The organism is Rhodovarius crocodyli (genome assembly GCF_004005855.1).
Classification (GTDB): Bacteria; Pseudomonadota; Alphaproteobacteria; order Acetobacterales; family Acetobacteraceae; genus Rhodovarius; species Rhodovarius crocodyli.
Window position 1 is genome coordinate 52,156 of record NZ_SACL01000011.1, and the last position, 55,719, is coordinate 107,874.

Annotated in this window: 55 protein-coding genes and 1 pseudogene (2 of these 56 cut by a window edge); 20 read left to right on the top strand and 36 right to left on the bottom strand. The window is 68.1% G+C overall.

All coding sequences use genetic code 11. The features are described from left to right. From EOD42_RS22510 to EOD42_RS22575, 15 genes and pseudogenes are all read right to left on the bottom strand, one after another. A protein-coding gene (locus EOD42_RS22510) for a hypothetical protein (protein WP_127789847.1) crosses the window boundary here: on the bottom strand, nt 1-248 show its 5' portion. Its footprint begins 238 nt before the window's first position; only the first 248 of its 486 coding nucleotides appear in the window; the start codon lies at nt 246-248; its stop codon lies beyond the left edge, outside the window. 45 nt (nt 249-293) lie between these two features. After that, entirely contained in the window at nt 294-1,568 is a 1,275-nt protein-coding gene (locus tag EOD42_RS22515; RefSeq protein WP_127789848.1) for a hypothetical protein, read from the bottom strand. A gap of 37 nt (nt 1,569-1,605) precedes the next feature. Continuing rightward, a complete protein-coding gene (locus EOD42_RS22520) occupies nt 1,606-2,001 on the bottom strand; it encodes a hypothetical protein (protein ID WP_127789849.1) in 396 nt (131 codons plus the stop codon). Next, nucleotides 1,994-2,239 (bottom strand): hypothetical protein, encoded by a 246-nt coding sequence (locus EOD42_RS22525; RefSeq protein WP_127789850.1) that lies wholly within the window; start codon nt 2,237-2,239, stop codon nt 1,994-1,996. Before EOD42_RS22525 ends, EOD42_RS22520 begins: the two co-directional genes overlap by 8 nt. Further along, nucleotides 2,236-2,526 (bottom strand): hypothetical protein, encoded by a 291-nt coding sequence (locus EOD42_RS22530; RefSeq protein ID WP_127789851.1) that lies wholly within the window; start codon nt 2,524-2,526, stop codon nt 2,236-2,238. Before EOD42_RS22530 ends, EOD42_RS22525 begins: the two co-directional genes overlap by 4 nt. 326 nt (nt 2,527-2,852) lie before the next feature. After that, entirely contained in the window at nt 2,853-7,601 is a 4,749-nt protein-coding gene (locus EOD42_RS22535) for a helicase-related protein (RefSeq protein WP_240655256.1), read from the bottom strand. 168 nt (nt 7,602-7,769) lie between these two features. Further along, nucleotides 7,770-8,219, bottom strand: a pseudogene (locus EOD42_RS26690) (LPD3 domain-containing protein); the annotation flags it as partial. A 53-nt stretch (nt 8,220-8,272) separates the two neighbouring features. Next, a complete protein-coding gene (locus tag EOD42_RS22540) occupies nt 8,273-9,235 on the bottom strand; it encodes an FkbM family methyltransferase (protein WP_127789853.1) in 963 nt (320 codons plus the stop codon). Nucleotides 9,236-9,273: 38 nt separating this feature from the next. Continuing rightward, entirely contained in the window at nt 9,274-9,690 is a 417-nt protein-coding gene (locus EOD42_RS22545) for a hypothetical protein (protein ID WP_127789854.1), read from the bottom strand. A 19-nt stretch (nt 9,691-9,709) separates the two neighbouring features. Then, a complete protein-coding gene (locus tag EOD42_RS22550; protein WP_127789855.1) occupies nt 9,710-10,417 on the bottom strand; it encodes a hypothetical protein in 708 nt (235 codons plus the stop codon). After that, nucleotides 10,414-10,974, bottom strand: a complete 561-nt coding sequence (locus tag EOD42_RS22555) for a hypothetical protein (RefSeq protein WP_127789856.1) — start codon at nt 10,972-10,974, stop codon at nt 10,414-10,416. Before EOD42_RS22555 ends, EOD42_RS22550 begins: the two co-directional genes overlap by 4 nt. Continuing rightward, entirely contained in the window at nt 10,967-11,854 is an 888-nt protein-coding gene (locus EOD42_RS22560) for a phage Gp37/Gp68 family protein (RefSeq protein WP_127789857.1), read from the bottom strand. Before EOD42_RS22560 ends, EOD42_RS22555 begins: the two co-directional genes overlap by 8 nt. Beyond that, on the bottom strand, nt 11,847-12,038 hold the full coding sequence (locus EOD42_RS22565) for a hypothetical protein (RefSeq protein ID WP_127789858.1): 192 nt from the start codon (nt 12,036-12,038) through the stop codon (nt 11,847-11,849). Before EOD42_RS22565 ends, EOD42_RS22560 begins: the two co-directional genes overlap by 8 nt. Next, on the bottom strand, nt 12,035-12,241 hold the full coding sequence (locus EOD42_RS22570) for a hypothetical protein (RefSeq protein ID WP_127789859.1): 207 nt from the start codon (nt 12,239-12,241) through the stop codon (nt 12,035-12,037). Before EOD42_RS22570 ends, EOD42_RS22565 begins: the two co-directional genes overlap by 4 nt. Beyond that, nucleotides 12,238-12,912: a YfbR-like 5'-deoxynucleotidase gene (locus EOD42_RS22575; RefSeq protein ID WP_127789860.1), complete on the bottom strand. Its 675-nt coding sequence runs from the start codon at nt 12,910-12,912 to the stop codon at nt 12,238-12,240. Before EOD42_RS22575 ends, EOD42_RS22570 begins: the two co-directional genes overlap by 4 nt. A 135-nt stretch (nt 12,913-13,047) precedes the next feature. On the opposite strand from EOD42_RS22575, the gene EOD42_RS22580 reads away from it, so the two are divergent. The 3 genes from EOD42_RS22580 to EOD42_RS22590 are packed head-to-tail and all read left to right on the top strand — an operon-like array spanning nt 13,048 to nt 14,329. Next, the gene (locus EOD42_RS22580; RefSeq protein WP_127789861.1) at nt 13,048-13,491 is read left to right on the top strand and encodes a helix-turn-helix domain-containing protein; all 444 of its coding nucleotides are present in this window, start codon (nt 13,048-13,050) and stop codon (nt 13,489-13,491) included. Further along, the gene (locus tag EOD42_RS22585) at nt 13,488-13,790 is read left to right on the top strand and encodes a hypothetical protein (RefSeq protein ID WP_127789862.1); all 303 of its coding nucleotides are present in this window, start codon (nt 13,488-13,490) and stop codon (nt 13,788-13,790) included. The genes EOD42_RS22580 and EOD42_RS22585 overlap by 4 nt, the downstream gene beginning before the upstream one ends. Nucleotides 13,791-13,792: 2 nt before the next feature. Next, nucleotides 13,793-14,329 carry a hypothetical protein gene (locus tag EOD42_RS22590; protein WP_127789863.1) on the top strand — a complete coding sequence of 179 codons (537 nt, stop codon included), beginning with the start codon at nt 13,793-13,795 and terminating at the stop codon, nt 14,327-14,329. Here the strand turns inward: EOD42_RS22590 and EOD42_RS22595 are convergent. Next, nucleotides 14,305-14,679 (bottom strand): hypothetical protein, encoded by a 375-nt coding sequence (locus EOD42_RS22595; protein ID WP_127789864.1) that lies wholly within the window; start codon nt 14,677-14,679, stop codon nt 14,305-14,307. The two genes, EOD42_RS22590 and EOD42_RS22595, sit on opposite strands and share 25 nt — an antisense overlap. Continuing rightward, on the bottom strand, nt 14,679-20,783 hold the full coding sequence (locus tag EOD42_RS22600) for an SNF2-related protein (protein ID WP_127789865.1): 6,105 nt from the start codon (nt 20,781-20,783) through the stop codon (nt 14,679-14,681). Before EOD42_RS22600 ends, EOD42_RS22595 begins: the two co-directional genes overlap by 1 nt. An 83-nt stretch (nt 20,784-20,866) precedes the next feature. Here EOD42_RS22600 and EOD42_RS22605 point away from each other — a divergent pair, with 83 nt between their 5' ends. Next, nucleotides 20,867-21,505: a GIY-YIG nuclease family protein gene (locus EOD42_RS22605; protein WP_164868077.1), complete on the top strand. Its 639-nt coding sequence runs from the start codon at nt 20,867-20,869 to the stop codon at nt 21,503-21,505. A gap of 172 nt (nt 21,506-21,677) precedes the next feature. On the opposite strand, the gene EOD42_RS22610 is transcribed toward EOD42_RS22605, so the two are convergent. The 10 genes from EOD42_RS22610 to EOD42_RS22655 all read right to left on the bottom strand — a co-directional run bounded on the left by EOD42_RS22610 (nt 21,678) and on the right by EOD42_RS22655 (nt 32,401). Beyond that, nucleotides 21,678-22,874, bottom strand: coding sequence for a hypothetical protein (locus EOD42_RS22610; protein ID WP_127789867.1), 1,197 nt, complete (start codon nt 22,872-22,874; stop codon nt 21,678-21,680). Further along, nucleotides 22,871-24,727, bottom strand: coding sequence for a zeta toxin family protein (locus tag EOD42_RS22615; RefSeq protein WP_164868078.1), 1,857 nt, complete (start codon nt 24,725-24,727; stop codon nt 22,871-22,873). Before EOD42_RS22615 ends, EOD42_RS22610 begins: the two co-directional genes overlap by 4 nt. 50 nt (nt 24,728-24,777) lie before the next feature. Next, nucleotides 24,778-26,538 (bottom strand): phage portal protein, encoded by a 1,761-nt coding sequence (locus EOD42_RS22620; RefSeq protein WP_127789869.1) that lies wholly within the window; start codon nt 26,536-26,538, stop codon nt 24,778-24,780. 15 nt (nt 26,539-26,553) lie between these two features. Next, entirely contained in the window at nt 26,554-28,599 is a 2,046-nt protein-coding gene (locus EOD42_RS22625; RefSeq protein ID WP_127789870.1) for a phage terminase large subunit family protein, read from the bottom strand. After that, entirely contained in the window at nt 28,599-29,168 is a 570-nt protein-coding gene (locus EOD42_RS22630) for a hypothetical protein (protein ID WP_127789871.1), read from the bottom strand. Before EOD42_RS22630 ends, EOD42_RS22625 begins: the two co-directional genes overlap by 1 nt. Next, nucleotides 29,158-29,670: a putative metallopeptidase gene (locus tag EOD42_RS22635; protein WP_276318165.1), complete on the bottom strand. Its 513-nt coding sequence runs from the start codon at nt 29,668-29,670 to the stop codon at nt 29,158-29,160. Before EOD42_RS22635 ends, EOD42_RS22630 begins: the two co-directional genes overlap by 11 nt. 6 nt (nt 29,671-29,676) lie before the next feature. Then, nucleotides 29,677-29,958: a hypothetical protein gene (locus EOD42_RS22640; RefSeq protein ID WP_127789873.1), complete on the bottom strand. Its 282-nt coding sequence runs from the start codon at nt 29,956-29,958 to the stop codon at nt 29,677-29,679. A 252-nt stretch (nt 29,959-30,210) separates the two neighbouring features. Next, on the bottom strand, nt 30,211-30,855 hold the full coding sequence (locus EOD42_RS22645; protein WP_127789874.1) for a hypothetical protein: 645 nt from the start codon (nt 30,853-30,855) through the stop codon (nt 30,211-30,213). 107 nt (nt 30,856-30,962) lie between these two features. Then, complete coding sequence (locus EOD42_RS22650) at nt 30,963-31,541, bottom strand: hypothetical protein (protein WP_127789875.1); 579 nt, start codon at nt 31,539-31,541, stop codon at nt 30,963-30,965. Then, nucleotides 31,541-32,401, bottom strand: coding sequence for an N-acetylmuramidase domain-containing protein (locus EOD42_RS22655; RefSeq protein WP_127789876.1), 861 nt, complete (start codon nt 32,399-32,401; stop codon nt 31,541-31,543). Before EOD42_RS22655 ends, EOD42_RS22650 begins: the two co-directional genes overlap by 1 nt. A gap of 68 nt (nt 32,402-32,469) precedes the next feature. Between EOD42_RS22655 and EOD42_RS22660 the strand changes: the two genes are divergently transcribed. Both EOD42_RS22660 and EOD42_RS22665 read left to right on the top strand, forming a co-directional pair. Further along, on the top strand, nt 32,470-32,706 hold the full coding sequence (locus tag EOD42_RS22660) for a hypothetical protein (protein WP_127789877.1): 237 nt from the start codon (nt 32,470-32,472) through the stop codon (nt 32,704-32,706). A 12-nt stretch (nt 32,707-32,718) separates the two neighbouring features. Beyond that, a complete protein-coding gene (locus EOD42_RS22665) occupies nt 32,719-33,330 on the top strand; it encodes a hypothetical protein (protein WP_127789878.1) in 612 nt (203 codons plus the stop codon). Here the strand turns inward: EOD42_RS22665 and EOD42_RS22670 are convergent. From EOD42_RS22670 to EOD42_RS22680, 3 genes are all read right to left on the bottom strand, one after another. After that, complete coding sequence (locus tag EOD42_RS22670) at nt 33,320-33,751, bottom strand: hypothetical protein (protein ID WP_127789879.1); 432 nt, start codon at nt 33,749-33,751, stop codon at nt 33,320-33,322. The genes EOD42_RS22665 and EOD42_RS22670 overlap by 11 nt on opposite strands. Further along, a complete protein-coding gene (locus EOD42_RS22675) occupies nt 33,748-34,503 on the bottom strand; it encodes a COG3415 family protein (protein WP_127789880.1) in 756 nt (251 codons plus the stop codon). Before EOD42_RS22675 ends, EOD42_RS22670 begins: the two co-directional genes overlap by 4 nt. 397 nt (nt 34,504-34,900) lie before the next feature. Further along, nucleotides 34,901-35,827: a lysophospholipid acyltransferase family protein gene (locus EOD42_RS22680; RefSeq protein ID WP_240655257.1), complete on the bottom strand. Its 927-nt coding sequence runs from the start codon at nt 35,825-35,827 to the stop codon at nt 34,901-34,903. A 96-nt stretch (nt 35,828-35,923) separates the two neighbouring features. On the opposite strand from EOD42_RS22680, the gene EOD42_RS22685 reads away from it, so the two are divergent. Continuing rightward, entirely contained in the window at nt 35,924-36,895 is a 972-nt protein-coding gene (locus tag EOD42_RS22685; RefSeq protein ID WP_127789881.1) for an NAD(P)-binding domain-containing protein, read from the top strand. On the opposite strand, the gene EOD42_RS22690 is transcribed toward EOD42_RS22685, so the two are convergent. Continuing rightward, entirely contained in the window at nt 36,876-37,304 is a 429-nt protein-coding gene (locus EOD42_RS22690; RefSeq protein ID WP_127789882.1) for a MerR family transcriptional regulator, read from the bottom strand. The genes EOD42_RS22685 and EOD42_RS22690 overlap by 20 nt on opposite strands. A gap of 105 nt (nt 37,305-37,409) precedes the next feature. Here EOD42_RS22690 and EOD42_RS22695 point away from each other — a divergent pair, with 105 nt between their 5' ends. Together EOD42_RS22695 and EOD42_RS22700 are read left to right on the top strand one after the other, a co-directional pair. Continuing rightward, on the top strand, nt 37,410-39,575 hold the full coding sequence (locus EOD42_RS22695) for a heavy metal translocating P-type ATPase (protein ID WP_240655258.1): 2,166 nt from the start codon (nt 37,410-37,412) through the stop codon (nt 39,573-39,575). Nucleotides 39,576-39,714: 139 nt separating this feature from the next. Beyond that, nucleotides 39,715-40,002, top strand: a complete 288-nt coding sequence (locus tag EOD42_RS22700) for a hypothetical protein (protein ID WP_127789883.1) — start codon at nt 39,715-39,717, stop codon at nt 40,000-40,002. Between the two features lie 5 nt (nt 40,003-40,007). On the opposite strand, the gene ccmB is transcribed toward EOD42_RS22700, so the two are convergent. Then, a complete protein-coding gene (gene ccmB / locus EOD42_RS22705) occupies nt 40,008-40,667 on the bottom strand; it encodes a heme exporter protein CcmB (RefSeq protein WP_127789884.1) in 660 nt (219 codons plus the stop codon). Next, nucleotides 40,664-41,278 (bottom strand): heme ABC exporter ATP-binding protein CcmA, encoded by a 615-nt coding sequence (ccmA, locus tag EOD42_RS22710; RefSeq protein ID WP_338069644.1) that lies wholly within the window; start codon nt 41,276-41,278, stop codon nt 40,664-40,666. The genes ccmB and ccmA overlap by 4 nt, the downstream gene beginning before the upstream one ends. Before the next feature lie 192 nt (nt 41,279-41,470). Between ccmA and acnA the strand changes: the two genes are divergently transcribed. Beyond that, nucleotides 41,471-44,167 carry an aconitate hydratase AcnA gene (gene acnA, locus EOD42_RS22715; protein WP_127789886.1) on the top strand — a complete coding sequence of 899 codons (2,697 nt, stop codon included), beginning with the start codon at nt 41,471-41,473 and terminating at the stop codon, nt 44,165-44,167. Between the two features lie 82 nt (nt 44,168-44,249). Here acnA and EOD42_RS26060 read toward each other — a convergent pair whose 3' ends face one another. Next, entirely contained in the window at nt 44,250-44,402 is a 153-nt protein-coding gene (locus tag EOD42_RS26060; RefSeq protein ID WP_164868079.1) for a hypothetical protein, read from the bottom strand. A gap of 151 nt (nt 44,403-44,553) precedes the next feature. Here EOD42_RS26060 and EOD42_RS22720 point away from each other — a divergent pair, with 151 nt between their 5' ends. The 7 genes from EOD42_RS22720 (at nt 44,554) to EOD42_RS22745 (ending at nt 50,435) form a co-directional block, all read left to right on the top strand. Continuing rightward, on the top strand, nt 44,554-45,309 hold the full coding sequence (locus EOD42_RS22720; RefSeq protein ID WP_206020438.1) for a tetratricopeptide repeat protein: 756 nt from the start codon (nt 44,554-44,556) through the stop codon (nt 45,307-45,309). Between the two features lie 151 nt (nt 45,310-45,460). After that, on the top strand, nt 45,461-47,611 hold the full coding sequence (locus tag EOD42_RS22725; protein WP_164868080.1) for a TonB-dependent receptor: 2,151 nt from the start codon (nt 45,461-45,463) through the stop codon (nt 47,609-47,611). 93 nt (nt 47,612-47,704) lie between these two features. Further along, nucleotides 47,705-48,388 carry a Fe2+-dependent dioxygenase gene (locus EOD42_RS22730; protein WP_127789888.1) on the top strand — a complete coding sequence of 228 codons (684 nt, stop codon included), beginning with the start codon at nt 47,705-47,707 and terminating at the stop codon, nt 48,386-48,388. A 34-nt stretch (nt 48,389-48,422) separates the two neighbouring features. Next, nucleotides 48,423-49,268: a tonB-system energizer ExbB gene (exbB, locus tag EOD42_RS22735; RefSeq protein WP_206020439.1), complete on the top strand. Its 846-nt coding sequence runs from the start codon at nt 48,423-48,425 to the stop codon at nt 49,266-49,268. 6 nt (nt 49,269-49,274) lie between these two features. Beyond that, a complete protein-coding gene (exbD, locus tag EOD42_RS22740; protein ID WP_127789890.1) occupies nt 49,275-49,706 on the top strand; it encodes a TonB system transport protein ExbD in 432 nt (143 codons plus the stop codon). Then, entirely contained in the window at nt 49,703-49,978 is a 276-nt protein-coding gene (locus tag EOD42_RS26210; protein WP_206020440.1) for a hypothetical protein, read from the top strand. The genes exbD and EOD42_RS26210 overlap by 4 nt, the downstream gene beginning before the upstream one ends. Then, the gene (locus tag EOD42_RS22745; RefSeq protein ID WP_206020441.1) at nt 49,926-50,435 is read left to right on the top strand and encodes an energy transducer TonB; all 510 of its coding nucleotides are present in this window, start codon (nt 49,926-49,928) and stop codon (nt 50,433-50,435) included. Before EOD42_RS26210 ends, EOD42_RS22745 begins: the two co-directional genes overlap by 53 nt. A 12-nt stretch (nt 50,436-50,447) precedes the next feature. On the opposite strand, the gene EOD42_RS22750 is transcribed toward EOD42_RS22745, so the two are convergent. Both EOD42_RS22750 and EOD42_RS22755 read right to left on the bottom strand, forming a co-directional pair. Further along, the gene (locus tag EOD42_RS22750) at nt 50,448-51,695 is read right to left on the bottom strand and encodes an MFS transporter (RefSeq protein ID WP_164868081.1); all 1,248 of its coding nucleotides are present in this window, start codon (nt 51,693-51,695) and stop codon (nt 50,448-50,450) included. A 61-nt stretch (nt 51,696-51,756) separates the two neighbouring features. Further along, nucleotides 51,757-54,051, bottom strand: a complete 2,295-nt coding sequence (locus EOD42_RS22755) for a bifunctional salicylyl-CoA 5-hydroxylase/oxidoreductase (RefSeq protein WP_127789892.1) — start codon at nt 54,049-54,051, stop codon at nt 51,757-51,759. A gap of 68 nt (nt 54,052-54,119) precedes the next feature. Between EOD42_RS22755 and EOD42_RS22760 the strand changes: the two genes are divergently transcribed. The 3 genes in view from EOD42_RS22760 to EOD42_RS22770 are tightly spaced (each overlapping or abutting the next) and all read left to right on the top strand, a layout consistent with a single transcriptional unit that may run on beyond the window. Then, entirely contained in the window at nt 54,120-54,833 is a 714-nt protein-coding gene (locus tag EOD42_RS22760) for an SDR family NAD(P)-dependent oxidoreductase (protein WP_206020442.1), read from the top strand. After that, a complete protein-coding gene (locus EOD42_RS22765) occupies nt 54,833-55,285 on the top strand; it encodes a MarR family winged helix-turn-helix transcriptional regulator (protein WP_127789893.1) in 453 nt (150 codons plus the stop codon). The genes EOD42_RS22760 and EOD42_RS22765 overlap by 1 nt, the downstream gene beginning before the upstream one ends. Continuing rightward, nucleotides 55,282-55,719: the 5' portion of an enoyl-CoA hydratase family protein gene (locus tag EOD42_RS22770; RefSeq protein ID WP_127789894.1), read on the top strand. 372 nt of this gene lie beyond the right edge of the window; 438 of the gene's 810 nt are visible here — the first part of the coding sequence; it begins with the start codon at nt 55,282-55,284; the stop codon falls past the right edge of the window. Before EOD42_RS22765 ends, EOD42_RS22770 begins: the two co-directional genes overlap by 4 nt.

Consider the following 55,719-nt stretch of genomic DNA (forward strand, 5'->3'; position numbering starts at 1 on the left):
TGCCGGCCCATGTCCAGGGATCCCCACCAGGGGGCGAGGGCGCCGACATAGAGGGCGAGCGCGAGCTGAGGCGCGAAGATCAGGGGGATGCCGGCGAGCGGCACAGCCGCGAAGGCAACGCTCGTGGCCCACATGATGCGGGCGGTGGTGGCGCCGCGGCCGGCCAGCCGCTCGAATGTCTGGGATCCGCGGAGGCGGAAGGTCGCGGCGCCGAGCGCGAGGAGGATCAGGATGAAAAGGAATTGCATGGGAAGCTCCGGGGTGGAGCCTCCCATGCTGTTGTCACGACGCCGTTAAACGGGGTCGGTCGCGCCCTTGGCGGCCCAGATACCCTGGTGGACGATCATGTTCGCGGCGCTCGCCCAGCGCGGATTGGTCGCACCATAGTCCCAGTTGTTCGCATGCATATTGACGAACGCCCAGTGGGCGTTGGGGCTGTTGTTCTCGAAGGCATACCAGGTGCCGCCCCAGCCCAGGCAGTTCATGCCCATGCGATCGCCGGAGAGGGTCTGGATGTCCACGCGATGGCCGCTGCCGCCGAAGCCGACCCAGCCGACCGGGCACATCTCGCCATGCAGGTGGTTGATGACGAAGTAGCAGCTCGAACCCTCGGCGAGGTGGATCGGGTAGCCCCAGGTGAAGCGAGCGCCGACTTCCTCGCCGACTTCACGGATCGGCTTCTCCGCCTGGTGCTTCATCTCGTGGATGTTCACCGTCGCGTTGGTCTGCGTGCAGTGGATGCCCAGCATGCTCAGGTCCGAGAAGAAGTGCTTGATCGTGAGATCGCGCACCGGGGCGGACCCACCGGCGGCCAGGACCACGCCGATCTGATAGCCGAAGGTGAACAGGCTCTCGATGACCAGGCCATCGGCGCGATACAGCACGATGCCGCGGCCGCTCTGCTGACGGTACTTCTTCGTGTCGTAGGTCGGCGTGCCCGGGCCGGGGCGCGTGGCATCCGCCTCGCTCTTGTCGTAGCCGTAGTTGAACGGCCAGAAGTGGATGCGACCCATGTGGATCACGTCCATCGCTTCCTCGACCTGGATGCCGGTCAGCATCGGATCGCCGAAGATGGCGTCCAGGTGCGAACGGCCGGCCTTGTAGAGGCGGATGCCCTGGGCCAGGCGATGCAGGCCCACGTTGAAGACGGTGATCATGCCGTTCAGCGGGCTGACCGTATCGGTGTCGATGGCGAATGCCATCATGCCGCTGGTCGGCACATTGCCCATGGACTCATCGCCGATCTGGCCGTCGATGATGAGATCGGTCACGCCGCCGCCGCGGGCATTCTCGGTGCTGAACAGGAACACCGGCTGCGCGCCGTTATAGAGGATGCGCGTGCCGCCCGGGGCGCCCACCCATTCCCGGCGGCCAGCGCCCTGGAACGTCACCGGCTTGGTCACGGTGATCGTGGTGTTCATGAAGTGCTCGCCGGCGGGCAGGATCACGCGGCCGCCGCTGGCGGGAAGGGCGGCGACAGCCAGCGCTACAGCGCCGGAGATATCGGTGTAATCGACGCCAGGGTGAGCAACGGTGACGGTGGGCAGCTTGATTGCGGTATCGGGCACGAAGGGCTCCATGGTTGGTGGAGCCCCTAAACTTTCGTCACGACGCGCTCGGGGGAGGAGGGGGGCGGCCGTAGAAGGCCTCATTTCGAGCTCGCCGCTCCGCCATGTCGTCCAGCATCCGGCGGTTCTTAGCGTCGTATTCGCGCCGGGCCTGCTCCTCGCTGGCGCGCAGCATTTCGGTCACGCGCTCGATCACCTTGCGGAGCTGGACGCGGGCGATGAAAGGAACCTCCCAACGCCGGTGATGCGGGTTCCACCGGGCGCCCTCGATCGCGTTGATGAGGCGGGCGGTCTCGGCGGTGTGGTGCAGGGTGATGAGGTGCATGCGGTCTTCGCGCCGGCGGCGCACCTTCACCTCGTCAGTAGACATGGGCTGGCCGCTGGCCAGATCGGCCTCCGCGCGGGCCAGGGTCTGGGACATGAGCTTACTCATGGGCGCTGCCTTCCGCCGGTGATGCTGCCCGCGCTCGTGGGGCGTTCCCTTTGAAGACCAGGAGGAGGCGCGCGCTGAGCGCCTTGGCCAGTTCCCCCTCGACCGGCACGTCGCCCTTGCACTTCGGGCAGATCATGGACACGCCCTCTGCCTTCAGCAGGATGCCCCGGCTACGGATCAGCGGCTCGCCGGTGGCGGAGATCTGGCCGAGGTTCGCAGCGCAATGCCGGCACTTCATGGCGAGGCCTCGTCGGCGCTGCCGAGGAGGGTGTTCGCGCGGTCGATCACATTGAGGAGGCGGGCGCGCTCGCTGGTCAGGGCCAGATAGGCGTCGCCGGCGCCGTCATGGAGGATGGCGCGCGGGCGAGCCTTGGCCAGATCTTCATCGACCACGGCCAGGCGCTTCATGGCCGCATCGCGGATCTTCCGTTCGGCTTCGTCGGTGCTGCTGTCCAGCGCGGCCAGGTGGCCCAGGCGCCGGCGTGCGGCGGCCATGTGCTGGTCAGGGGATGGGGCGCGTTCCATCCCTATGTTGTGCTGTCACGACGCGCCCTCGGCTCATCCGCCGGGGCGCGCCGGCCGGCGTGGGCTACCCGATCAACTTCTGCGGGATAAAGATGGTAGCCCCTTCATCGGAAGTGCTCACCTTAACGCCCTCGTTGAGGGCGCCGGGCTGGCTAACAATGTGAATCCAGTATTTCATCCACTCATTCGGGGGTGCATTTTCAGCGGGTTTTTGCATAACAAACTCCAGACCTCGGAATTGAGGTCAAAGTCGCCATAGAGATTATCCTGGCGGAGTTCCATTTTCTTTTGCCGGAAAGAGATCGGCCCCAGAAGGGTGCGTTCGGTCAGAAGAGCGCACCTTGCCCCACATCCGCCGGTTCGGCATGAGCCCGCCTGCCCTCCTCCGGTGGCCTGACGCCTTCACCCCGCACTGGATGCCGCGACGCCTCAGGAAGGTCAGGGTCTCGGCCAGCCCTGATCCGATGCAGCATCCCCGCCAGGCCCGTGTCGTCCAGCCCGTCCAGGGGCGAGGTAACGATGCTGCGGAGCTCGTATTTCCGTGCCAGGCGGTCACGGTTCCTCCGCTCGGCCGGGTGATTGGCCACCAGGTCCAGCAGCTCCACATCCTCGGTCTGGCCAACGCGGTCGATGCGGCCATTGCGCTGGGCGTGCACCATGGCGGTCTGTGGCGTGTCGAACTGCGCCAGCCATTTGCCCTTCTGCAGGTTGGCCCCCACCGCACCAGCATCCGAAACAACCAGCACGTCATGGTCGCCGCGCTGGAAGGCGCGCTTGATGCCGTCCTTCTCTTTGGAGGAATTGCCGCCGGTCATCGTGCTGACGCGCAGGCCCTGCCCTTTTAGCCGCTCGCTGAGATCCTGCACCCGGTCCAGGTGATGGCAGAACACAATGCCCGGCTTTCCCTTCCTGGCCGTCGCCTGCTGCACCAGGGCGTCCATCTTGCCCCGCCCGTCGATGGCGTGGCGAATGGCACTGTCACGCACCACGCCGATGGCGTTCTGCAGCCGCCGCGCCACCTCGCCGTGCTGATCGGCCGGAACGCCGGCAAAGCTGTTGGGGGAGAGCACCTTCATGGCGGCGATGTCGGTGCGGCCCTCCATCCGGGCGATCCGCGCGGCGCCGGCGGCGCGGTTCACTGCCTCGATCCGGGCGTGATCGTCGGCGTGCAGCTCCACCGGCACTTCCTTCTTGTGGGCGGCCACGCCGGAGGAGATGGAGCTGGTGTAGTAGTGGCGCGCCATCTCGCGGCGCAGCCCGTCCTTCGCGGATTCCGTGTCCACGCCATACCGCCGCATGAAGGCGTCCCGGTCGCTGTAGCGCTCGGGATCCATCTTCGCGAGGGTGTCGAACACCTCGCTGGCATCGTTCTTTACCGGGTCGGCGGTCATGTTCACATAGGTGCCCATGCCATGCGCCACGCCGTCGATGACGTGCGCCATGCCGCTGTCTTCCTTGCCACGGCGGTTCAGCAGGTTGTGGCCCTCATCCACGGCCAGATAGTCGTGGTCGATGCCCTCCTTGTGCAGCACCTCCTTGATGAAGCTGGCGCGCTCCATCGGTTTCATGCCGGCCAGCCGGGCCTTGATGGCATCGGGCGTGGTGCCGTGCTGCTGGGATGCCAAGTGCAGCACGTCATCCCGAAAGGCCTGGTGCGTGACCACGTTGAAGTGCTTGCTCGGATCCTTCAGAGCGGCGATCCGCTCCTCGCGCGACGCGCCCGGGTTGGCGTGCCAGTCGTATTTGCCGGGCTCCAGCATGGCCAGAGCTTCGCCGTGGAACTGCCCCTGCACCACGCTCGGCACCACCATAAGGCCACGCTTCGCCTTGCCCTGGTCGTGCAGGTGGGTGAAGGCGGCCAGGCTGATGCTCGTCTTCCCGCTGCCAACGCCCATGCCCAGCATAGTCCGGCGATTGCGGGCGATCAGCTTCACCGCGCGCTGTCGCGCCACGAACTTGCCGTCCATCGTCGGTGCGAAGATCCCGACCGGCTGGCCGGGCTTGAAGTTGCCGCCGATTCGGCGGGCCATGCCGGCCAGGGTTCGCTCGGCCGCGTGGCCGATGGTGTGGCGCTCGCCCGTCCCCATGGGGGCGGTATTCTCCGGCAGAGCATCGTCGGTGGTGGCCGCCGCGGGCTCGTCGCCGAACAGGCCCATCTGGCTTTGCGCCGCTGCCTCCTCCGCCTCTCGCGCGGCCGCCATCTTGTCGCTGACCGAGCCGGAGGCGTAGCGGCCGGCGGTGCGTTCCCGCAGCCGGTCCACCAGGCCGCGGTGCTCGGCCAGGCGGCGCTCGCGTGCATCGGGATCCAGCGCGTCCAGATGGTTCAGGTCGCCGGCGATGTTGGTCCGGCCCATGCGCAAGGGCGCGTCCGGGCGGAGCTGGTTGTGGATCTGGCCAAACTCGCCGACCACCCTGCCCTTCACCACGTCCTGCATGGCCAGATAGGCGGCCTGCGGGCTGCCCATGTGCTCGACATACCGAGGCCAGTTCATCTCGGCCGAGCTAGCAGCGGTGGCGGCCGCGTCGTGGTCGCGCTTCCAGTCGCCCCACAGCGGGTTCTCCTGGCGCCCGAACATGCCATCCGTCTCACGCTCCGGCTCCTCGGCCTTCAGCTTTTCCAGCGCCGTCCGCTTGTCCGCGGCCTGCGGATCGCTCGCGCCGAAGTCGCGGACGAACAGGGCGCGCAGCCCCGCCTGGTCCTGCGGTGTCAGCTCGCCCACCGGCTTGAAGGCGGCCGCGCCCTCCGGGATCTTCGCGAGGGCGCGGTGAAGCGCCTCCACGCTGGTGCTGTCCTCGGCGAGGGGCTGCTTGGCGATGGTGGTGCGCCGCCCGCCATGGTTGCGATCGGTGAAAGCATCGGCCAGCCGGTCGAAGGCGCCGGCGTGGGCCTCCGCGCGGATCATCTTGCCGTCCGCCCCGTAGAGCGGCGCCACTTCGTTGACGGCGGCCATGAAGGCGCTGCGGTCGCCGGCGCGCTGGATCAGATCCTCGGACAGCAGCCCGGCCATGATATCCGCCGGGCTGTCGCCGTCCGCCGCGCGGCCGCCGATGTAGTCTCGGACGGCCTGGCCCACATCCGCCGGTGCGGTAGGGAAGGCCTTGGCCAGTCGCGGCGCGGCGCCGGCCGGCAGGTCGCTGCCGAAATCCGGGCGACGCGCCACGCCGGCAGGCAGCCAGCCGGCCTCGTCTTCATGGCCCTGCATGATGGACAGGGCGCCGTTCACCCGGTCCAGGTCAGCGGGGTCGATGGGTGCGGTCAGCTTGCCGATGGCGTCGCCGTGGATCACCAGCAGCGTGCTGCGGCCCGCGCGCTCCATGGTGTAGTCGCCCTTCTGCAGGCCAATCGCCCGCAAGCGAGTGATGGCGTCCGCCACCGGCAGATTGCCGAGGGAGACACTGATGCGGTCGCGCTTCGGCTTCTCCAGCGCCGTCACCAGCGCGGCGTTCGTCTCCATCTCCCCCAGGGCCTGGGCCAGGATGGCCTTGCTGCGGCCGACCAGCTCGCGCCGGCGGGCGTTCAGCTCCTGCGCCACCGCCAAGTCATGGCCGGTGGCGGCCTCGCCAAGCTGGATCTCGCTGGCCTGTTCCTGAAGCTCCCGGGCCTCAGTCAGCGCATCGGTGCTGGTGGCCATGTAGTGCTGGACGTGGAAGCGGCTCATCGCCTCCCGGACATGGCCCAGCTCGTCGCTGGTCAGATCTCCGGCCAGCCGGTGAGCCAGCGCCTGGGCTGCGGCCTCGGGCCCCAGCACGTCCACCACGCTGCGATCCATCAGCGGCGCGCCGCCGGCGGCCAGCGCCAGGCTGTTCAGGGAGTTGAACGCCCCCACGCTGACGTGCTTCGTCATGCCGGTGGCGCCAGCTTTCTCGGCCTCGTCCAGGAATCCGCGGGTGCGGATGGTGCGGAGCTCGTCTTCCACCCCGCGCATCACCGCTTCATCCACGGCCTTGCCGTCCACCTCTATGACGAAGGCGTTGGGCTCGATAGCGCCGGCGTCCGCCGCCTTGTCGATGTCGCGCGTGCGCTCTCGCACCTGCTTCAGCTTCTCGCGCATCTCGCGCTCAGCGCGCAGCAGTGCCATGGCTTGCTTCGCGGTGGCCCGGCCCTTGGGGTCGATGCTCGGCCCGATCGGCTCTCGCACCCGATTCAGCGCCTTCGCGGTGCCTTCGGCTATTGCCGGCGCACCACGCTCTTCCTGCTGCGCGGGGGTGGTGCTGGAAGTGGCGTCACCGGCGCCATCATCAGCCTGCGAGGCCGGCTTTTCCTCAGTTTCTGGCTTTGTAGGGGTGGTGCTGTCCACTCGCTGCGGCGGTGGCGGCGCCGTATCGAGGGCAGGTTGTTCCTGCTCCTCTGCGACCTTAGCCGACCGGCCTTTGACCTCTGAGGCCTCGGCCTTGATCTGCGCGGCGTCTCCGCCGCCCGCCGCCGCACGCTCGGCGTATTTCGGCTGGAAGCCCAGCCCTTTGCCGCCGTCGCTCTCAACCGGATCCAGATCCGCCACGCTGATCTGTGCAGGGTCGGCTGGCGCGGACAGCGGCACGGCGGACATGCCGCCCTCGGCACGCATATCGGCATCGGCCAGCAGCCGCTGGCGCTGCGTGTTCACCGCATCCTTCGCCGCGGCGAACAGCTCCTGGAAATGCGCGTCTTGCAGCTTCGCTACCTCAGACGGGGCCTTGTCCTGGTGCTCCTCCTCCTTGAACCGCACATCTTCGGGCTTCCAGTCCAGCACCTTGGCCACCTGGCGCACGAAATCATCCTGCGCGGCGCGCCCGGCCAGGCGGAGGTTGTCCTTCGCCTGCTTCTTCATGCCGGCGGTGCCGGCCTCCCGATCGCGCGCGGCCTGCTGCCGCTTCTCGTCACGCCGCGCGGCTGCCCCCTCCTTCGCGCGCTGGGCATACTCGGCCTCGCTGCGCACCCCGGTCAGCTTCAGGTAGTTGAGCTTGCCTCCGGCGCCGCCGATCACGCGATAGGCGCCATCGCCGGCGGGCTGGATCATCACCGCGTGCCCCTCAGTGCCCGGGCCGTTAGGGCGCACGGTGATCCAGCGCGCGCCGGTGGGCAGCGCCTTCGTCATCCGGCCTTCCAAGAGATCCTTGAAGATCGTTCGGAGCGTGGCTATGTCTACCGGACGCCGGGCGAGATGCACCGGGGTAGAACCGGTGGGTTGAGCGCGGCCATGTTCTCCACCGATTTCGTCCGGCGATTCCAGCAACCCAACTAAATCGTGGTGGTAGTGCAAGTGCCCGGCGCCGTCCTGGCGGACGCGCAGTAGCGCTGCATAGTCGCGGGTGCCAATGGATAGAGGCGCCGCCAGGGTGTGCCACAGGTTCTTGCTGGTTTCGTCGTAGCGGTCGCCTTCGGTCGAGAGGTGAACCGCGTGGCGCAATAGATCTGGCAGGCCCGCAACTGATGCCGCTATCTCGGTATAAGTGTGCCCCTTAAGCGCGTGTCGCAGGCCGTTACCCGAAATCCCTATGCGGGCGCCAAGATGCGCGTTGTGCACCGAGAGCATGGTTGGGCCGTGTGGGCCGTGGCCGGTGACGAAGTGGCGACGTGCGTATTCCAGCGCGTTGGTTCGCAGCTCTTTCGGCGTATCCCCCGAGATTTCATCGCCACGAAGGGAAGTCCAGTGGGCAAAGCGCCCGCGCGCATCGTGCTGGGGATTGCTCTTCAGGAACAGGATAGGGCACATAACCGCACTGTGCGGTCACGACGCGGGCCAGGCGCTGGCCCGCGCAGGTGTGGTTAGCTGCCAATCTCGCTGAAACGCAAGTTGCGCCAGACCTGGCCACCGTCGCGCCAGGTCAGCGCTTCGATGCTCGGCGGGTTCGGGCGTGGCACGACGTGCGCCACCTCCTCCCGCTCTAAGAACCACCCATTGTCGAATAGAATGGACTGGATCGCGCCCTCCAACAGACGGGAGTGGGTCGCTACCATCATGAACTTAACCCGCTCGCTGACAAATCCGACAGAGCGGTTGAGCACGTTGAATTCGGCACCCTGGATATCGATGTGAACAAAGTCTATTAGCGACTTGTCCTTCAATAAGGTCTCAAGCGTCACCGCGGGAACTCGAACGTGCGCTGTATCGGCACCGCGGTAATCCACAGAGGCGCTTTTGTCAGTGTCGATCGCCTGGCCGCCTGAGTCGGCGATGCCGGTGGTAGGGAATAGAGCATCGCCGTCCTCATCCCAGATCACTGCATGCCTCAGATCCCAACTGAGCCCATCGTAACTTCCGACCATCTCTGCATCATGAGGTAGCAGCCGATTGTAAGCGAGGTGATTACGCATGCTTGCGGCGCGTTCCGCATCACCTTCAACCCCGGTGATCGATACCGGACCAAGGCCCTTACGCCGAGCAAGAATCGCTGAGAGACCTAGCCACGGAGCGAAACCCGCACCTAGCTCAACCGCCGTAAAGCCGCCGTGTGCGTGCTTCAGGGCAAGCGCCAGCCCGACATATTCCACTGCTTCCGCCAGCCAAGAATCGCTTGGAAACGGCGGCTTGGTGATGACTTCACCTAGTCGTCCGGCCACACTCGGCTCATTGCTCGGATGGATGCGCATGCCGAAATAGTCGGTCAATGCCCTGGCGTCAGCTTCGACTTTCGACGGCGCCAGGCTAACCACCAAGTCGATGTCGCTTGGCAGGAACCCACGAAAGTAATGCCAGAAATCTGGCGTATAATTATAGTGCTGCACCATTCGTTCCTTTGGCGCTCTTGGGGAAGGCTTTGCCGCGTTCAGCTTGCCGTCGAATTGATGGGGTGAAAAGAGCAGCCGGGTATTTCGGCTAATTGCTCGGGATAGATGCCCATTAGATGGACAGCTATCAGCTTATGGAGCCGCCAGCGCTCAGCATTTGGTAGCAGCACCAAATTCGTCGCCCCCACGGGACCAACCATTCCAAACTGAGCGAGGGGCACCGTGATGCACGCGGCGCCGTTGGCGAGGAGACTACCACTCAGATCTCCCCAGGACTGCGGGAACGTGCAGAAACCAAGCTCTTCACCATGCAAGGAGAGGAGCATGAACGGCCCGGCAGATCGTCCATCATCACTCGGAATCGGGAGCATTCCATCACCCATTGCGATGCAGCAACTTAACGCCACAACTGGCGCGCGCCCATCCTTCATATCCAGGGATCTCATGAGGCTCATGTTTGTGCTCCTCAGCAGCTTAGATTTTCGGAATGAGCGGCACCGCCGGCGCGCAGCTAGGCCAGCGCCAAGCCCTGAAAGCGAATGACGGGAAGGTGCCTGCGGAGACGGGCATGGCGAGGGTCCAACCGAGGTCGTTGCCTTCGGCATCAAGGCCCGCGTGCACGACTGGAACCTGACGATCTGACCAAAGCGCCAGGTCGGTGCGGCGTGGGTCGGCGACAAGGCCGCCTTGGAAAGCCACCCAGACCGTGCGCCCGTCTCGCGGGGCCTTCGCCATGTCGGTGTTCCAGATCGGTCGGCGGCAGCGGACGGGTACGGCCTCCTCAACCTCATCCCCCCAATCATCATCAGGGTCTTCGTCGTCTTCGCGATCGCCCTCGCCGTGCTCCGGCATGGCGCGCTGCGCCTCGAATACTGCCACGCGGTGGTCGCGCAAGGCGTCAACATGCCTGGCGAAGGTGCGGGGCAAGGTAGGCGTCATGTCCGCCAGCAAGGCCAACTCATGGACGCCCGCGCACAGCTCCTCGATCGCGCTGCCAGAGATACGGCGCAGGCGCTCCATCATGGACACGATAGCGGGTGGCAGGCCTGGGCATTGATCGGCATGCAGGGCTGCCTCGAAAACGGCGTTCAGCATCTCCTTCTCGGCCTGGAGCAGTTGCTCGGTCTCGAAGCTCTCGCGCAGAGGGCGAGGCGCGAAGGAAATGGGGCGCGCGGTGCTCATGCCACCACCTCGAAGGCGATGCGCTTCTCGGGACCGCAGTGCTTCACCCGCGCATAGGCGTCCTCGAAGGGAAGCAGCCACGCTTCGACGCGCCGGTTATCGGTGTATCCGTGGCCACCGTCCCGCCAGTAGGCGCGATGCTCGCCAGACCAGATACGCACCAAGCGGCCAGCCAGCTTTACCCGGGTTCGCTCGCCGCCGGCGCGCTCGATGCTGGCCAGATTGCGGCGCCAGGCCTGCGGCCGCTTTATGCCGGCAAAGGCCAGCCAATCACCCAGGGACTCGATCCAGACATCACCGTTCCAGATTACTCGGGCGATGATGACGATCCGCTCGGTGGGCCCATAGGGCAGCAGCTCGCGAATGAAGCGCGGCAAATAGGCCTGGCTGAAAGGGCCCTTCTTCACCGGGCTCATACCGGGGTCTTTGATGATGACCACCGTGTGGATCACGCCGCTGTCGTCCCGAGGGCGCGGCAGGCCGGCCAGGCGCCCGACTTCCTCGCGCAGGCGGCGGTTCTCTGCAAGCAGATCCTCCATGGTGCGCGGGTCACTCATGGCTGGCCGTCCCGGCCACAGTCGGGATGGCGATGTGCTCCACCCCGTCCAGCAGCCTGCCGGCGCGCTTCTTCCCGATGGGGTGAACCGCCGCGGCGGTGGGGGAATAGGCGCCCTGGCCGCCGTCCAGCCGGATCCAATCGCGGCGCCATAGGTTGATCTGGCCAATCTCCCCGCCGGTCGGTTGGCCCTCCGGAAGCCAGTCACCCCATTGCTTGAACATGAAGGGCACACCGGCCTGGCTGCACTGGTCCCGGACCTCGCGCGCCCAGGCGGGGTGCATTGGCCGGGCGCCAGGGCCGCTCTCACCGCCGACAATGAGCCAATCCGGCGCCCCTTTGTCCTGAAAGCGAAGGTCTCCGAGTGGGCCAAGGGCCGGCTCGTAGCTCAGGAACCTCAGCGGGGCCGGCACTACGCTAAGGTGCCGCCAACGCTTCAGATAGTACTCCTCATCTTCCGCCGTGGTGCCGAGCCAGACGTTCGGCCAACCGGCCTCGCCCCACTCCGGAGGCAGCATTTTTCTGACATTCTGCGGTCGCTTGGTCAGCAGAAACCACGTCAGCGCTGGGGTTTCACGGATGAGCCGCCACAGGTCCGCGCGCCAGGCCGGGTCCGCCTGGTTGTCGAACACATCAGCAAGGGAAGCGCAGAACACGCGACGTGGCGCGCCAGCAGCGGCCGCCTCGCGGTTCCAGCGGCGCGGGAGGTTCCAGTTCTGCACGCTGGTGCGGCGCAACGTGCCGCTCCACAAGCCGGCCTCGCCGGCTCGCTTCGCCCAGCCCTCTGCATAGCAGTTGTCGCAGGCGGGCGAGATCTTCGTGCATCCTACCCACGGGTTGAAGGTGCTGTCCGCCCATTCGATGCCAGTCGCTTCAGCCATGGGCGGCCTCGCACTCGAAGACATAGGCGCCACGAGCCATGCGGATCCGGCCACCGGCATCGGCGCCCAGCACCCGCACCATCTCGGTGCAAGCGGCCATGGTGCGGTATTCAGCGTGGCTGCCCAGCAGCTCGGGCCGGCCGCTGCCGGCGGCGATGAAGTAGACGAGAAGCCAGACCGTCATGCCAGCGTCCCTTCGATCTCCTGAAGGGTGCGGCGGAGCGTCTTGGCCTTGGCGCGAGCCCAGGAATGGCGCCGCGATTCCGCGCCGGTGACGCGACCGAGGGCGTCGGCGATCCGCCGGCGAACGATCTCGGCGCAGCGCTGGCGCTCGACGCGCGCACCGATCGCCATCAGCTCATCGTCGCGTGAAAGGGCGGCGCTCATGCCGTCACCTCGCCGGGCTCGAAGACGGGCGGCTCGTTGGCGGCCGGCAGGCTGCCCGGATAGGCCGCAGAATAGAGCTCGGCCAGGAAGGCGTTGAAGGTAATCTGGTCGCCGGCCCGCATGCCCTCTTCCGCCGGAGGGAGCGGGAGCCACGGGCGCGGGCATGCCACCATCAGGTCGCGCTTTTCGGTGGCCAAGGCGATCAGATCGGCCTGGTGGATCAGGCGCCGCCATTCGTCGGGCAGCTCCACCGGCAGCTTGACCCGGCGGTGGATGGCGGCCTGCACGCGCGCCTTCAGCGGACGGACGATCTCCCGCATGCCCGGCAGCGCCATGATGGGGGAAATGATGTCACCGATGTAGGCCTCGTGCGCGTCATGCAGGATGGCGGCCAAGGTGATCTTGTTCAGGTTGGCGATGCCGTAGCCGCTGCGGCGCGCCAGGCTGACGGTGATGTCGCGAACCATGATGGAGTGGCTGGCGATGCTGCAGGGCAGGACGGTGTGGCCCAGAAAGCGGCGCTGATGCGACAGGGACCAGGCGATGTCGTGAAAATCCACCATCGCAGGGGTGGGCGCCAGCAGGTCGAAAGCAATGCCGGATATCGTCTGGCTCCACGGGGCGACGCCCTCGCTGCTATCCGGATTGTGGTCGGGTTCTAAGGCGTTCATCAGCTTCCTCGCTGAGTGACCAACGAAGGATTATCCTTCATTCATGGGGTCATTTCCTCGATATCCTCCAAAATCGTGGTTTGCAAGTGACTTCATATCCTCTATCCATCCTCCATGAGGGAAATGGAGGTTCCGGTGGCTTCAGCCGCTTCAGCGCCGCTCTCGGCACTGACACACGCCTTCGTCGCCGCTTCTGCGGTGGATGAGGTTTTCACTTGCCGCCAGGTGGCGCTCTTGGGCCTGCTGGTGGAGACCGGTGGCCACTCGGTCGCGCACTATGCCGATGCGATGTCCGTCTCGAAGGCGGTGGTCACGCGGGCCAGCTACAAGCTGGTGGCCCTGGGCCTTGGCAACTGCAGCAAGGCGAACAGCGATCGGCGCCTGGTGGTGCTGACCGCCACCGGCGAAGGGCGCGCAATGTGGAAGCGCCTTGGTGGGCTTCTGCACCAGGCGGGCGGCCTCGCCATGGCCAGCGAGATGCTGGCCTTCGCCCGCAGCGGCGCGGGCTTCGCCTACCCGGCCGGCGCGCTTCAGAAGCTGGCACGGCTGGTGGAAACGAAGGGGGCGAGCTGGGAATGAGCGTCGCCGAGCAGAGAGATGCGGGCTGGGCCTATACCGGGGGGTGGGCTTACATCGCCCGCACCACGGTCGCGACAGCTAAGCACCCCGCGGGACGGGTGGTCGCGGCGACGGTGGATTCCGCCGAGCGTCAGTCCTCCAATGCCAAGGACGTGGCGAAGTGGATCAGGGCCGGCCTGACTGTCGAGCGTGTTCCTGTGCCTTGGGTGCGCGAGCACTTCTTCACAACCACCCCTTACATTCCCGGCAAGGTGCCTTGCTTAGCGCCCCCGGAGCCATTTGCGAGCGGGGAGAGCTGACGATGCGCCCGATAAACTGCGATGACCTCGGCGGCTGGATCCCGCTCCGGCCGACTTATAGGGATCCGGCGGTGGTGGCCGAGGCCTGCGAAAGCACCGTGGCTTCCTTGGTCCGGCATGGGCTGCTGCAGAAAGAGGAAGCCGACGATGCCGCCTATGAGCTGGCGCGCTACGCCGACTATCTGGAGGACGGCTATCAGCTTGCCAAGAAGCTGGAAGACCGAGCCCATTGGGATCCGTCCGCTCAGATGGTGGAAGTTCTGGGCGGCCATGCCAGCTCGTGGGTGGGAGCGCTGATCCGGCAGGTACAGGAATGGGTGCGGCTCTACGAGATCTGGCCCCCGTTCAGTGTGGGCACGCGGGTAGCAGTGCCCTGGCGCCGAAGGGTTGAACCGGGGACCATCGCGCGGATATTCCCTGAGAGCGGTGAATGCGCTGTCCGGCTCGATATCGAGACCCGCAGCGACTGCTACGCCGCGGTCGCGTATGAGGCGATCGACCTGCTTGCCACGGATCAGGTCTCGATATCGGCGTCGTAGATCCGGATCATGTCGCCGTCCGGCGTCTCCACCCAATCCTGGTGGCGGGCCAGCCGGGCGGCATATTGGTAATGGGCCAGGCCTTCGGCCAGCACCTGGCCCGGTTCCAGCGGCCGCGGCAGCGTCGCCAGCGCCTCGGAATCCATGTAGTGCCGGAGCATCGGCAGGTTGGGCCCATACCCTGCTCCCAGCAGCAGCACCTTGATGGGCCACCACCACACCCCGAACCAGCGGTAGCGCAGCACCTGGCCCTGCAGGTCGCGGGCGATGTTGCCCAGCACCTCCGGCACACCATCGGCAGGAATCGGCGCCACGGTTTCGGGCGGGGTGTTCGTCAGCGCGTCGAGCATCAGGCGGCCTTTCGGGGATCGTCCAGCACGCTGCCAGCGATGCGGATGGTTTCGGGGTGGCCCGGATGGGCGGTGCGGAGCGCATCCTTCAGCGTCTTGCCAACCGAGCTGACGTAATAGCCGCCGGCGCCGCTCAGCACCCGCCGCATGGCGCTGAGCGTGCTGTCGTCGCCCCGGGTGGCGGGGAGCGCGGTATCCACGCCGCGGTCCAGCACGCCATGCCTCTCGGCGGCATCATGGAGCGCGGCGAGGGTGTGCGGGCGCATGCTGCCGATGTTCATGCCCGGCATGACGCTGTCCCGGGCGCTGAGGCCGCCGGCGGCGTTGCGCACGGCATCGCGCCAGCTCGGCGCCGCCCGCACGGCATCAGCGGCCCGCCGGTCGGCGCGATCGGCCACGCCCGCCAGCAGCTCGGGGGCCTGCTTCGGCCAGAGGTTGCGGATCGCGATCGAGGACGGGCTGTCGTTCAGCAGGATGTCGGTACCGGCTGGGTTGTCGCGCTTGGCCCCAGCATATTCGGTCTGACCGCTGCGCGTGCGCGGTACCGGCCGATAGTGGTTCCGCAGCGGGCTGGTCAGCCGGTGCTCCTCCTCCTGGGCCAGCAGCTTGTCGCGCAGCGCGGTGGTGGGCAGGGCGACGCGGTGGTCGGCGGGCGCCTTGGTCGCCTGATAGGCGGAGACGACATAGGGCTTGCCGCCGGCGTCCGTCATCACCGCATGCGTCGCATAGCCCGCGCGGCCGCTGCGCTGGCTCTCGATCAGGCGGGAATGCAGCGCCTCGCCGTGCTGCTGCAGCCAGTCATCGCCCATGGCGGCCAGATCGGCGGCATGACCATGGGCGGTGCCGTTCAGGATCCCTTCAGCCTTCGACGCGGCCGCGCGGCGTTCCTCGCTGGCCTGGGCCTCCTGGGCGGCCCGCCGGGCCGCTTCTGCCGCCTCGGCCGCTGCCTTGTCCCGCGCCGCCTGGCGCTCATAGGCGGCATCCCGGTCCACCTTGGTATCGCTGACCCCATCGCGCAGCTTCGAGATCTCGACCGTGCGGGCGAAGCGGTCAGCGCCATCCAGGGTGGCATAGCCAGCCGGCAGCAGACTGACGGTGCCACCGACATCATCCACGGCCTGCACCACATAAGCCTCCGGCTCCTTGGACATCGTGTTGAACTTGCCGCCAGGCTGGATCTCCACCTCCTGACCAGGCCGCCACACGCGGCCGCTGCGGTGGTCGATCGCCACCGATGACGGGTCAGCGTCCAGCACGTCGCCGTGAAGGAAGGCCGGGTTGGCGGCCAGCGAAGCCTTCAGCCGCTTCGCGCGGAGCCGCATGCCCTTCTCGGTCTCGCCCTCCTCCACCTTCGGCGCCGCGCCATAGCGGTAGGCGTTCTTCCGGTCGCGCTTCAGGCGCATGGCTTCGATCTGTCGCATGGTGTCGCGGTAGCGCGCCCAGGTCTGCACGGCCTTGATGCTCTCGCCGGCAGCGCGGCGGGCCTTGGCGTCTTCGAGCTGGGTGGCGAACTTCTCGCGCGCGGCCGCAGGATCCGCCGAGGCCATGATGAGCATTTCCAGCCGGCCGAGGGAGCCGCGCTGCATGTTGTCCAGCCGATCGCCTCCGCCCCAGAACGCCGTCTGCCAGTCGCCCTTGGCCGCCATGGACTGCCAGCGGTAGCCGTCGAAACTGCCCTTGGTGAGATAGGTGTGCAGCCCGACCGTCTCGCGGGTATTGCCCTGGCGCAGGCCGCGCCCATTGCGCTGGATCACACTGGCCGGCTCCCAAGGGGTGTCGGCGTGGTGGATATCGCTGGTGGTCTCCTGCAGGTTCAGGCCTTCGCCCATGGTCGCCGTGTTACCGATCACCACGTCCAGATGGCCGGCATTGAAGGCGTCGGCAACGCGCTGGCGGCTGGTGCTGGTCGGCGTGACCTGCGCGTTGATGATGCCGATCCGCTTCGGGTCCATCCCGCCGGCCACCAGCGCATCGCGCATCATGCCATGGGCATCCACATAGTCGCTGAACACGATCTGGCCGCCGTTCGCCGCCAGGCGGGCCACATTCTCGGCGATGTCGCGCATCTTGGGCGACGGCGCGTGTTCACCCCCCGGGTGCAGGAGCCGCATGTCGGTGGCGGCCTTCTGCATGTCGCTGATGACGCTGAACGGGTGGTCGCTGCCCTCGGCATCGCGCTGGGCCAGCGCCTGCTCCAGCTTCGGGCGGAGCACCGCGTAAGCCTCAGCCTGGGCCGGATCCATCTCCACCATGTGCTGCTGCATTTCAGGCAGCGGGATCTTGAGCCCAACATCGGCAGCGGTCTGCCGGTGGATCCAGCGCGTCGCGATGCCGCGCACCTCGTCCATGTTGCGGAAGCCGGTAACAACGGTGGCCTCCACCGCCTGGCCGTTCGCGCTCAGGATGGTGTCGGTTTCGCGCTCCACGAAGCGGTCAACGAAGTCGTCGGGGTTGTTGATCCCGATCGAGGTCCAGGCCTCCGGCGCGATGTGCCGGATCATGGAGTAGATTTCGAGCGGGCTGTTCTTCGTGGGCGTGGCGGTCAGCATGTAGACGTTGCCGCCGTTCGCCGCGTTCTCGCGGATCCAGCGGAACTTGTGCTCTGTCGCCACCGCCTGCTTCGAGGGGGTGCCCGGCGCGCCGAGGAACTTCAGCTCCTGGAACTGGCCAGCTTCCGGGCTGGCCAGGTTCTTCATGCTATGCGCCTCGTCCATCAGCACCGCGTCGATACCGGTGTCTTCGAGGGTAATGTTGCGCTCGCCCGTGGCCACGAACTTGCTGGCGGCCACCTTGCCCTCATGACGGTCCTTCAGCTTGCGGGCCTTCTTCTCCTTTGCCTCGTCCAGGGCCTCGCGGCGCTGGGTATAGAAGTCCTCATCCTCCCACCGCTTCTGGCGCGCCTCATCGAGGTTGATGCGGTTCCAGGTCGGAAGGGTGATGAAAACGAAATCGAAATCGTTCTGCTTCAGCTCCGCCAGCTTGCGCCGGCGGGTCTGCTCGTCGTCCTCGCGGCTGGTGACGGTGCCATCCTTCTTCGTCACCAGCGTTTCGCCGATGGCCAGGATCCGCGCATCGGGGAACATGGCCTGCTGGGCCTTCACCCAATTGGCCAGCAGGCTCTTCGGCACCACGATCGCGGGCTTCTTCGCCCGGCCGGTGGCGCGCAGCATCGCGTTCAGCAGCAGGCCGCGGGGCGTCTTGCCCACGCCCACATCGGCGGCACAGATCCCGCGCCCATCGTCCAGCAGCCGCCGCACGCCCGCCCAATGGTAGGCGTTGACGCTGAAATCGGGCGAGAGACCAGGAACCGGGATCGGCTCCTCGCTATATGCCCGGGGCACGAAGCCGCGGAAGTCGCGGTTGTATCGCTCCTCGGTGGCGGCGCGCCACGTCTCGTCGGTCAGTAGCCATTCGCGGAAACCGGCCTGCAGGCGGTCCACCTGCGCCGCCTCATCCTTTCGGACGCCACGCCGCATCAGGACGGCGGCCAGCAGCTCATCGTTCGGCCGCTCGCCGTAGCCGCGATAGCGGCCGCGCACCTGGATGGCACCGCGATCGTCCAGGATCTCCCACGGCCCGTCATTGGGGTGGGTCGCGTTCAGCCAGGCCTCGATCGCCGCATGGCTGACGAACGGGCTGCCGAGCTCGATGTTCTCGACATCGCCGAGATCCTTGGGCGCGATGGCCTGGTGCAGCTCATCAGCCTGGCGCTGAAGCCGTGCACGCTCTGGCCCGACCCGGCCCTCATCGCCGGCGGCTGCACGCGCCGCGTCGTATTTCGGCCAGAGCGCTCCGGACAGGTATTGGTCGCGGCTGGTCCACTGGCCCGGCTGGTCGGGCAGCATGGCAAAGGCGGGATCCGCGAACAGCTCCTCCTCCACCCCTTCCGCATCGGCGCGCCCGGCCGCCTGGGCAAGCTGTTCAATGCTGAACTGCCCTTCCCTGCCGGCCAGCTCGGTGGCCACCGCTGCCAGCGGGGCATGTTGCGCCCGGCTGGTGCCCATGACGGCATCGGAATAGCTGCCGTCGCTGCCCACGGCGCCGAGGAGCTGGGCCACCTGTTTCGCGGCGGCCGCCGTGCGCTGCGCATGGTCGCCGGCATCCGCGCCGCCAGTGGGAAGCTGGGGCTGGCTGGTCCAGTCCAGCAGCTCGCGGTTCCGGCCAGGCGCGCCGTGCTTCCCCACAAAGTCGTCCAGCGCCTCGATGAGGTTCACCCGGGCCAGGGCAGTACCTGCAGCGTCGCCGCGCAACACCCCGTCCAGCAGCTCGCCGACCTGCAGCGCATCCTGGACCACCGCCGGGATGTCCTGCTCGGCCCGATGCCAGCGCCCGCCTCGCAGGACATACATGATGCCGTCGCGCACCAGCGTATCGCCCTCGTGCCGCTCGGGATAAGGCGCACGATCTGCGGCGCGCTCCACCCGCGCAGCATCGTCGCCGGCGGCGGCCAGGATGGCGGCCATGCTGGGGGTGTTGTCCGCCAGGCTGTCAGTGGGCGGCTGCCACGCCGCAATGTGCTCGGCCACCCCATCCATGCTGCCGCTGACGGTGATGTCGTCGCCGATGCCAGCCTTGGCGCGCCAGCCAGGTTCCAGCGTGCCCATGACGTGCGCCGCGCCGGCGCCCTCGGTCATGTAGCGGCCGGCCACGAAGTCCGGATCCCAATGCGGCAGCGCCGCCTGCTGCTGCGTGTTCAGCGCCCCCAGCGCGCCCGCCAGGGCCTGCGGCCGCTTGCGCATGACCAGCAGGTCGGTTGTCACCTCGGTCTGGCTATCGGCGAAGGCCGTGTTCGGCAGGCGGAAGGCGGCCATCACCTGGCCCTTGGCCAAAATGCGCTCGCGGAAAGCCCGCGCGCTGCTGGCGTCCAGCACACCGGAGGGCAGCACCAGCGCCACCAGGCCGCCGTCCTTCGCCTTGTCGAGAGCGGTATCCAGGAAATACTGCTCGGCGCGGGTGATGTCCGTCTTGGTGACATCCTGCTGCCGGAAGGCGTTGCGCGCGCCGAAGGGGGGATTGCCGATCACCAGGTCAAAGCGCCGGGGGTCATAGGTGGCGAAGCCCTCGAAGCTGTCGGTGACCACCTCGTCGCGGGCGCCGTGCAGGATCCGGTTCACCCGCCCGCTGTCGGTGGACAACTCCACTGCAGTGATCTGCGCGTCCCCTGGCGCGGTATGCTGAAACACGCCTGCGCCAGCCGAGGGTTCCAGCACCGCGCCCCCGGTGAAGCCCAGCTTGCGCACCAGGCTCCACGCCGCCTGAGCCACGTCGCGAGGCGTGTAATACTCGTTGGGCGAGGTGCCGACCCCCTGCCCGCCCCAGCCGGTGTAGCGCGCCAGCCGATCGCGGTCCCCATCGGTCATGGCGTCGTCGGCCTTGGCAGCGAGGATGGCTTCCGCCTCCTTGTTCGCCTTGATGCGGGCTTTCGCCTTCACGCCGGCGGGCATGCCCCAGGCAGCCGGGCGATAGATCTCGGCCTGGGGCGGCACCTCCGGGTGCAGAACTGCCACCTCAGCATGAACAGCACCACGCGCGGGCGCCGCGGCGGGCTCGGCGGGGCCTGCATCGGTAGCGTTTTCCTCCTGCCGTGCCAGCATCGCCGTCACATCGCCGGCCAGCTCGTGCACGGTGGTGGCCGAGATCTCCGGCGCCACGCTGCCGAGGGCGCGCTTGATCGCCACGCGGACGCGGGCCCGGCCGCTGTCGCTGGCGGACCAATCGAGCGTGCGCGCAGCCAGGGCAGCATCCAGAACCTGCTGCGTCTTCTCCGCGTCGAGGTGCAGGATGAACCCCGCCTCGGCCAGCATCGGATCCGCTGCGGGTGGCGGCTCGGTGGCGGCCGGAGCCTCCATCGGCGGTGGATCCAGCGTGAGCTGCTGCTGAACGGGCGGCTGGGTAAGCGCGGCCGGTGCCGGAGCGAATAGGTCGGGCTGCGCCACCGGCCGATGCGTCTCGATGGTGGCGATGCGCTTTCGCCGATGGCTTGCATGCGGGGCGACGAACACGCCCTTCTTGCTCAGGTAGCCCCCAACCATCACGGGGCTGTTGAGCAGGTCGCCAGCGGCGCCGCCCGGGATGATGGCCTTCAGGAAGAGGATCACTGGCATCTGCCAATGGTCGCGTCACGACACACGGCTGTTGCGAATTGGAGGAAATGGACGCATCATATCCTTCATCAAGGAAGGATTTGATGCCGAACTATCTGTATGTGATGGGCTACGGTGAGCGCGACACGAAGATCGGCATTTCAGTCGCTCCGGTGTCGCGCCTGGCACAGCTTCGGCCAACCGGCGCCGCTGGCGTCGTAAAGGACTGGCTGCGCCCCGCTGGCGACGCGCAGCGGGTCGAAGCAATCGCACACCGCCTGCTGTCCACATATCGGCACCAGATCACCGGCCAGCGGGAGCGTTTCGCGGTGGGGGCTGAAGCTGCCTGCCAGGCGGTTGAACTGGCCATCACCCTGGCCGCCGAGGCGCGCGACACGGAACGGGAGGCCGATGCGCTGCAAGACGCATGCGCGGAAGCGATGGAAACTGCCACCGCACCGCCCGAGACGGCAGCGCACCAACGCACCTGGGGCTATGTCTTCCGCCCGACCGCCATGGAGGCAGGCGCCGAGGCCGATCTACTGACGCGGATGGGGGTGCCGGTGGCGGGGATCTACCGCGATGTCGGGCGGCGAGGCACCGGCCTGAAACGGGTGCTGGCCGCGCTCGAAGCCGGTGACGTGCTGGTGGTGGCCGATCATGACCGCGTGGACGACATCACCCTGCTGGACGTGCAGCAGCGCGGAGCTCGGCACCATGTCCTAGCGATCGCGCCCGGGTAGCGCCTCAGTTTCTCCTGGTGGGAAGGGCCGTAGAGGTCAATCGCGCCCCCCACCCGCAAGGTTCAGTAGGGGCCGCCTACGCCCGGCACACGCAAGTGGGATGCCGGCAACGTCGCAAAGGCGGAGCGATGCCCGGGGAGAGCTGCCTGCGCATCGCACCCACCAGGGGAAACTAAGTCGCTGCTGGATCGGGCTTGGCGGTGGTGACAGCCACCTTGGCCAACTCGCCATTGAGCCAGGCCATGAACGCGGGATCCACACCCGCCGGCTTCGCCTCCGGCACATAGGTCCACGATCCCCGACAATGCGGGTGCTGCACGCCGGCGGCCACCCACCACCGCTCATCGGGCGAGCGCTCCACCATCACCCCGCCATCACGGCGTTTCGAGCTCGCCCTACGGCGGGCGTTGGTCTTCCCGACCCACACGTCGCTGTTGCCGTTCCGCTTCGGGTCGCCGGGCGCGACCACGCGGAACGTCTTGCCGTTGATGGATTTGCAGAAATCGCAGGCGCCCCGGTAGGCCTCGACGCGCCGCACCTTCGCCCCGAGGGGCTGGCCCGCGATGAAGCCGGTGTTGTGCGCCTCGCCGATCTCCGTGACCGCGATGCGGCGCCAGTCCCTGTTGAGCTGGCCGAACTCATCGAACAGGGCACTGCGCAGATACTCCGGCGTGCCGCCCTGCTCGCCCAGCACCTGCATCTGAAGCCGTTCCAGCAGCACCGCCTTGATGCGCTTGCGCGTGTCGTCGGCGAGATCCGAGATGAACATGGCGGCACGCGCGGCCGCGATGTCCAGGATAGCGGATTCCACTCCGGTCAGCACCTTCGGCGGCAGGTCGCGCCGGCGCATCGGAAGCGCTGAAGCGATCGCCGCGGCGCCGGGGTTCGGCCTGGCGCTGCGGTCCATGGCGGCCTTGATCTTGCCCAGCAGCGCGGCCCGCACTGCCATGAAGTCCGCCATGCTGGTGATGACGCCTTCGGGCAGGTATTCGGCCAGCAGCAGGTCAGCCAGGTCCATCCAATCGCCGATACCGAAGTGGGCTGGCCCCTTGGCTTCCAGGCGCGCCCGCACCACGTCCAGCCGGGCCTGGCGCATGTCTTCCCAATCGGCGGCCTTCCGCAGCGCGCCGAGCGGCTTTCCACCCATATAGGCGATCAGCTCATCCTGGATGGCCTGCAGGATGCGCTGCATCCATGCCGTCACGTCCTCGATGTGCTGGGCGATGAAGGGATCATGGTGGCGCTCCCAGATGGATGCATCGCCATCGCCGCGAGGATCGACGGCCATCGCCTTGAACAGGCCCTCGATGCAGTCGTTGCAGTGCGCTTCCGGGACCGCGCCGATGTCCAGCAGCAGGGGGCCAGTCACGGACGGCCCCAGCTCTTCAGGAAGAAGAGGGCCCGCCCTGGCCAGCCGCCTTTTTGGAAGCGAGGAGATCCTGCAGGTACTTGGGCAGCTTGGCCGTTGGTGTCCGAACGGGCGGCCGGCAGTCCTGGCTGTCCATCTTTTCCAGCATTTCCGCCGTCAGCTTGCTTTTCACGAGTTTGGTTGTCGCGTTCATTTTTGGGGCTCTCCGCAATTAGGGTGGGGCCGCTCCCGTCGCGGTTCTGATTATCGCGGAAGCTCCACGCATCCGCAATATCCTTCACCTGGTCGAACGCGGCTTCGTTCTGGGTGTTGCCCAAGATGACCGTGGGCGGGACATAGCGGCCAGTCGGGCCGAGGAAGCGTTTCACCGCACGCTTCGCTGCTTCAGCGCGCGGCAGGTGCATGTAATGAGCCTCCACGCGGTATCCGCCATCCTTGAATGCCTGGGCCAGCGCGACGGCCTTCTTGGGGGTCTTCATGGTCGCGTCGTGGACAATGTTCAGCCCGAGATCCTGAGCCACCTGCGTGATCTGGTCGAACAGGTCGCCGGATTCCTCGTGGACCTGATAGGCATTCCACCCCTCGTATTCGGGCAGCATGTGCTTGATCTCGTCGGCGTCCAGCACGATGGCCTTGGTCGGATCGTAGACTTTCCCGCTGAACCAGGATTTGCCTGAGCCACCGCGACCGCCCAGGATGGTGAAAGTCGGCTTCTCGCCAGCCGCAGGCGTGGCGGCAGCGATCTTCTCGGGTGAAAGGAAGTGCGCCACGATCTTACCGTGGAGCTCCTTACGCTCCGGCGTGTAATCGCCGTCCTTGTAGTGCTGGGTCTTCGTCTCAGTGACCCCGGCCAGTTTGTTGTCGATGGCCGCCATCTTGCTGGCGGTATCAGGCGGGAAATTGGCCAGCACCGAATGCACCGTCGCATCGTCCGGCGCGTCGAACTTCGCGAAGTGCCCGGCAGCCGAGAAGCCCGCACCACCCTTCGGATCGGCGCCAGCAGAGCCGGGCCGGTGGTCAGGGTAGTCCAGCTTGTCAGGATCGAGGGGCTTACCCTTCCCGTCCTTCTTCCCATCATCGCCGCCGTCATTGCCGCCACCGCCACCGCCGCCGCCAGCGGCCGGCTTCGGCTTATCCAGCGCGTCATGAGTGACCTGGTGTGTCTGCCCAGCGGCATCACGCAGGGTTACGCCATCCTTCCCGGAGGAGACGATCTTACCTTCGCCTCGCACGTCGCCGTGCTGAAAGCCCACGCTGTCGCCGATCTTATGGTGCGGCGCATTGGTGAAGTCTTCCAGGTCGGTCTGCCGAGGGTCATGGATCACCCCCTCATCCTGCTGGCCAGGCTTGCGTGGCTGTTTCGCGTCCGGCGCGCTGCGCACCCATCGCTTGGTCTGGTGCCCTGCCTTGTCGGTGGTGTCGCGCAGCGCCAGCCCGGGCCTGTTGGCAATGCCGGCCTTCAGGAACATCACCTGCTTCCCGCCACTCAGCGCCTTGGCCAGGCGATCGAGGCCGTCCATCAGCGGGTCAGCGATTGGGTGTGCAGGATTCGCCGCCGGCGCAGCGGCGTTGCCTCCCGCATCACCCGCGAGAAACCTGCGCCTGCCCTTATCGTCCTGCACGATGGAACCCTCTTGCCCCTTGTCGATAACGTCGAAATTCATCGCCACCCGGCTCTTGTGGCCAAGCATCGCGTTCCAGCGCAGCGGATGGCGCTTTCCATCAGCAGCCTCGCCGGTGAAGCCATCACGGCCATGCGCCAGCACGCGCACAGCCATCGGCCCGCGCTCGGGGTGGTGCGCGTAAACTTCGTCGCCCACCTCCACGGTGCTGGCGCGCGGGTCGGGCTTCACGGTGGCGGCAGGTTTCCGCGGCTGCGCGCCAGCCTGGCGTGCGCCTGCCATCACTCGCCCCCGATCTGGTAGATCAGCGGGATGGACTTGCCGAAGTCACGGCCTTCGCCTGGCTGGCCGAAGTCGCCACCGCCAGGCGGCGGAGCATCCATGCTAGCCGGCTTGGCATCCATGCTATCCGCCCCCACCACCGCATCATCGTCCAGGCCGGGACTGCCGTTGTGACCAGGGCCAGGGCCTTCGGCATCCGGGTCGCCGAAATCGCCTCCGCCACCGCCGAAATCGTCACCCTGGCCGGGCTGTTGTTGCAGCGTTCCCTGGTAGACGGTCATCAGGGCGGGGTTCAGCGGTGCGGCGCCCAGCTTCGGATCCGGGTGCACGCCTAGGCCCTGCTCGGCGCGCAATTCATCGACGGTCATGGTCAGCTTCTTGCCTTCCCACTCCCGCGCCTGGTCGCGCTCATCGAGGCCAATCCAGCGGAAGCAGTATTTGTCGCTGAAGTCGGTGACGACGAAATCGGTCAGTGTCTGCTCGAAGTAGCTCAGCAGCGGGCGCAGGCCCTTGTCCTTCGAGGCGGCCAGCTTCTCGGTGGTGTCGCTGCCGGAGAGCGAGGAGCTGCCGTTGGTGAAGCTCTCGAAATTGATCTCGTCTGGCGCCATGCCATAGATCGCGCAGATGAGGCTGGTCAGGAAGGTCATCCACTTCGAGAAATACATCTCGTTGAACTCGACGCCGAACCGCTCGAAGCTGGCCTTGCCGTCCGGATCCTTGTTGACCATCACGGGCAGGCCGAAGGCGTTTTTCGCCCCGGTGGTCATCTGCTTCCAGTAGCGCTTGAAGGCCGCCAGCTCGGCGTCACCGTAGTCGCCCACCAGGTGGAGCATGCCGCGCGGGATGCTGTTCTGCTCGAAGCCCGCGATGTTCAGCGTCATCGCGTTCAGGAAGCCGGTGACGGTCTGCACCAGCACCTCGGTCTCGCTGAAGCCGTAGCCGCCATACCGGACATCGGCGCAAGCGTTGCGCGGTTCGTAAATCAGCGCGTCGGGCTGGTAGGCGGTGGTGACGCGCCCGTTGACCACCTGGACCGCCACCGCGTCCGGATACTCGGGGTGCCCGTCATCGGTGCAGAGGCGGATGGTGCTGCCGTCGAGCGCATAGAGGCCGTCGATGCCGAGGCTCCGATCGCGCTTCATCTCCGTCTCGATCGCGGCCGCGTCCATGGCCAGGGTGTCGAAGACGAGCTTGCCCATGAAGGTGGGGAAGTTGTCCCGCTTCAGCGCCTTGCGCTTCCGAGGGCTCCACTCGAATCCGCAATGCTGGAAGAAGCGCGTCAGGCGCGCGATCGAGGCCTCTTCCTCCGGCGCCAGCTCGTGCTTCGGGTCCACATGACGGATCGCGAAGCCCAGGCCGCCATCCTCGGAAGGGCTGCAGAAGCGCGCGACCTGGCGCTGGCGCGTCCACACCACGGCGGAGAGGACGGGGGTGCGACGCACCATGTCGCGCATGGTCTCGGGGGAAAGCAGGCCCGGCCGGTCGTAGTAGCCGCCCTGCAACGCCAGTTGGAGGTCATCGCGATCAAGCGACTGCATCCCGCGCCGCTCGGGCATGTGGACGCGGGTGCCCGGGAACGGGATGACGTTCTGCGCCTTCAGCAAGTCGAGGGATTCGCGGATCTGGTCCACCACTTCAGGTGAGAACAGGTCGCCGGCGGCCGGCATGCTGGCCCGGGTTAGCTGCGTCTCCGCATCCCGAACCTCCATGGCGGGGGCGCGGGGATCGGTCGCGACACTGCGGGCATCATCGGAAGACATGACCCCAGCGTCGCGTCACGACGCCGGGATGTATGCGAAGCAGGCGGGCGCATTCGCCTGCGTTCTGAACTCGCGCGCCGTGCAGTGCCCATCCCGGAACGCCTCGCACGCACCGCAGGTGTTCGGCGCCGCCTCCTCGATCATGGCCTGGATGCTGGGCGGCAAGCCGGGCGTGTCCAGCAAGCTGGTCTGCTCGGGCGGCTTAAGCGGATCCGGCGCGCCATTCTCCAGGAGCATGAAGGTGGTGCCGCCGCCGTTGCGGATCCAGGCGATGTCGCACAGCATGTTGGCGAAGCTGAAGTGCGGGTCGAGCCCCACCTTCTGCACCTTGCCCACGGGCTTCCGGGTCTTTTCGTCCTGTTCCATCACCAGCGCCGTCTTGGTGAAGTGGTCGAACACCCAATCCTGGCAGATAGGGATGCGGTGCTCGCCCTTGGTGTCCTGGACCATCTGTTCCAGCGCCGCTGGATCCGGGAACAGGCAGCCGCCGTCACGGAGGCGGAACAGGGCCATCTGCATGGCCTTGTACTGCTGGATGGTGACGGTCCACCGGCTGCGGTCGCTCTCGGCCGTCCGGCGATCGCTCTTCGTGAGATCGTCACCCCAGACCAGCATGTCGTCGCGAAGGTTCGCATAGCCGGCGAGATAGACGCGGCGCGGGAACCTGGCGGCCAGCTTTCGGGCCTCGTTGGCATTCGGGAGCTGTTCGATAACGCAGAGCTGGACGCCATACTGGTCCATGAGCTCGGCGGTGCGCCCGAAGGCCTCGTTGCCGAACACCGCCTCCACATGCAGCACCCCCTGGCGGCCATCGGGCAGCCGGCCCTTGATGATGTGGACGTTGAAGCCGCCCATCTGGTCCACGCCCATGAAGGTGCCGCGTCCAGACTTCTGCCAGGTCAGCCCCATCTCCATGCCCTTTCGGGCGGCCTCACGCAGGTGGGCCAGGGTGACGGGGAGCTGATCGGCGTCGATGTAGGGCCGCGCCAGCGTGCGGTTGTAGAAGCTCTTCTTCTGGTCGCCCGTCTTCGCCCGGTTGAAGTCCGTCACCAGGTCGCGGGCGGTCATCTTCGGGCTGATGGTGCGCGGAAGGAGGAAGCTGCGCACGCCGGTCAGCGCCAGGTTGCCGGGCTGCTGCGGAATGTAGCGCCCGATTTGGGCATCTCGGATCCAAGCCCGGCAGCGCGGGCAGACATAGACGAACTCGTTGTGGGGGGCGTGCGCCACCTGGCCGGTGTTGTAGGCGGTGGATTTGCCCGGGAAGATCCCGCCCGGGTCGGAAAGGTCGCTTTCCTCGCCGCATTCCAGGCAGCGGGTGTGCCACACCTCCTGGTTGCCTTGCAGATACCAGTAGTTGATGTCCAGCTCCGGCTGGTTGGCGGTGCTGAGCATGAGGGTGAACCGGAGATCGCTGTCGCCCATGCGGGCGATCACCTTGTCGATGTGGGCCAGGGCCATCTCCTGCACCTCATCGAGGCTCACGATGTCCATGGGCCGGCTCTCGGTGGTCACACGGCCACTGGTCCAGAGGAACATCAGAAGCGATTCACCGAATTGGCGGGTCAGAACGTTGCCCTCGCCGATCTTCTTCTTGCTGCCGTCCACCTCCTGGCGGGTGATCAGCCGCTCATAGAGCATCGGCGCCGAGCGAAGGATGGCCATAAAGCGCTGCTCGGATTTGAAGCCGGCGGTGGACTGGTCGGGCATGAACATGCCGATGTTCACCGGGCTGAACTTGAGGCTCATGTAGAGCTGGGCCAGCACCTCCCACACCGTCAGGCCAAGCTGCGTCGCCTTCTGGATCACCAGCTTCTGCTTGAAGGCCTCGGCGCGGGTGGTGGGGATGGCCTCATAGATCGGGCGCAGCGCGGGCCGATCGGCCAGGCTGAACGGGCGCCGATCGACCTTCAGGCCCTTCGAGCCAAGATCCTCCACCCACTGGATGAAGGTCATCTCCTCGGGGATGGATCCCGTCTGCGCGTAGCCCTTCTCGGCGGCGAACAGGGCCAGCCGCCGCGAGAACTGCTGAATAGCCTGGTCGGCAATGCTGGTGCGGGCCATCAGATGCCGAATTGGCGGGTGACGGCGCGCAGCCGGCCGAGCACGCGCGCCTGGAGCTCGGGGCTTTCTCGGTTCAGCTCTTCGAGCATCATGTTGATGAAGGTGTCGAGCCGGTGGGCGTCGTGGAGCTGGCTGTTCAGTGTCAGCGAGGCCTGGATGGCCCGGATCATCTTGTCCGCCGCCTGCAGCGTCAGCTTGGGATTTCTGGGCTTCGTCGCATCCTCACCGCGCGCATAGGCCAGAACGCCCTCGATGGCCTGCAACGAGACGGACAGCTTATCGAAGACCGCGAGGTGCGAGAGGCTGATGGAACTGGCGGCCGCGCCGGACATCCCGCCGGCGGCACCAGCTTGGGCGTCCGCCGCGGCGCGCTTCACCTGGCCCGTTTTAAAGGCGTGGTCGATCCATCGGCCGATGGTGCTGCGCGGCAGGTCTTGAAACTGCCGGCAGATGGCTGCCTTCAGCTTAGCAGGATCTGCCCCGTCTTCGAGATATTGGGCCACCGCCACAACCACCTGCGCTCGCTGGGCGGCGCGTTCGGCTTCGTCCCCGGCCGCGTCATCGGTCATTGCGTCGCTCGGTGGCGGCCGAGATGAAGGCCTTCACATCCGGCAGCCAGGCGCCGTAGCGGCGCACCACCTCGTTGAACTCCTCGATGTCGTGGGGTCGGATGGCCCAGACGGGGAGACCTTCAGCGTCGAAGCGGGGTTCGCCATCCTTATCCAGCGCCTGCATGCAGTGCATGAGCTCGTGGAAGATCAGCGCCTCGCGCTGGCGCTCGCTGGCTTCCTCCCAGAACTCGGCGTCCAGGGTCAGGATGAAGGCGGGGATGGAGCCGTGGAACTCTTCCAGCAGCCACATGCCGAGCTGGGCATAGGCACCCTGGAATCCAGGTAGACCCATGCTGCCGAGCTCGCGCTTCCCGCCGCGCAGCTTCGGCACATGGCGCATCAACACCAGGATGTCGGGCTTGGCGATCCGGAGCGTGTCGAAGTCCTCGGCGCACTCGATCAGCCGCTCCATGATGGGGCGAGGATCGTTCGGGCCTTCTGGGGCGGGGGCGAAGGTCACGGCACCTCAGCACGCCACCCACACTACCGCGCGGCGGCCGGCCGCAGTCAGCCGGAAGCGGTCGGTGCGCTGGACCGAGCCCTTATCAAACAGCTCCACCCGCCGCGGGCGATAGGTGTTGCCGGAGAGGCCTAGAGCGTTCTGCCCTTCCTCGTCCGTGCAGCCGAGGGCGCCACAGCGGCGGATGTAGTCACCGACCAGGCGCCGAAGGCGGTTCGTGTCCGTCTCGATCGCATATGCGGCGGCCTGGGATGTGGGGCTGTTCGGCTGGAACGGCGCTTCGGTCATGGTCAAGCCTTCACGGGCGCGGCGCGCCGAATGACGATCCTGGCAGGGCAGGCAGCGGTGGGGGTCGGGTTGACCTCGCAACGAAACGGAAACAGCTTCGGCCCGGCCTTCAGCCCGCAGCCGCAGATCGCGCTGACGGCGCCGGTGGCGGCAGCACCGCAGTGGTGGCAGACCACCTCCCTGCCCCGCCCCATGATGCGGCCGCCGCAAAACCGGCAGGCATGGTCGAGAGGGGCCCAGCCCCCCGCGCCCTCAGAAGAAGGCAAGCTGTTCACCCTTCAGCGCGTTGGCGAAAGTCGGGATCACCGTGTTTCCGAAGCCCGCCCGCCGCCACTGGCGCCGATAGCGGGGGCGCCGGCTGGCGCCAGCAAAGCCCGGCCCGAGCTCGGGCAGCGCGTCGTCGGGGATCGGGCCCAGCCGGTGAAATCCGATGACGGTAGCGGCGCCGGCGGTCTCTTTGGCCGCAATCAACATGGCCTCCACCCGCGACGAGACCGATCCATAGCGGCGGTGCAGCGGCTGGGTGGAGGAAATGACAATGGAAATGGGGTGGAGGGCTGCCGCCAGCCCGGGCACCTTCCCCCGTGCGTCGCGCCCCCGCGCTACCTCGCGCTGCCGGTTGTAGCAGGAGATGCAGTAGAGGCCGCGGATGAGGCGCCGGTCGCCCGCCGTGCATCGCACGCACAGCGGTTCGAGCTCCCGGGCGCGGGCAGCAACTGCAGCTTTCTCGGGGTCTACGCCGGCGTGACGCGCGCCAATTGGGCACCCGATGCAGGCGTTCCGCGTCTCGCCTAGCTGAGGTGGGCGCTTCTCGACGGATAGCCAGAGGCGGGCACAGCCTGCCGTCGAGAGACGCGACCTGGTGCGCTCACATTGAAAGAATTCGAGCCCGAGCATGCCCCACCCCCGAAGGAATATCCCTCATGCTCATGGAGGAATACGCCGGCATCCTCCACGCCGCAAGATAAGATCTCCCCCCACATGGAGGTTCTGCAATCCTACACTTATGAAGGATTTGGACGAATGCGAACGGCGGTCGAAGTGGTCTGGACGTTACTCGTACTGCCCAGGCTGCTCCCTAGAAAGAAGTTAACGGTATTGTTGTAGCCACCGATGGTCGCGCCCAGGATCACGTTGACCAGTGCCACCATGATGGAATCCGCACTCAGCATGATCGCCGTCACGCTGCCGGTGGCGGAGAGGATGAACACCACGATGGTGCTGATGGCCACGGTATCTCGCATGCGCGTGCTGCCACCCGCACGGACCACCTCCACGTCACGCGACCGGGCATCAGCGGTGTTCTGAGCCTCGATCTCCAAGGTGGCGTTGCGCTGCTTCGCCAGCTCCACCTCATTCTCGGCCAGCACCCGCTGAAGCTGAACCCGAAGCTCCGTCACCGCGCCGGGATTGGTGTCCAGGAAGCGCTGCGCCTCGGCCGGGTCGCTGCTGCCGACAACCTGCTGCACCACGCCGGTCAGGCTCTCGGCCACCGCGGCGCCGCGCTCGCCGGCTATCAGCTTGCCGATCCACTCGGCGGCCGAGGGCAGCACTCCCATAAGGAGCGGAAGGAGAGCGAACATCAGGAGGCCTCCCCATTAAGCGCGCGCCAGGTGGCTGGCCCGACCACGCCATCCGGGCGCAGGCCCTTGGACTGCTGGAACCGGACCACGGCGGCTTCGGTGGCGCGCCCGAAGATCCCGTCGATCTGAAGGTGGGACACGCCCAGCTTCGTCTGCACCAGGCGCACCAGCTCGCCCCGGTCGCCCACCTTCAGCATGTCGAAGACGGTGGTGGCTGCCTGCACGCTGGGCACGGTGTGTTCCGCAGCTTCGCTGATGACGAACCGTTCGTAGGCGCTTTCCAGCTTCTCGTCGTAGCGGTTCACCGCGTAGCTGGGCCCGTTGTAAGCACGGGCGAAGGCCGCCCAATCCTTGTCGCGGAGCGCGGTGGTCAGCCGATTGGCCTTCACGAATGAGCAGAAGGCCAGCAGGTGCTCACGCTCGCCCTTCAGCATCGAGGCGACAAAGACCTCCACGGAGGTGAAGCCGGCGGCCTGGAAGTTGCTGCCCAGGATCTGGAACAGACCCCAGCTCGCGGCGGACAGCGCGGCGCGGCGATCGAGCTCCACGGCGCGCAGCAGCCGGGTGTATTCGGCGGCGCCACCCAGGTAGAGGCCGGTGGTCCAGCTCGCGCGGCTGATGTCCGGATGTGAGACATTGAAGCGTCCACCGGTCAGCCGGCCGAAGATGTGGGCCTCGAACAGGATCCGGGGGCGCTTGCTGCCATCGGTCAGGAAGCCGCCGGCGCCGCCGGTCTCAACGGTCAGCACGGCCCGGATCGTCGCCAGGTCCGTCCCGAGGGTGGCAGCGGCCGCTTCGATGTCGGCCCGCGCCATGGGCGCTGCCGCGCCGGAGAGGGTGAGGAGGGTGCTGTCTGACATGGCGGCAGGGTGTCGTCACGACAGTTCGGGCGGGTGGCCGAGAAGGTACGTTCGCGATATGTTCTCATATGGCCGCGGACATGTACCACCCGAAGCCGGTGGATCCCCTCTCCTACCGAATGCGCCTGGTCATCGCCGTGACATGCCCGCCGCCGTGCCACCACCGCCGGCAGGGCCGGCTGGATGAATGGGTCTGGCGCTTCAACCTGGACCTGTCGATGAAGCTCTATCAGTTCCACGCCAGGCTGAAATGCTCGGTCTGCGGCCGGAAAGAGGCTCGCCTGGACTTTCCGCAATGGAGGTGAGGTAATGGTCTTATGGCATTGCTGCTCAACCTCGGCGCTTTTCTGATTTCAGGCGCTTTGGCTGTCGCTTGGTGGCGCTGCCAGTTGGTAGCCAAACGGCGATATGAGGTTGCCGAACAACTGCTCATCGCGGCGGATGCAGCGGCCAACGGTCTGCGAAATGTGCGCCAATCACGCGCGGACGATTTAGACGCAGCGCGCATTCACCCAAACGGTTTCTCACCGTCGCCCTGGCAAACCTCCACGAACAGGCTGCAAGAAGCGGATGAACTCATCAAAAAGCTTCGCCAAGCAACAACTCTCGCGGAATTTCACTTCGGCAGCCAGCTCACGGAGGCCCTTCGAGACCTTATCGCCATCTACCGCACGCTGGTGGACGCAAACCGCCAGCTCTATTTCGATCATCCTGCCAATAAGATGTATCCGGATCCTGAGCACACGGCACGCCGTGCAGAATGGGAGGCCGCAATAGATGCCTTGAAAGGGGACAAACCCGATCTCCAGATCACTGCTGCGATGAAGGAAGCCACGGAAACCTTCGGCCCGTTGTTGCGCCCCGCACTGCTAAATTATCTTCTACCCTGCATAGAACGCTCGCCAAGAAGAAAGCGCTCTATCGCTTAGACTTGGCGCGCTGGGCGTCGTCATACTCGATGCTGACGCGAGACGTGCCCGCCAGGAAGTCCTCGGCCCGCAGACCAAGGCGGCAATTCGGGCAGCATGGCCGCATCTTTCCACCCCGCCAGACAGACTCAAGCTCCTTCGCCGCGCGAAGATGCGGCTTGTAGCGGGCCGTCAGATTCCGGATCGCCACCATTCGCGCCCGGAGCTTGGCTAGCGCTCCCTCCTCCTTCTGGCGGCCCTCCGCCATCGTCAGGAGTGCGGCAAAGGGGGAGACGCTTCGATTGCAGTCGTCGCATTCCAAGGTGCCGAGCTTACCGTCGATGGTCATCCGCCTGTGCTCGCACGCTGATTCCGGCCGGTGGTGGCGCCGGTCCATTCGCAGTTGGAAGGCCGCGAAGGAGACAATGTTGTCGTCGGTCACGGCAGCAGCTCCTCGATGTCGTCCATGGTGATGTTGTCCAGCCGCTGGAATGCCATGCGGCTCGGCCGGTACCAGGCATTGCGGATCCGGTTGCTCGACGCCTGGCGCTGGGCTGCTGTCGGCCCTCGGGGCTTGGCGCGCGGGTCGCCGGCCTTCCTCGCGCGGTGGAGGATACCGGAGATGGTAGTCTCCGGCAGGTTCGTAGCGGCCTCGATATCGGCGTAGCTGCGCCCTGCCCGGTAGAGGTCGCAGACCAGATCCGAGATGCCGGCGGCCCGGGGCGCTGCCTCGGCACGGCTATCGCCCTCCGAACGCGCCCGGGCGAGGGCGCGCCTGACGGCCCGCTCGCTGATGTCGAACGCCCGGGCGATGGCAGCACAGGTTCTGCCGGCGGCCCGGGCCGAGCATATCGCGTCACGGATCGCCGGCGTCACATGCGATCTAGGGCCGGCCGCGCGCCGGTCGCCCTCGGCCCGCGCTGCCTTCAGGATGCGGTGAACAGAGGCCTCGGACAGCCCCGAGATCTCGGCGGCCTCCCGGTAGAGCTTGCCCGCGGCCACCAGAGCCAGCACCTGTTCGCGATCGGCGGCGGTGACGATCCGACCGGCTGCCCGAGCATCGCCCGCGGTCCGGGCGGCGGCCAGGACCGCGAAGACACCTCGCCTGTAGTAACCCAGGCCGATGGCAATTTCGGTTGGCGACACGCCGGCGCCGTGCAGCCGGCAGATCTCTTCCCGGAGTTCTGGGGTCATGGTCGTGCGTCGCTTCACGGAGCCGAAACCCACCCCAGGGAGCTCGGCGGAGACAGGATGAAGGACATGGCGCCTCACTTCAGTGACGCGCCCTTATCCTCCATCAATGGAGGAAATGACAGCACATTTTCGGAGGATTTGCCTGTTCCGACTGTGCCGACTTTTGTGCCGGGTGTGCCGGTTTTTGTGCCGATCGCTAGGGCCTCAAATGCCGCCCATGCCGTCTATTCCTCCACCGCCGAAAATCGGCTTAGGCAGCGTTTTCAACGACTTAGGTAGAAAATGGAGGAAATTCCGGAGGAGAAAGCAGCGGTTTTCAAGACCGGTGCCTTAAACCGCTCGGCCACCTGTCCCGCGGTGGGGCCGATATAACGCGCCCCGGCCCGGCGTGAAAAGGCTACCCGCGGCGCGCCGGTGCGGCCAGCGCCTCCACCGGCCGGTTCTGCCGCAACTGCGCCGCGCTGATCGACACGATCCGCCCGATCTCGGAGGCCATGACCTTACGGTTCGGCAGCGTCTCGGGCGCGAAGGCCTCATGGAACACCACCGTCGCCCGCGTGCCCGTGTGGCGCAGCAGATACCAGGCGTGGCTCAGCGTCTCCATGTCGCCGTACCAGGCAAAGACCGGCCGGTCGCGCCGGCAGGCCGGCAGGCCGCCCATGCGGTCATACACCACCGTGGTGGGCTGCACCTGCTTCGCCTCGGAAGCCACCGACAGGAAGGAAGAACGGAAAGGCAGCACCCGGGTGCCGTCGCTCGTCGTGCCCTCGGGAAACAGCATCACGCTGTCCCCGCCCTTCAGCGTGGCCGAGATCTCGTTGCTCTCGCGGCCCGTGCCGGTGCGGCTGCGGCTGACGAACAGGGTGCGCCCCAGCTTCGCCACCACGCCGATGCCCGGCCAGCTGGCCACATCCGCCTTGGAGACGAAGCGCGTCTCCAGCACCGCCCCCAGCACCAGGATGTCGAGCCACGAGGTATGGTTGGACACATACAGCGTGCCGTCATGCCCGGCCGGCCGGCCCACCACCTGCAGCTTCAACCCGATCAGCCAGCACATGCCCCGCCAATAGGCCATGGGAAAGCGCGCCTTGGCCCGTCCGGGGAACAGCAGCAGCAGCGCCTGCAGCGGCACGCACAGCGCGGTCCAGAGCAGGACGGTCGCCAGGCGGCGCAGCGCCCTGCCCCGCCCGCCCAGCGGACGGTCCTCCATCACCGCGCCCCAGCGCGCGGCACCAGGCACGCGCGGCCTGAAGCGGAGCGGTCCGTTGCGCAGCACCCGGCGGGGCTGCTTGGTCTCTGGGGCGGTGGCGCGTGCCTGAATCATCGGGGGATGCTATCTGAGGCTGTGAGGGTTGCGGTAGCGCGCGGATGAAGACGCTGCAATGACATCCCCTTGAAGCATGTGTGACGGAGCAGCGGCATGGCGGAGACAGGCAAGGGTACGGGCAAGCCGCTTCGGCTGGCCGTGCTGGGGGCGGGCCCGGTCGGCACGGCCTCCGCCGCGCTGGCCGCCAGCCGGGGGCATGACGTCACGCTCTATTCCCCGCGCGGCGGCGGCACGCGCCACATCGGCGCCAGCGTCACGCTGAACGGGTTGATTTCCGGCCAGTTTCCGGTGCGGGTCTCGGCCGATCTGGGCCGCGCGCTCGAAGGGGTGGATGCCGTATTCCTGGCCGTGCCCGGCCATGCCCAGACCACGCTGCTGGAACGGCTGGCCCGCGTGCTGACCGGCGCGCCGGGCGTGCTGGTGGCGCCGGCTGCCTCCCTCAGCCCGCTGTTGCTGGCGCGCCTGCTGGGGCCGCGCGGCGTCTCGGCCGCGGTCGGCGGGCTGGTGGCGCCCCCGGTCGCCGCCCGCCGCCTGCCGGACGGGCGGCTGTGGCTGGGCGCGTTGCGCCAGCGCCTGTGGCTCGGTGCCGATGCGGAGATCCCCCGCCTCACCAACCTGGCGGAGGCCCTGTTCGGCATCCGCGTGCGCCCGATGGAGGGCATGCTGTCGGCGTCGCTCGCCGACATGTCGGGGCTGGGTGACGCGGCGCAGCTGCTGGCCCCGCCCGGCAACCCGCAGGCCGCTTTCCGGCTGCTGCGGGAATTCGCGCGGGAACGCGATGCGCTGGCCGCGCGCTTCGGCCTCGGCCTGCCCGATTCGGGCCTGTATTTCGACGAGATCGGCGGCATGCCGCCCATGGAGCCCGAGCGCGCCCTGGGCCAGGGCGGCCTCGCACTGTCCTTCCTGGTCACGCTCGGCGTCGCGGGCCGGGTAAAGGTGCCGATGGCCGAGGCCGCGCTGCGCATGCTGGAGGTCTTCGCCGGGCGCAGCCTGCGCGCCAACCCCTCGCTGCTGGCGCTGGGCGAGGACGCGGTGCGCGGCGTGCTCAGGCGCCACGCGGCATAGGCGTCAGCCGGGCCGCCGGCTCGGCCAGCGCCTCGATGATCCGGCATTCGCCCACCGTGCCGCCCAGGCAGTGGCCGGCGATCCGTGCCAGCTCCGCCCGCAGCGATGCCAGCCTCTCGATGCGCGCGTCGATCTCCCGCACCTGGGCCGAGGCCAGGGCATGGGCTTCCCCGCAATCCGCGTCGGGCCGCCCCGCCAGCCGCAGCAGCGCGCGGATCGCCTCGCTCTCGAAACCCAGTTCGCGCGCGTGGCGGATGAAGGTCAGCCGGCCCAGATGGGCGTCGGAATACAGGCGGTGCCCACCCTCGCTGCGTTCCGCCGCATGCAGCCAGCCCTCGCTCTCATACCATCTGATCGTCGTGGGCTTCACGCCGGTCAGCCGCGACAGCTCGCCGATCGAATAGGTCATGTCCCGCTCCTGCCGACCGTACATGCTTTGACACAAATGGGGCCTTGAACCTCCAGTCGCTAGAGGGCCCATAACAGGGGGGACGAGACTGAAGGAGCGACGGTCATGGGACGGCATGAGAAGCTGGAATGGCAGGTGGGCGGGATGGACTGCGCCGCCTGCGTGGCCAAGGTGACCAAGGCCGTGGAGCGCCTGCCCGGCGTCTCCGAGGTGCAGGTGAACCTGATGACCGAGAAGCTCTCCCTCGCGCTGGACACCGACCGCACGCGGCCTGAGGCCGTGATCCGCCAGGTGGAGGCGCTGGGCTACAAGGTCGGCGCTGAGGCGGCGCCCCACGCCCATTCCGGCCCCGGCGGCGAGCACAGCCACGACGCGCCGGGGGATGCCGGCAAGCCCTGGTGGAACACCGCCAAGGCGCGGCTGGTCTGGCTGCTGGGCGCGCTGGTGCTGGGCGCCTATGGCCTGTCGCTCGTGCTGCCGCACCAGGTCAGCTACGCGCTGTTCCTGGCGGCCACCCTGGTCGCGCTGATCCCGTTCGGGCGGCGCGCCCTGGCCCTGGCCCGCGCCGGCAGCCCGTTCTCGATCGAGACCCTGATGTGTACCGCCGCCATCGGCGCCGCCGTGATCGGCGCGGCCGAGGAAGCGGCCGTCGTCGTGCTGCTGTTCGCCCTGGGTGAGCTGCTGGAGAACGTGGCCGCCGGCCGCGCGCGCGAGGGCATCCGCGCGCTCGCCTCGCTGATGCCGCGCACCGCCCTGCGCCTGCAGGGCGACGGCAGCACGGTCGAGATTCCGGCCGAGCGCCTGGCGGTGGACAACCAGGTGCTGGTCCGCCCCGGTGACCGGGTGCCCTGCGACGGCATCATCCTGGAAGGGCATTCGGGCCTGGACGAAAGCCCCGTGACGGGTGAGAGCGTTCCCGTCACGCGCGGGGTGGGCGATGCCGTGGTGGCCGGCAGCATCAACACCGACGGCGCGCTGCGCATCCGTGTGACACGGGCCGCCGCCGACAACACCATCGCCCGCATCATCCGCATGGTGGAGGACGCCACGGCCTCCCGCGCGCCGACCCAGCGCTTCATCGAACGCTTCTCCACCTGGTGGACGCCGGGGGCGATGGCGGTCTCGGCGCTGGTGATCCTGGTGCCGCCCGTGGCACTCGGCTGGGACTGGTGGACCAGCCTGTATCGCGGCCTGGCCGTGCTGCTCATCGCCTGCCCCTGCGCGCTCGTGATCTCGGTGCCGGCGGCGATGGCCTCCGGCCTCTCGGCCGGGGCGCGGCGGGGGCTGCTGGTGAAGGGGGGTGCCGCGCTGGAGACGATCGGGGCCGCCACCACCGTGGCCTTCGACAAGACCGGCACATTGACCGCGGGCCGCCCGCGCGTGACCGACGTCATCGCAGCCGAGGGCGAGGAGGAGGCGGTGCTGCTGGCCCAGGCCGCCGCCGTGGAAAGCGGCTCCTCTCATCCGCTGGCCAAGGCGATCATGGCCGAGGCCGAGGCGCGTGGCCTGGCCCTTCCCGCCGCCACCGCGCAGGCCGCCATCGCCGGCAAGGCCGTGGCGGCCAGCATCGGGGGCGCGCGCGTCTCGGTGGGTTCACCCCGGCATGCGGCCGAACAGGGGGCCGTTCTGGGCCCGCTGGCCGAGGCCGCCACCCGGCTGGAAGGCGAGGGCAAGACCAGCGTGCTGATCCTGTCGGACCGCCGCCCGCTGGGGCTGATCGCGATGCGCGACGAACCGCGCGCCGATGCGGCCTCGGGCATCGCCGTGCTGAAGGGGCTGGGCGTGCGGTCCGTCATGCTGACGGGCGACAATGCGCGCACCGGTGCCGCCATCGCGGCTTCGCTGGGCATGGAGGTGAAGGCCGAGCTGTTGCCCGACGACAAGCTGCGCGAGATCGCGGCGCTGCGCGCGGCGGGCGACGTCATCATGGTGGGTGACGGCATCAACGACGCCCCTGCCCTGGCCGCCGCCAGCGTGGGGGTGGCCATGGGCGGGGGCACCGATGTCGCGCTGGAAACCGCCGATGCCGCCGTGCTGAAGGACCGCGTGACGGGGGTGGCGGAGCTGGTCAGCCTCTCGCGCGCCACCATGGCCAATGTGAAGCAGAACGTGGCCGTCGCCGTCGGGCTGAAGGGCGTGTTCCTGGTCACGACGCTGATCGGCGTGACGGGGCTGTGGCCCGCCATCATGGCCGATACCGGCGCCACGGTGCTCGTCACCCTCAACGCGCTGCGCCTGCTCGGGTGGAAGCCGGGCTTCGCGCGGGATTGATACGGGGTCGGGCACCCGCCCGACATTCTTTGTCATCGAGCGGACACTCAGTAATCGAGCAGCCATGGCATCAGTATCTCGTCACACGACGAGAAGGAATTAACCGATGCTTCGTATCACTCTTGTAGCCGTTACTCTGATGTCTGCTTCCGCCATGGCGGCCGATATTCGCCTGGTGCCGGATGGCCGGCAGGGCAATGCCCCCCTGCATGTCGATTCGACCGAGGCAGGCGGCATCCCCAACATCCACCGCCCCGAGACCGCGCGGGACAGCGCCGTGCGCAACGGCCCCGCGAGCCTGGGCGGCGGCGCGCAGGAACCGGGGGTGGCCTATGCGGGGCCGGGCCAGGGCACGCTGGGGCACAGCCACACGCCCCAGGTGGCCGACAACGACGCCGGCCGGCCGATCCTGAACTACGGGCACTGAGCCCCTTACTCGCCCCGCAGGGCGGCCCCCGCGGCGAGGGGGGCCAGCGGCAGGGCGAGCGCCGCCAGCGCGCCCAGCAGCAGCAGCATCGGGCGCGCATTGGCCTCGGTGCCCGCGGCCTCGATGGCGGCGGCGCCAAAGATCACGGCGGGGATGGCCAGGGGCAGCACCAGCAGCGGCAGCAGCACGCCGCCGCGCCGGGCGCCCAGCGTCAGCGCCGCCCCCGCCGTGCCCAGCAGCGACAGCACCAGCGAGGCCAGCGCCAGCGCCAGCATCGCCACCCCCCAGGCCTCGGTCGGCAGGTTGAGCATGGCGGCGGCGATGGGGGTCGCCAGGATCAGCGGCAGGCCGGTGGTCAGCCAATGCCCCGCCGCCTTGGCCAGCGCGATCAGCGCCGGGTGCAGCCCCGACAGAAGCAGCAGGTCGAGCGAGCCGTCCTCCGCCTCCGCGCCCCACATGCGGTCGAGCGGCAGCAGCGCGGCGAGAAGGGCGGAGGCGACGAGCGCGCCGGGCGCCAGCCGCGACAGGGTTTCGGGCGCGGGGCCGACGCCGAAGGGGAACAGCGCCGCCACCAGCAGAAAGAACAGCACCGCCGCCAGAGCATCGGCCGGATGCCGCAGGGCCAGCCGCAATTCGCGGCCCAGCACGGCCAGGAAGGCCCTCACAGCCGGAACTCCCCGGCGCCCGGCAGCGGCAGGGGCAGATGGGTGGCGGCCACCACCATGCCGCCGCGCGCGCGATGCGCGGCCAGCAGGTCCCCCAGCCGCTCCACGCTCGCGGCATCGAGCCCCAGCGTGGGTTCGTCCAGCAGCCAGATCTCGGCGGGCGAAAGCGCCAGGCGCGCGAGCGCGAGCCTGCGGCGCTGCCCGGCCGAGAGCATGCGCCCGGGCAGTTCCGCCAGCGCGGACAAACCCAGCGCCTCCAGCGCGGGCGCGACCTCGCCCCCTGTCAGCGCGGCGTGAAAGGCGAGATTCTCCCGCACGGTCAGGGCGGGCTTCAGCGCGTCCAGATGGCCGAGATAGCGCAGGCGGCGCGCATGGGCGGCCGGGTCCTCGCGCACATCCCTGCCCTGCCAGGCGATATGGCCCGCCGCCGGGGCCAGCAGCCCCGCCAGCACCCGCAGCAGGCTGGACTTGCCCGCGCCGTTGCGGCCGAGCAACAGCACCGCGTCGCCCGGCTTCACGGCAAGCCCCACGCCCGCGAAGACCGCGCGCTCACCACGCCAGCAGGCCAGGTCGATGGTTTCCAGCACGCACACCCCACGAGAGTTGGCCACCCCGCCCCCTGTTTGCCGCGTCCCGCCGCGCCTGCGAAGCCCGGCGCCGGGCGGGGCATGGAAAAACCGGCGATTTGCGACGATTCGCATCTGTTTACAGTTGACAGCCGCAAATTCCCCATGGGCCCGCCAATGGACGAAAGCCCGATGGCTGCCTAAGTTCACAACCGGCAAGGAGGAGTATCAGCGACCATGCGCATGATCGGTCAGGACAGTCTCAAGACCGCCTCCACCCTCACGGTGGACGGCAAGGACTATCGCTATTTCTCGCTTCCCGAGGCGGCCAAGAGCATCGGCGACATCAGCCGCCTCCCCTACTCGCTCAAGGTCCTGCTCGAGAACGTGCTGCGCTTCGAGGACGGCCGCAGCTATACCGTGACGGACGCCAAGTCGATCGCCGAGTGGCTGGTCGAGGGCAAGTCCAGCAAGGAAGTCCCGTTCCGCCCCGCCCGCATCCTGATGCAGGACTTCACGGGCGTTCCCGGCGTGGTGGACCTCGCCGCGATGCGCGACGGCATCATCCAGCTCGGCAGCGACCCCCGCAAGGTGAACCCGCTGGTGCCCGTCGACCTCGTGATCGACCACTCGGTGATGGTGGATGTCTCGGGCACGCCGGACGCGCTGCAGAAGAACGTGGACATCGAGTTCGAGCGCAACGGCGAACGCTATGAGTTCCTGCGCTGGGGCCAGTCGGCCTTCTCCAACTTCCGCGTCGTGCCGCCGGGCACGGGCATCTGCCACCAGGTGAACCTGGAATACCTGGCGCAGGTGGCCTGGACCAACACCGATGCGGGCGATGTGTATGTCTACCCCGACAGCTGCTACGGCACGGACAGCCACACCACCATGGTGAACGGCCTGGGCGTGCTGGGCTGGGGCGTGGGCGGCATCGAGGCCGAGGCCGCCATGCTGGGCCAGCCCATCGCCATGCTGATCCCCGACGTGATCGGCTTCCGCCTGACCGGCAAGCTGCGCGAGGGTGTCACCGCCACCGACCTGGTGCTGACCGTGACCCAGATGCTGCGCAAGAAGGGCGTGGTCGGCAAGTTCGTGGAATTCTTCGGCCCGGGCCTGGGCGAGATGGCGCTGGCCGACCGTGCCACCATCGCGAACATGGCGCCCGAATACGGCGCGACCTGCGGCTTCTTCCCGGTCGACAGCGTCACCATCGACTACCTGCACCTGTCCGGCCGCGACGAGCACCGCATCAGGCTGGTCGAGTCCTATGCCAAGGCGCAGGGCATGTGGCGCGATGCCACCACCCCCGACCCGGTCTTCACCGACACGCTGGAACTCGACCTCTCGACGGTCGAGCCGTCGCTCGCGGGCCCGAAGCGCCCGCAGGACCGCGTGCTGCTCTCGGGCGTGGCGCAGGGCTTCGAGAAGGACCTGGCCGCCGGCGTCATGGGCGTGCCGGGCGACCAGCCGAACCTGCGCGTGCCGGTGGCGGGTGCCAACCATGACCTCGGCCATGGCGACGTGGTGATCGCGGCAATCACCTCCTGCACCAACACCTCCAACCCCTATGTGCTGGTGGCCGCGGGGCTGGTGGCGCGCAAGGCGCGCGCGAAGGGCCTGATGCCCAAGCCCTGGGTCAAGACCTCGCTCGCGCCGGGCTCCCAGGTGGTGACCGACTATCTGAACAAGTCCGGCCTGTCGCAGGACCTGGACGCCATCGGCTTCCAGACCGTGGGCTACGGCTGCACCACCTGCATCGGCAACTCCGGCCCGCTGGACGACCACATCGTGGACGCCGTGGAGGCCAACAAGCTGGTGGTCTCGGCCGTGCTGTCGGGCAACCGCAACTTCGAGGGCCGCGTGCATGCCAATGTGCGCGCCAACTACCTGGCCTCGCCGCCGCTGGTGGTGGCCTATGCGCTGGCCGGCACCACGCGGAAGGACCTGACGAAGGAGCCGATCGGCACCGGCAGCGACGGCCAGCCCGTGTTCCTGAAGGACATCTGGCCCAGCACCAAGGAAGTGCAGGACACGGTGCATGCCGTGCTCACGCGCCAGATGTTCGTCGAACGCTATGCCGACGTGTTCAAGGGCCCGGCGCAGTGGCAGGCCATCAACGTGGCGGCCGACAGCGACACCTATCGCTGGAACTCGGGCTCCACCTATGTACAGAACCCGCCCTATTTCGAGGGCATGACGATGGAGCCGGCCCCGGTCTCCTCCATCAAGGGCGCGCGCATCATGGCGGTGCTGGGCGACAGCATCACCACCGACCACATCTCTCCCGCCGGCAACATCCGCAAGGTCAGCCCGGCCGGCGAATACCTGCTGGAACATCAAGTGCGGCAGAACGACTTCAACAGCTACGGCGCGCGCCGCGGCAACCATGAAGTCATGATGCGCGGCACCTTCGCCAACATCCGCATCAAGAACGAGATGCTGAAGGGTGTGGAAGGCGGCATGTCCAAGCACTTCCCCTCGGGCGACGTGATGCCGATCTATGACGTCGCGATGCGCTACAAGAACGAGGGCGTGCCCCTGGTGGTCGTGGGCGGCAAGGAATACGGCACCGGTTCCTCGCGCGACTGGGCGGCCAAGGGCACCTTCCTGCTGGGCGTGAAGGCGGTCATCACCGAGTCCTTCGAGCGCATCCACCGCTCCAACCTGGTGGGCATGGGCGTGCTGCCGCTGGTGTTCAAGGAAGGCGAAAGCCGCCAGACCCTGGGCCTGACCGGCGAGGAGACGGTGGACATCGCGGGCGTCGAGGAACTCTCCCCGCGCATGATGATGGACGTGACCTTCACCCGCCCCGACGGCAGCACGGTGAAGACCCAGTGCATGTGCCGCGTCGATACCGCCGACGAGGTTGAGTACTACAAGAACGGCGGCATCCTGAACTACGTGCTGCGCGGCATGGCGAAGGCGGCGTAAGCCCCTTCCACAGCCCGGAAATGCAAAACCCCGCCGGAGCGATCCGGCGGGGTTGTTTTTTGCCCGATGGCCTGGAAAAGCCTCAGTTGAAGAGGGCGGCCATGGCCATGCCGGCATAGTGCTGAACGGCCTGGCGTTCCTGCAGAACACCGGCGAAGGCGACGACCAGCAGGGCGCCCAGCGTCATCATCACCACCTGGCTGGCGGGACGGGCGGGCTTATCACCTTTCAGCATCGTGGAAACTCCATAACCGACAACCGGAATGTAGATAAGCGCCCTCACATTGTCCAGCGCAGATTCGTGGGTTTTCACCGAAAGCACTTCGCATTGTCGTTAATTGACGCGGGTTGCAATTCATTCTCATCAGCATATGTTGCGCCGCGCCATGGACCGCCCGCCCACCCACGCCGACATCGTCGCGATGACCCCGCAGGAGATCACGGCGATCCTGGACGGAGAGCCGGTGCGGGCCTTCGCCTGGCTCGCGGCCGCCGCACGGCTGGGCTTCGTCGATGCCCAGCTTGCCTATGCCCAGTGCCTTCTCAGCGGGCGCGGCTGCGCCCCCGACCCGCAGGCCGCCTATCGCTGGTTCGACACGGCCGCGCGCGCGGGCTCGGCCGAGGGCCTGAACATGCTGGGCCGCTGCCATGAGAACGGCTGGGGCACCCCGCGCAACGACGCGACGGCGGCTCCCCTCTATCGCCAGGCCGCGGAGACGGGGCTGGACTGGGCCCAGTACAATTACGCCAACATGCTGGCGCGCGGCGCGGGCGTGGCCAAGGACATGGAACAGGCCCTGCACTGGTACCGGCTGGCCGCCGCCCAGGGCCATGCCAAGGCCACCAATCTGGTGGCGCGCTTCCTGGAGGAAGGCTGGGCCTGCGCCCCCGACCCGGAGGCGGCCGCCGCCCTTTATGCCCGCGCCGCCGAGGGCGGGGATTTCCGGGCCCAGTTCAACCATGGCCTGACCCTGGCGCGCGCGGGCGATATCGCCGGCGCCCGCGACTGGTTCCAGCGCGCCATCGCCGGCGGCACATCCGGCTTCCTGATCAGTGCCGCGCGCGCTCTCGCCACCTTTCCGCAACCTGAGCTGCGCGGCCTGGCCAGCCTGGCGCGGCAGCGGGCGAACGGCGCGGCTTAACGAAACGTAATTTTAGACCGCCAGAAACTGCCGCAGATGAAATTGCGAGTCATTCTTGGTTGCAGTAGCTAACGCACTGACACATCGCCCCGGGGATTCCACGATGCAGCCGCGCCCAGAATCGCAATCATTCGAGCCAACCATCGGCCTGATGGGGGGCCTGACGGGCCTCGCCATGCTGGCCGGCGGCGTTTCCCCCGCCCTGGCGCAGACCGCCGCCACCCCGGCCGAGCCCGCGGCCCCGGGCAACCTGACCGTTCCCGAGCTGAACGTGCAGGGCGAGGGCCGCGCCAGCTACCGTCGCGATTCCGACGCCGTGGTCCGCCTGCCGACCACCATCGCCGAAACCCCGCAGTCCATCTCGGTCGTCCCGCGTGAGCTGATGCAGGAGCAGGCCGTCTCCTCCGTGCGCGAGGCGCTGCGCAACGTGACCGGCATCTCGCTGGCCGCCGGCGAAGGCGGCTTCTCGGGCGACAACCTGACGCTACGCGGCTTCTCCTCGCGCGGGGACTTCTTCATCGACGGCATCCGCGACGCCGGCCAGTACACGCGCGACCCCTTCTTCATGGACAGCATCCAGGTGCTGAAGGGCCCGTCCTCCATCAGCTTCGGCCGCGGCTCCACCGGCGGCGTCATCAACCAGACCACGCGCCTGGCGCGCGAGGGTAATTTCGGCGACATGACGCTCTCGGCCTATTCCTCGGGCGGGGTGCGCGCCACGGGCGACATCAACCTGCAGGCCGGCAACATCGCGGTCCGCAGCCAGTTCATGGGCAGCCGCATCGACGTGGCCGGCCGCGACCATGTCTATCAGTCGCGCTACGGCGTCGCGCCCTCCATCACCTGGGGCCTGGGCGGCCCCACCCAGGTCACCCTCTCCTACCTGCACATGGAGGAGGAGAACGTGCCGGACCTGGGCGTGCCGTACCGCAACGGCCGGCCGCTGAATGTGCCGCGCAACACCTTCTACGGCGTGTCCTCCCAGGACCGCGAGCGCACCGTGACCGATGTGGTGACCCTGCGCGCCCAGCACCAGCTGAACGACGCCATCACCCTGCGCAACACCACGCGCTATGGCAGCTACTGGCGTGAGCTGAACGCGACCGCCCCGCGCATCGCCACCACCACCAGCACGGGTGCGGCCTACAACGCGCTGACCACCCCGCTGTCCCAGCTGCTGATCCGGCGTGAGCCGCAGGTCCGCACCGGCTATGACAGCATCCTGGTGAACCAGACCGAGGCCCTGCTGAACCTGCGCACCGGCCCCTTCACCCACCGCGCCCTGGTGGGCTTCGAGATCGGGCGTGAGAGCTCCGAGGTCGTGCGCTATTCCTTCGGGACCAACACCAACGGACGGCCCAACGCCTCCGCGCTGAACCCGGACTACTACGCCGAAACCCCCTTCATCCGGGGCACCGCGTCCGACATCCGCACGGTGGCGAACACGCTGGCGCTGTATTTCGTCGACCAGATCCGCCTGAACGAGATGTTCGAGCTGCAGCTGGGCGGCCGCTGGGACCGCTTCGAGGCCGATTACGTGAACCGCGCGGCCACCACCAACAACCGCTTCTCGCGCACGGATGAGGCCTTCAGCTGGCGCACCGCGCTGGTGTTCCAGCCCACCTCGCGCATCCGCACCTATTTCGCGGCCGGCACCTCCTTCAACCCCTCGGCCGAGAGCCTGACGCTGGCGGCCAACAACGCCAACACCCCGCCCGAGCGCAACATCACCTTTGAGCTGGGCGGCAGCTACGAGGTGCTGGACGGTCTGCGCCTGACGGGCTCGGTCTTCCGCATCGAGAAGACCAACGCCCGCACCTCCGACCCCTCGGGCAATGTGCAGGTGCTGGACGGCGTGACGCGGGTGGACGGCGTGGAGATCGGCATCCAGGGCCGGCCGCTGCCGAACTGGAACGTCTATGCCAGCTACTCCTACCTGAACTCGGAGATCATCCGCTCCAACAACGCGGCCGAGCGCGGTCGTGAGTTCGCGAACGTGGCGCCCAACACCGCCTCGCTCTGGACCACCTATGACCTGCCCTACGGCTTCCAGCTGGGCGGCGGCATCAACTACATGGACCGCCGCTTCGGCAACACCACCAACACGGTGCGCGTGCCGAGCTATGTCCGCTATGACCTGGCCGCCGCCTGGGCGCCGACCGAAGGCCCGTTCCGCAACCTGCGCTTCCAGGTGAATGCGCTGAACGTGACCAACGCCCGCACCTATGAGACCGTCTACACCGCGCACACCGTCCCGGGCCCGGGCCGCACCGTGGTGATGTCGGTGTCGACCAGGTTCTGAGGCATGTCCCTGATGGTCCATGCCTCAGCCCTTGCTGACACGCCGCTGAACCGCGCGGCGCCGCTCCGGCGCCGGCGGAGCGGGGTGTAGACCATGCTGCTGCACATTCCCGATGTGCTGACGGCGGAGCAGCTCGCGCAGGCGCGCGGGCTGCTTTCCCGCGCTCCCTGGGTGGATGGCCGCGTCACGGCCGGCCACCAGTCCGCCCAGGTGAAGGACAATCTGCAGATCCCGGAATCGGCGCCCGAGGCCGCGGCCCTGCGGGACCTCGTGATGGGCGCGCTGGAACGCAACGCGCTGTTCATCTCCTCCGTGCTGCCGCTGAAGGTGTTCCCGCCCCTGTTCAACCGGTACGACCCGGGCATGACCTTCGGCGCGCATGTGGACAATGCCATCCGCCAGGTCACGGGCACCGGGGCGCGCGTGCGCACCGATGTCTCCTGCACCCTCTTCCTCTCAGACCCCGCCGACTACGACGGCGGCGAGCTGACGGTCGAGGACAGCTACGGCACCCACAAGGTGAAGCTGCCGGCCGGCCATGCCGTGGTGTACCCCGCGACCAGCCTGCACCGGGTCGAACCCATCACCCGCGGCTCACGCGTCGCCAGCTTCTTCTGGATCCAGTCCATGGTGCGGGAGGACGCGCAGCGTTCCCTCCTGTTTGACCTGGACATGACCATTAACGGATTGCGCGGCGATCTGCCGCAGGGCCATAAGGGCCCCATCCAGCTGACTGCCATCTACCACAACCTGCTGCGCCGCTGGGCCGATGCCTGACGCCAAGGCCCCCGCACGCCGCCGGAGATTGCTCATGAAACGCTTCCTGTCCGCCCTGCCCGTCATCTCCACCACGCTGCTGCCCGCGCTCGGCTGGGCGCAGTCCCCGGCGGCGCCCCCCGCCCCGGCCGCCCCCGCCGCCGTGCCGCCGCCCTCGGCCCCCATCTCGATCCCGGTGGAGAACCTGCCGCATGAGCTGTCGCCCTGGGCGATGGTGCAGAACGCGGATTGGGTGGTGCAGTCGGTCATGGGCGGGCTGGTGCTGGCCTCGGTGCTGACCTGGACGATCGCGCTCGCCAAGCTGGTCGAGATCACGGCCGCCGGCCGCCGCGCGGAAGCCACCCTCCAGGCGCTGCGCAGCGCCGAAAGCCTGGATCACGCCCAGCGCCGCCTGGCCGAGACGACCGGCCCGGCCGCCTCCATGCTGCGCGCGGCGATCGCGGAGCTGCGGGCCTCGGGCGACGGCGCGCCGAAGGACGGCGTGAAGGAGCGCACGGCCTGGGTGCTCGACCGCATCGCGGCGCGCGCGGCGCGCGGGCTGACCAAGGGCACCGGCATCCTGGCCACCATCGGTTCCGTCGGGCCCTTCGTCGGCCTGTTCGGCACGGTGTGGGGCATCATGAACAGCTTCATCGGCATTTCCCGCGCCCAGACGACCAACCTGGCCGTGGTCGCCCCCGGCATCGCGGAGGCCCTGCTGGCCACCGCCATCGGCCTGGTGGCCGCCATCCCGGCCGTGGTGCTCTACAATGCCTTCACGCGCTCCATCGCCGGGCAGAAGGCCAAGCTCGCCGACAGCTCGACCGAGGTGATGCGCCTGCTGTCGCGTGAGCTGGACCGGGCGCCGCGCGCGCGCAGCATCTCCCTGGCCGCGGACTGAACGGCCATGGCATTCCAGATGGGTGGCGGCGGGGATGACGACCTCGCCGAGGTCAGCGACATCAACGTGACCCCCTTCATCGACGTGGTGCTGGTGCTGCTGATCATCTTCATGGTGGCGGCCCCGCTGGCCACCGTGGATGTGCCCGTGGACCTGCCCGTGTCCAACGCGCAGCCGCAGCCCCGGCCGGACCGGCCCGTGTTCCTGACGGTGCGGGCCGACCGCAGCCTGCATCTGGGCGATGACGTGATCAGCCGCGAGCAGCTGCCGATGGCGCTGGAACACGCCTTCAACGGCAACCGCGACGGCCGCGTCTTCCTGCGCGCCGACAGCGGCGTGCCCTATGGCGAGCTGATGGAGGTGATGAACGCGCTGCGTTCCGCCGGCTGGCTCAAGATCGCGCTCGTCGGCCTCGAGGGCGCCCCGGCCAGCCCATGAGCGCGACCTGGCATGAGGAGCAGGAGAACCGCGGCGCGCTGCGCTGGGGTGCCTCGCTCGCCCTGATCCTGGCGCTGCACGGGGTGGCCCTGTGGCGCGTGGCCTATCTGACGGCCGAGCCGCCGCCGATCCAGCTCGCCGAGCCCATCATGCTGGAGCTGGAAGCCCCGGCCGATGCGGGCGTGCCTGAGCCCGCGGCGCCCGGCGCCGCCCGAGCCGGTGCGCCAGCAGGAACCGCCGCCGCCCCCGCCGCCCGAGCCGGTCCGGCGTGAGCCCCCGCGCCCGCCCGAGCCGCGCCCGAGGCCGCGCCCGCAGCCGCGCCCGGCCCAGCCGAGCGCGGCGCCTGCGGCACAGCCCTCGCCGGCGCCGCCCTCCGCGGCAACGACGGCACCCACCGCCGCACCGGCGGGCCAGCCCAGCGCCCCCATCGGCAACCCGAATGCGGTGCCCAACTGGCAGGGCCAGCTGCTGGCGCGGCTGCAGCGCTATCGCCGCTATCCCGAGAGCAGCCGCTTCCGGCGAGAGGAAGGCGTGGTGATGGTGACCTTCACCATGCGCCGCGACGGGACGGTCCTGGACGTCCGCCTGGCCCGCAGTTCCGGCCATTCGGAGCTGGATGCGGAGACGCTGCAGCTGATCCGCCGCGCCGAGCCGCTGCCGAGCCCGCCGCCCGAGGTTCCGGGCGACCCGATCACCCTGACGGCACCCGTCAGGTTCTCCCTGCGCTGAACCGGGAGGGCGTCAGCCCTCCCGCACCGCCCCGGGCGGCATTTCCGTATCGTCCGCCACATGGGCCAGCTGGCCCATGCTGGGGTCGACGGGCACGAAGGGGCGGTCCTTCCAGCGGACGCGCCGCACGCGCACGAAGCGCCACATCGCCAGCCCCACGAACAGCAGCGCCACCGCCGCCACATACAGGAACACCCCCGCCACCCCGACGCGCCCCATGATGGCCGTGCCCAGGATGGGGCCCAGGAAGGAGGCGATGCCGTTGATGAGGATCAACGAGCCGCTGGTGGAGACCACCTGTTCCGGCAGCACGCGGTCATTCGCGTGGGCCACGCACACCGGATAGACGGTGGACATGAAGCCGCCCAGCAGGAAGGTGACGGGCAGCATGGTCCAGGCACCGAAAGGCATCATCGCCAGCACCACGGCACAGACGGCGAAGCCCGCCGCCACGCCGGCCGCGACAAGGCGCCGGTCGAAACTGTCCGACAGGCGCCCCACCGGGATCTGGAAGGCGAGCCCCCCGAAGATGGCCGTCGCGATATAGGCGGAGATGGAGGAGGCCGGGATGCCCTGGGTCTGCGCATAGGCGGGGATCAACGCATAGAAGGTGCTGCCCATCAGCCCCGCGGCCGCGCAGCCCGCCACGGCCACCGGCGCCAGCCGCCGCAGCGCGCGGATGCCCAGGCGCGGGCTGCGCCCCACCGTCGGCGCCTGTGCCTGGGTCAGGCTGACCGGCATCAGCGCCAGGCCGAACAGGGCGGCGGCCAGCGAAAACAGCTCGAACCCATGCGGGGCCGGCAGGTTGATCAGGAACTGCCCGGCGCCGAAGGCCAGGTTGGTCGCCACCATATAGAGGGAGAAGACGCGACCCCGGTTCTCGGCGGTGGCGCTGCCGTTCAGCCAGCTTTCTGCGGTCAGGAACAGGCCGGCGCAGCCCATGCCGGTGACGAGCCTGATCACCACCCAGGCGGCGGGCGAGGTGAAGACGGGTTGCAAGGCGATGCAGGCGGCCACCAGCCCGGCCAGCGCGGCGAACAGCCGCACATGCCCCACCCTGAGCAACAGGGAGCCGAGCGTGGCCGCCCCCAGCGTATAGCCGCCGAAATAGCTGGCCAGCACGATGCCCATGGCCAGTGGCGGAAAGCCTGAGGCCGCCGCCGTGATCGAGACCAGCGTGCCGAGATAGCCGTTGGCGAGCTGCACGACGCTGATGCCCAGGATCGTGGCGCCGACCGATACGATGATTCCGGAAAGCAAACCCTGCACCCCCTTTCCTTCTTTGATGCAACGCATCATGCCAAGGAAAGGTTGTGCCGCGCTACCTTGAGGGGGCGTGGCTGGCGGGGCGTGCCTTGCGGCGCAGTTCCATCAGCTCCTCGCGCTCGCGCTCCATGGTGCGGAACAGCGCGTCGCGCCCGTATTTGTACTGCTTCGGGCCCTTCACCGACCGTGCGCCATAGGTTGCGGCGGCCTTGAGGGTGAAGCTCGGCTCGGCCAGATGCGGGCGGCCGAGCGCCACCAGATCCGCGCGACCCGCCGCCAGGATGGTGTTCACCTGGTCGGCACTCGTGATGCTGCCCACGCACATCACCGCGATGCCGGCCTCATTGCGGATCATGTCCGCCCAGGGCAGCTGGAACATGCGCCCGTACTGGGGCGCCGCGTCGGCCACCGTCTGGCCGGTGGAGACGTCGATCAGGTCGCAGCCGGCAGCCGCGAAGGCACGGGCGATCGCCAGCGTATCGGCATCGGTGATGCCGCCATCAGCCCAGTCGGTGGCGGAAAGGCGCACGGACATCGGCCGGTCGGCGGGCCAGACGGCGCGAAGGGCGGAGAATACCTCGAGAGGGAAGCGCAGCCGGTTCTCGACCGGCCCGCCATACTCGTCCTCGCGATGATTGGTCAGCGGCGACAGGAAGCTGGCCAGCAGATAGCCATGGGCGCAGTGCAGTTCCAGCAGGTCGAAGCCGCACTCGATGCCGCGCCGGGCGGCGGCCACGAAATCCTCGCGGATCGCGTCCATCTGCGCGCGGGTCAGCGCCGCGGGCACCTGGCTGTGGGGGTAATAGGGGATGGGGCTGGCGGAGACGATGGGCCAGGCGCCTTCCTCCAGCGGCTGGTCCATGCCGTCCCACATCAGTTTCGTGGCGCCCTTTCGCCCGGCATGGCCCAGCTGCAGTGCCATCTTCGCGCCGCTGCCGTGCACGAAGCCCACGATGCGCGTCCAGGCGGCCTGCTGCTCATCGTTCCACAGCCCGGCACAGCCCGGTGTGATGCGCGCATCGGGCGCGGGGCAGGTCATCTCGGTGAAGACCAGCCCGGCGCCGCCCTGGGCGCGCGCGCCGTAATGCACCAGGTGAAAGTCCCCGGGCACGCCTTCCTCGGCCGAATACATGCACATGGGGGACACGACGACACGGTTCGGCACCGTGAGCCCGCGCAGGGCCAGGGGCTGGAACATCGGCACCGTATCGGGGCGCCCGCCTGATTGCTGCGCGAACAGCGCCTGCATCTCGGCCACGAATTCCGGGGCGCGCAGCAGCAGGTTGTCCCAGGTGATGGCCTTGCTGCGCGTCATCACGCCGAAGGCGAATTGCGTGGGCGGGAAATGCCAGAACCGCTTCACATGCTCGAACCACACCAGCGAGACATTGGCCGCGTGCTGGATCTTCTCCACCTCCTCGCGCCGGCCATTCTCGAAGGCGTGCAGGGCCTCGGCCGTGCCGGGGTTGGCCATGAAGGCGGCATGCAGGGCGATCGCGTCCTCCATCGCCAGCTTGGTGCCGCTGCCGATGGAGAAATGCGCGCTGGCCTTGGCATCGCCCAGCAGCACCATGTTGTCCTTCACCCAGCGTTCGCAGCGTAGGGCGGGGAACTGGCGCCACATGCTGCGGTTGATCAGCAGGCGGTGGCCCTGCAGATCCTCGGCGAAGACCTCCTCCAGGAAGGCCGCGCTCTGCTCCTCATTCATCGCGTCGAGGCCCGCGCGGGCCCAGGTCTCGGGGTCGGTCTCCAGCACCCAGGTGCTGGCGCCGGGCTCGTACTGGTAGCAATGGGCGATGAAGATGCCGTGCGGGGTCTCACGGAAGAAGAAGGTGAAGGCATCGAAGGGGCGCGTGGAGCCCATCCAGGCGAAGCGGTTGGGGCGGTAGTCGATGCGGGGCTGGAAATGCTCGGCGTGGCGGGTGCGGATGGGGCTGTTGATGCCGTCCGCCACCACGACCAGATCGGCGTCGGGGAAGTCCTCCGGCACCGCCTCCCGGCCGAAGATCATCTCGACGCCGACCTCCCGCGCGCGGTCCTGCAGCAGCAGCAGCAGGGTGCGGCGCGAACAGCCGCAGAAGCCGTTGCCGCCGATGCGGTGGCTCTCACCGCGCGCGTTGATCTCGATGTCGTCCCAATAGGCGAAGCTCTCGGTGATGGCGCGGTAGCTGGGTTCATCCGCCGCCTTGAAGGCATCCAGCGTCTGGTCGCTGAACACCACGCCGAAGCCGAATGTGTCGTCGGGGCGGTTGCGTTCCACCACCGTCACGCGCGCCTCCGGGCGGTCGCGCTTCATCAGGATGGCGAAATACAGGCCCGCCGGGCCGCCGCCGATGATCGCGATGCGCATGGGCCTTGCTCCGATGATTTGCCTGCTTGTGAGCATGGCGAGAATTGTTTTAGGCTTCAAGTATGTTGATGCAGCGACACGCGGTGGTGACAGGTGGCGGCACGGGTATCGGCCTGGCCTGCGCCCGCGCGCTGAAGGCCGCGGGCCATCGCGTGACGGTGATGGGCCGGCGTGAGGCCCCGCTGGCCGAGGCCGTCGCGGCGGGTGCCGCGGATGCCTTCCTGCTGGGTGATGTGGCGGCGCCGCCCGCGCTTTCCTGCGACATTCTGGTGAATGCCGCCGGCATCGCGGAGAGTGCCGCCTTCCTCAAGACCGACGCCGCGATGTTCAGCCGCGCCTTCACCACCAATGTGCTGGGGGCGGCACTCGTCACCCAGGCGGTGGTGCCGGGCATGATCCAGGCCGGCTGGGGCCGGGTGATCCATGTCGCCTCCACCGCAGCGCTCAAGGGCTATGCCTACACCACCGCCTATACCGCCTCGAAGCACGCGCTGCTGGGGCTGGTGCGGTCGCTGGCGCTGGAGGTCGCGGCCAAGGGCGTGACGGTGAACGCCGTCTGCCCCGGCTTCACCGAAACCCCGATCCTGGCCGAGAGCGTCGCGCGCATCACCGCCCGCACCGGCCGGACCGAGGCCGAGGCCCGCGCCGAGCTCGCGCGCCCCAACCCGCAGCAGCGCCTGGTGCAGCCCGAGGAAGTGGCCGCCGCCGTGGTGTTCCTGGCAAGTGAGGGCGCGGGCGCGGTGAACGGCACCGCCCTGCCCGTCGCCGGCGGGGAAATCTGATGAAGGCCGAGCTTCGCCTGTGGCTGCGGATGTTGACCACGACGACCACGATCGAGGCCGAGATCCGCCGCCGCCTGCGCGTGCAGTTCAACACCACCCTGCCCCGCTTCGACCTGCTGGCGGCCCTGGACCGCGCGCCGGAAGGGCTGACGCTGGGCGAGGTCTCGGCGCGGATGATGGTGACCAACGGCAATGTCACGGGGCTCGCGACGAGGCTGGAGGCCGAGGGGCTGGTCGTCCGGCGCGTGGACCCGAACGACCGCCGCGCCGTGCGCCTGACCCTGACCGAGGAAGGCCGCGCCGTGTTCGACACCCAGTCCGCCGCCCATGGCCGCTGGATCAAGGAGATGTTCGCGGGGCTGGCACCGGAGGAGCGCGAGGCGCTGCACCAGCTGCTCGGCCGCGCCAAGACGGCGCTGTCAACGGCGCTGGAAACGGAGGAAGCGCTGTGAACCTGCTGACGCACAAGGCCGAACACGTCCTGTTCGAGATCGACGGCCCGATCGGGCGCATCACCCTGAACCGCCCCGAGCGCAAGAACCCGCTGACCTTCGAGAGCTATGCCGAGCTCGGCCAGATGTTCCGCGCGGCGGTGAACGCGACGGAAATCCGCGCCTTCGTCATCACCGGCGCGGGGGGCAATTTCTGCTCCGGCGGCGACGTGCATGAGATCATCGGTCCGCTGCTGGAACGCGACACCAAGGGCCTGATGCAGTTCACCGCCCTGACGGGGGAGCTGGTGAAGGCGATGCGCGCCTGCCCGCAGCCCATCGTGGCCGCCGTGGACGGCGTGTGCGCGGGCGCGGGCGCGATCATCGCCATGGCGTCGGACCTGCGCATCGCGACACCCGCGGCCAAGGTCGCCTTCCTGTTCAACCGCGTGGGG

Excerpts from the sequence above, each read along its gene's own strand:
- exbB (WP_206020439.1), top strand. The coding sequence starts at position 48,423 with ATGAAACGCTTCCTGTCCGCCCTGCCCGTCATCTCCACCACGCTGCTG.
- EOD42_RS22665 (WP_127789878.1), top strand. The coding sequence starts at position 32,719 with ATGGCATTGCTGCTCAACCTCGGCGCTTTTCTGATTTCAGGCGCTTTG.
- EOD42_RS22630 (WP_127789871.1), bottom strand. The coding sequence starts at position 29,168 with ATGACCGATGACGCGGCCGGGGACGAAGCCGAACGCGCCGCCCAGCGA.
- EOD42_RS22555 (WP_127789856.1), bottom strand. The coding sequence starts at position 10,974 with ATGAGTGACCCGCGCACCATGGAGGATCTGCTTGCAGAGAACCGCCGC.
- EOD42_RS22730 (WP_127789888.1), top strand. The coding sequence starts at position 47,705 with ATGCTGCTGCACATTCCCGATGTGCTGACGGCGGAGCAGCTCGCGCAG.
- EOD42_RS22540 (WP_127789853.1), bottom strand. The coding sequence starts at position 9,235 with ATGGTGCAGCACTATAATTATACGCCAGATTTCTGGCATTACTTTCGT.
- EOD42_RS22535 (WP_240655256.1), bottom strand. The coding sequence starts at position 7,601 with ATGACGAAGGCGCTGCCCACCGGCGCGCGCTGGATCACCGTGCGCCCT.
- EOD42_RS22765 (WP_127789893.1), top strand. The coding sequence starts at position 54,833 with ATGAAGGCCGAGCTTCGCCTGTGGCTGCGGATGTTGACCACGACGACC.
- EOD42_RS22695 (WP_240655258.1), top strand. The coding sequence starts at position 37,410 with ATGGGACGGCATGAGAAGCTGGAATGGCAGGTGGGCGGGATGGACTGC.
- EOD42_RS22625 (WP_127789870.1), bottom strand. The coding sequence starts at position 28,599 with ATGGCCCGCACCAGCATTGCCGACCAGGCTATTCAGCAGTTCTCGCGG.
- EOD42_RS22660 (WP_127789877.1), top strand. The coding sequence starts at position 32,470 with ATGGCCGCGGACATGTACCACCCGAAGCCGGTGGATCCCCTCTCCTAC.
- EOD42_RS22675 (WP_127789880.1), bottom strand. The coding sequence starts at position 34,503 with ATGACCCCAGAACTCCGGGAAGAGATCTGCCGGCTGCACGGCGCCGGC.
- EOD42_RS22545 (WP_127789854.1), bottom strand. The coding sequence starts at position 9,690 with ATGAGCCTCATGAGATCCCTGGATATGAAGGATGGGCGCGCGCCAGTT.
- EOD42_RS22525 (WP_127789850.1), bottom strand. The coding sequence starts at position 2,239 with ATGAAGTGCCGGCATTGCGCTGCGAACCTCGGCCAGATCTCCGCCACC.
- exbD (WP_127789890.1), top strand. The coding sequence starts at position 49,275 with ATGGCATTCCAGATGGGTGGCGGCGGGGATGACGACCTCGCCGAGGTC.
- EOD42_RS26060 (WP_164868079.1), bottom strand. The coding sequence starts at position 44,402 with ATGCTGAAAGGTGATAAGCCCGCCCGTCCCGCCAGCCAGGTGGTGATG.
- acnA (WP_127789886.1), top strand. The coding sequence starts at position 41,471 with ATGCGCATGATCGGTCAGGACAGTCTCAAGACCGCCTCCACCCTCACG.
- EOD42_RS22620 (WP_127789869.1), bottom strand. The coding sequence starts at position 26,538 with ATGTCTTCCGATGATGCCCGCAGTGTCGCGACCGATCCCCGCGCCCCC.
- EOD42_RS22645 (WP_127789874.1), bottom strand. The coding sequence starts at position 30,855 with ATGCTCGGGCTCGAATTCTTTCAATGTGAGCGCACCAGGTCGCGTCTC.
- EOD42_RS22655 (WP_127789876.1), bottom strand. The coding sequence starts at position 32,401 with ATGTCAGACAGCACCCTCCTCACCCTCTCCGGCGCGGCAGCGCCCATG.
- EOD42_RS22590 (WP_127789863.1), top strand. The coding sequence starts at position 13,793 with ATGCGCCCGATAAACTGCGATGACCTCGGCGGCTGGATCCCGCTCCGG.
- EOD42_RS22605 (WP_164868077.1), top strand. The coding sequence starts at position 20,867 with ATGCCGAACTATCTGTATGTGATGGGCTACGGTGAGCGCGACACGAAG.
- EOD42_RS22595 (WP_127789864.1), bottom strand. The coding sequence starts at position 14,679 with ATGCTCGACGCGCTGACGAACACCCCGCCCGAAACCGTGGCGCCGATT.
- EOD42_RS22585 (WP_127789862.1), top strand. The coding sequence starts at position 13,488 with ATGAGCGTCGCCGAGCAGAGAGATGCGGGCTGGGCCTATACCGGGGGG.
- EOD42_RS22725 (WP_164868080.1), top strand. The coding sequence starts at position 45,461 with ATGGGGGGCCTGACGGGCCTCGCCATGCTGGCCGGCGGCGTTTCCCCC.
- EOD42_RS22565 (WP_127789858.1), bottom strand. The coding sequence starts at position 12,038 with ATGACGGTCTGGCTTCTCGTCTACTTCATCGCCGCCGGCAGCGGCCGG.
- EOD42_RS22600 (WP_127789865.1), bottom strand. The coding sequence starts at position 20,783 with ATGCCAGTGATCCTCTTCCTGAAGGCCATCATCCCGGGCGGCGCCGCT.
- EOD42_RS22680 (WP_240655257.1), bottom strand. The coding sequence starts at position 35,827 with ATGATTCAGGCACGCGCCACCGCCCCAGAGACCAAGCAGCCCCGCCGG.
- EOD42_RS22720 (WP_206020438.1), top strand. The coding sequence starts at position 44,554 with ATGGACCGCCCGCCCACCCACGCCGACATCGTCGCGATGACCCCGCAG.
- EOD42_RS22690 (WP_127789882.1), bottom strand. The coding sequence starts at position 37,304 with ATGACCTATTCGATCGGCGAGCTGTCGCGGCTGACCGGCGTGAAGCCC.
- EOD42_RS22755 (WP_127789892.1), bottom strand. The coding sequence starts at position 54,051 with ATGCGCATCGCGATCATCGGCGGCGGCCCGGCGGGCCTGTATTTCGCC.
- EOD42_RS22550 (WP_127789855.1), bottom strand. The coding sequence starts at position 10,417 with ATGAGCACCGCGCGCCCCATTTCCTTCGCGCCTCGCCCTCTGCGCGAG.
- EOD42_RS22575 (WP_127789860.1), bottom strand. The coding sequence starts at position 12,912 with ATGAACGCCTTAGAACCCGACCACAATCCGGATAGCAGCGAGGGCGTC.
- EOD42_RS22570 (WP_127789859.1), bottom strand. The coding sequence starts at position 12,241 with ATGAGCGCCGCCCTTTCACGCGACGATGAGCTGATGGCGATCGGTGCG.
- EOD42_RS22530 (WP_127789851.1), bottom strand. The coding sequence starts at position 2,526 with ATGGAACGCGCCCCATCCCCTGACCAGCACATGGCCGCCGCACGCCGG.
- EOD42_RS22640 (WP_127789873.1), bottom strand. The coding sequence starts at position 29,958 with ATGACCGAAGCGCCGTTCCAGCCGAACAGCCCCACATCCCAGGCCGCC.
- EOD42_RS22700 (WP_127789883.1), top strand. The coding sequence starts at position 39,715 with ATGTCTGCTTCCGCCATGGCGGCCGATATTCGCCTGGTGCCGGATGGC.
- EOD42_RS22760 (WP_206020442.1), top strand. The coding sequence starts at position 54,120 with ATGCAGCGACACGCGGTGGTGACAGGTGGCGGCACGGGTATCGGCCTG.
- EOD42_RS22520 (WP_127789849.1), bottom strand. The coding sequence starts at position 2,001 with ATGAGTAAGCTCATGTCCCAGACCCTGGCCCGCGCGGAGGCCGATCTG.
- EOD42_RS26210 (WP_206020440.1), top strand. The coding sequence starts at position 49,703 with ATGAGCGCGACCTGGCATGAGGAGCAGGAGAACCGCGGCGCGCTGCGC.
- EOD42_RS22560 (WP_127789857.1), bottom strand. The coding sequence starts at position 11,854 with ATGGCTGAAGCGACTGGCATCGAATGGGCGGACAGCACCTTCAACCCG.
- EOD42_RS22685 (WP_127789881.1), top strand. The coding sequence starts at position 35,924 with ATGGCGGAGACAGGCAAGGGTACGGGCAAGCCGCTTCGGCTGGCCGTG.
- EOD42_RS22650 (WP_127789875.1), bottom strand. The coding sequence starts at position 31,541 with ATGTTCGCTCTCCTTCCGCTCCTTATGGGAGTGCTGCCCTCGGCCGCC.